The organism is Burkholderia sp. lig30 (assembly GCF_000687455.2).
Classification (GTDB): domain Bacteria; phylum Pseudomonadota; class Gammaproteobacteria; order Burkholderiales; family Burkholderiaceae; genus Burkholderia.
On record NZ_JGVW01000047.1, the window covers coordinates 1 to 57,671 of the forward strand.

The following is a 57,671-nucleotide window of genomic DNA, read 5'->3' on the forward strand; positions in this document are numbered from 1 at the left end:
GCCGGCCGGCCGGCTGTCGATTCCGGCCAACACGCTGCTGTTCCGCGCGGAAGGCCCGACCGTGGCGACCGTCGACGCGCACGGCCAGATCCGGCTGCGCCCGGTCACGATCGCGCGCACCGTCGGCCAGACGCTGGAGATCGACGGCGGCGTGACGACCGACGACCGCCTCGTCATGAACCCGAGCGACGCGCTCGCGAACGGCGACCCGGTCGTGGTCGCGGCGCCCAAGGCCGCCTCCGGCGCCGCCGGAGCAAAAACGTGACGCGCGCCCCGCTCGCGCTGACGCTGACGCTCGCCGCCGCGCTCGCCGGCTGCACGGTCGGCCCCGACTACCACCGCCCGGCGGTCGACGCGCCTGCCGCATGGCGGCTCGATCCCGCCGACGCGTACTGGCATCCGGCCGCGCCCGCGCATGCGCCGCTCGATCCGGCGTGGTGGAAGGCGTTCGGCGATCCGCAGCTCGATGCGCTCGAAACCCGCGCGTTGAATGACAACCAGAGCCTTCAGGTCGTCGCGGCGCACTACGAGCAGGCGAAGGCAACGCTCGCGTCGGCCGGGTCCGCGCGCCTGCCCTCCGTCAACCTGAACGCAAGCGGCCAGCGCTTCAGGATTTCGGGCGACCGCCCGCAGACGAATTACGCGGTCAGCAACGTGTCGACCGTGCAGAACGACGTGCAGATCGGCGCGAGCGTCAGTTACGAAGTCGATCTGTTCGGCCGCGTGCGGCGCAGCGTCGAGGCGGCGCAGGCCGGCACCGAGCAGGCGCGCGACGACTTCGCGGACGCGCGCCTCGTGCTCACCGCCGACCTCGCGTCCAGCTATCTCGCGCTGCGCGAGCTGGATGCCGAGATCGACGTGGTCAACCGCTCGATCGGCCTGCAGCAGAAGGCGCTCGACTTCGTGTCGGCGCGCCATGAACTGGGCGCCGTGTCGGGCCTCGACCTGCTGCAGCAACAGGCGCAGCTCGACGCGACCCGCACGCAGGCGCAGTTGCTGGTCCAGCAGCGCGCGCAATACGAGCATGCGATCGCGACGCTCGTCGGCACGCCCGCGCCGGCGTTCTCGCTGCCGCCGCGCATCGTGCCGCTCACCGCGCCCGTGCTGCCGACCGGCGTGCCGAGCGACGTGCTGCAGCGGCGCCCGGACGTCGCGTCCGCCGAGCGTGCGATGGCCGCCGCGAACGCGCAGATCGGCGTCGCGCGCGCCGCCTATTTCCCGCGTGTGGTGCTGTCGCCCGACATCGGCTGGGATGCGACCCGATTCGCGGGGCTGTTCACCGTGCCGGGGCTGCTGTGGTCGATCGGCGCGTCGGCCAGCCAGCCGCTGTTCGAGGGCGGCCGCCTGCGCGCGGGCGTCGATTTCGCGCAGGCGGGCTACGTCGCCGCGCAGGCCAATTACCGCCAGACCGTGCTCACCGCGTTCCAGGAGGTGCAAAATGCGGTCACCGGCCTGTCGGTGCTCGACGAGGCGGCGCGGCAGGCGGCCGCGGCCGTCGACGATGCGCGCAAGCTGACCTCGCTCGCGCAGGATCGCTATGCGGGCGGCCTGACCGCGTTCATCGACGTGATCGGCGCCGAGCAGCAGCTGCTCGCGAGCGAGCGGCAGGCGGTGCAGATCCAGGGCCAGCGCGCGGCGCTCGTCGTCTATCTGGCGAAGGCGCTCGGCGGCGGCTGGGACGGCGACGCGCCCGCCGCGCCTGCTGCCGCCCCGCTCGCCGCAGCCGGCCCGTAACGCACAACCCGCACAACCCGCGAACACGCAGATGAAAGTACTGATCGTCGAAGACGAACCGAAAGTCGTCGATTACCTGAAAAGCGGCCTCACCGAGGAAGGCTGGGTGGTCGACACCGCGCTGGATGGCGAGGACGGCGCGTGGAAGGCGGTCGAGTTCGACTACGACGTGGTCGTGCTCGACGTGATGCTGCCGAAGCTCGACGGCTTCGGCGTGCTGCGGGCGCTGCGCGCGCAGAAGCAGACGCCCGTCATCATGCTGACCGCGCGCGACCGCGTCGACGACCGCGTGCGCGGGCTGCGCGGCGGCGCCGACGACTACCTGACCAAGCCGTTCTCGTTCCTCGAGCTGATCGAGCGCCTGCGCGCGCTGACGCGCCGCGCGCGCGTGCAGGAATCGACGCTGATCTCGATCGGCGACCTGCGCATCGACCTGATCGGCCGCCGCGCGACGCGCGACGGCACGCGCCTGGAACTGACCGCGCAGGAATTCCAGCTCCTCAGCGTGCTGGCGCGCCGCAGCGGCGAAGTGCTGTCGAAGACGACGATCACCGAGCTGGTGTGGGACGTCAATTTCGACAGCAACGCCAACGTGGTCGAGACCGCGATCAAGCGGCTGCGCGCGAAGCTCGACGGCCCGTTCCCCGACAAGCTGCTGCACACGATCCGCGGCATGGGCTACGTGCTCGAGGTGCGCGACGACGCGGACGACGAGAGACGGTCATGAAACGCTCGATCGGGCTGCGGCTGTCGGCGATGTTCGGCATCACGTCGTTCATCCTCTTCTCGCTGATCGGCGTCGGCCTGTTCGTCGTGCTGGAGCGGCAGCTGTTCGCCGATCTGCGCATGACGCTCGACACGCGCGCGAAGGTCGCGCAGATGATCGTCGCGCACGCGACGACGGCGGAGCACTGGCACATCACGCAGGACAAGCTCGCGACCCTCGAGCCGCCCGACGGCTCGACGCGCTTCCAGGTCGTCGGCGACAATCCGGCGTTCCGCTTCGGGCACCCGGTCGACGGCACGCCGGACGGGCCGCCGGACGGCTCGTACCAGCTTTACCGGCTGAACGGCCGCGACTACGGCGCGATGACGAAAACCTTCACGCTCGACGGCGAAGGCGAGCGCCCGCCGCTGACGCTGATCGTCGCGACGTCGTGCGAGCGCACGCAGAAGATGCTGCTGCGCTTCGGCTGGACGCTCGCCGCGCTGATCGCCACCGCGACCTGCGTCGCGCTGCTGTTGAGCCGCGCCGTCACGCGCTTCGGCCTCGCGCCGCTCGAATGCCTGTCGCACGATGCCGCGACGCTCAGCCCGGCGAACCGGCAGCAGCGCCTGAAGACCGATGCGCTGCCGACCGAGCTGCACGATCTCGCCGCGTCGTTCAATGGCGCGCTCGAACGCATCCAGCATGCGTACGAGCGGCTCGAAGCGTTCAATGCGGACGTCGCGCACGAGCTGCGCACGCCGGTCAGCATCCTGATCGGCCAGACGCAGGTTGCGCTGACGAGCCGCGACCGCTCGGTCGAGCGGATGCGCCAGACGCTGCAGTCGAATCTCGAGGAATTCGAGCGGCTGCGCGTGATCGTCAACGACATGCTGTTCCTGTCGCGCAGCGACCGCGGCGAGCGCGCGTCCGACCTGAAGGACGTGTCGCTCGCGGACGAAGTGCGGCGCATGCTGGATTTTCTGGAGATCCCGCTCGACGAGGCGCAGTTGCGCGCCGAGCTGCTCGGCGACGCGCGCGCGAGCGTCGATCCGTCGCTGTTCCGCCGCGCGATGACGAACCTGCTGATCAACGCGATCCAGCATTCGGCGGCCGGCGGCACGCTGCACGTGACGATCACGCGGCGCGACGCGCTGATCGAAGTGGGGGTCGCGAATCCCGGCGAACCGATCGACGCCGCGCAGCGCGCGCACATCTTCGAACGCTTCTATCGGCTCGAGGAGGCGCGCGCGAACAGCATGGAGAATCACGGCCTCGGGCTGTCGATCGTCAAGGCGGTCGCCGAGATGCACGGCGGCGGCGTGTTCGTCGCATCGGCGGGCGGCTTCAATACGTTCGGGTTTTCCGTGGCGACGCCGCCGGGCGCCGGCGGGCCGATGCGAAACGCGGACGTGGAGCGCGCACCCGAGACCGGCCCGACGCGCGCGGTGCACTAACTCCGCTCGTGCCGATGGCCGGCGCCCGCACACCCGCGCGCCCGAGGGCAGTTTTCTTCGATACACGGCTGTCGTTCGACATTGACGTGCTTCCGACCCCGTCACAATCCCTGCATGGTGCTGGTCGAATGCGCGATGAGGTGCACCACGCCGAAGAGGATTCCACCGATGCATAGCGCGAGGAAAACGGCAACGAACGGCAACGCCACGAGATTGACGTTCGCGAAGTCGGCCTCGTGGGAGGCGCGCTTGCGCACCCCGAAGAAGGCGGAAAGGACAATGCGGATAAGGCGGAGGAATTTCACGATCTGCTCCTGATGGTCGTTTCGCCCATCATGGAATTTCCCCGCATGGAAAAACAGAAGCAGTTTGGTCGAATCTGAAGGAAGCAACAACGCGATCGACGCTGCCCGAGGGCAGTTTTCTTCAATACGCGGCCGGCCCTTCCCTTTAGCCTCGATGCGGTTTTCACCCTGCATGGAGGCATTCGATGAGCATTCTCGTTTCGATGGCGGCGTTCGCGCTCGCGTCGTCGATCACACCCGGACCGGTCAACATCGTCGCGCTGAGCGCGGGCGCGCGCTACGGCATCGGCGCGAGCCTGCGCCACGCGGCGGGCGCGACGCTCGGCTTCGTCGCGCTGTTCCTGCTGATCGGCCTCGGCCTGCACGAAGCGCTGGCGCGCTGGCCGGCATTGACGACGGCGATCCAGTGGGGCGGCATCGCCTTCCTGCTCTACATGGCGGCGAAGCTGTCGCTCGACGACGGGCGGCTCAACGCGGACGCGACGGTCGAAGGCCCGTCGGCGGCCACCGGCGCGGCGATGCAGTGGCTCAACCCGAAGGCGTGGCTCGCGAGCGTGGCGGCGATGGGCGCCTATGCGGCCGACGGCGACCGCGCGCGGGTCTGGCAATTCGCCGCGCTGTATCTGGTGATCTGCTTCGCGTCGATCGCATGCTGGGCGTATGCCGGCGCGGCGCTGCGGCACCATCTCGCGAATGCGCGCCGCATGCGCGCCTTCAACCGGCTGATGGCGGTACTGCTGGCGGGCAGCGCGCTGTATCTGCTCGATGCTTGAGGGCGGCTGAGGTCGGTTGGGGGCGGTCCGCTCGGGGTCGGTTGGCGCGGAGCCGCTCTGCTCAGAGTCGGTTTCTTGAAGCCGCTCTGCTCTTGGCGTCTGCTTGTCCGCTTGTCTGCCTGGGGCTGCTTGCGCCTGCGACCGTGACGGTCTGCGCTTGCCGCGCCGGCTAGCGCGGCACGGCGCCGCGATACTGGCCGGGCGTCGCGGCGGCGATCCTGCGGAACGCGCGCTGAAAGTGCGCCTGATCGGCAAATCCCGCATCGAGCGCGACCTCGGCGATCGGCCGCCCGCGCCGCAACTCCGCGCGTCCGTACTGCACGCGCCGGTCGATCAGGTACGCGTGCGGCGTCATCCCGTAACGCGCGTTGAACGCGCGGATCAGGTACGACGGCGACAGATCGGCCGCCGCGCAGATCTCGTCGAGCGTCAGCGCGCGGCGGCAATGCGCGGCGATGTAGTCGGCCGCGCGCGCGAGCTTCGCGTTGTCCGCCCGCTGCGGCTCGCGCGCGTCCGCCACGCCGAGCGCGCCGTGCAGCCGCGTGAAGAACGCGACCGCCGCGCTCTCCTTGCGAAGCGCGTCCGCGCCGGGCGACACGAGCGTGCGATAGAAGCGGCTGAACGGCACGAACAGGTCGCGCCGGTAGGTCAGCTTGAGCGGAAACCCTTGAAAATCCCGGTTCGGGTTGCCGCCGAGCGCGTGCTGCAGGCGCGCAAGCCACGACACGTCCACGTACACCATCCGGTAGGCCCACGGCTCCGGCCCGTACGGATTGCACGCATGCACCTGCGCGGGATCGATGATCACGAGCCCGCCCGGGCCGATGCGCTCCTTCATCGCGCCGTTCAGGTAGGTGCTGGTGCCGCCGACGATCGCGCCGAGCGAGAAGGTATCGTGCGAATGCTTCGCGTAACAGATCTCCCGGCCGTCGCTGACGGTGCGCGCCTCGATGAAAGGCAGCGCGTCGTCGCGCCAGAACGTCGACGGCACGGCAGGTTGGACGGAACGGCTCACGCGGCGGGCTCCCGGATCGAAAGGCGAACGCATACCGTACCCGGCGCGCGCGGCGGATGCAACCCGCAGGTGCCGCGAGCGTCCGCACGCATCGCGCATCGCGCATCGCGCATCGCGCATCGCGCATCGCGCGTCGCGCATCGCGCATCGCGCGTCGCGTGTCGCCACCACCGCCACCACCGCCACAATCGCCATCGCCATCGCGTATCGTGTGCGCAGAAGCGGGCGACAAGCGCCACACTGCCGATTCCCGCCGTTTCGCCTAAGCTTGGTATGCCCCGCGCCACCGCGCGCGCGGCGGCATTCCTTCTTCCACCACACATCACGGATATGCACATCGATCTGAATGGCAAGACGGCGGTCGTCACCGCCTCCACCGCCGGCATCGGGCTGGCGATCGCCGAAGGACTCGCGCGCGCAGGCGCGCGGCTCGTCGTCAACGGGCGCAGCGACACGTCGGTGAAGGCCGCCCTCGCGCATCTGCGGGTCGCGGCGCCGGGCGCGGTGGTCGACGGCGTCGCCGCCGACCTGTCGAACGCCGATGGCGCGGCGCGGCTCATCGCGGCGGCGCCTTCGGCGGACATCCTCGTCAACAACGCCGGGATCTACGGCCTCAAGCCGTTCTTCGACATCGACGACGGCGAATGGGAGCATTACTTCCAGATGAACGTGATGTCCGGCGTGCGGCTCGCACGGCACTACATGAAGGGGATGCTCGAGCGCGACTGGGGCCGCGTCGTGTTCATCTCGTCGGAATCGGCGCTGAACATCCCGGTCGACATGATCCATTACGGCTTCACGAAAACCGCGCAGCTGTCGATCGCGCGCGGCCTCGCGAAACTGGCGGCGGGCAGCCGGGTCACGGTCAACGCCGTGCTGCCGGGTCCGACGCTTTCCGAAGGGGTGAAGACGATGCTCAGGGCGACCGCCGACGAAACCGGCCGGAGCGTCGATGAAGTGGCCGTCGAATTCGTGCGCACGCACCGCGCGAGCTCGATCATCCAGCGTCCGGCGACGCCGGAGGAAGTGGCGAACATGGTGGTCTACACGTGTTCGCCGCAGGCGTCGGCGACGACCGGCGCGGCGTTGCGCGTCGACGGCGGCGTGATCGACACGCTGGCCTGACGGCGGCCGCGGGTGCGTGGCCGAGCGGCGGCTAGCGCGCGGTCACGCTCTGCACCTGCAACTGCCCCTTGCGATCCGCATCCATGCAGGAATCGAAGCCGCGGTGCGTGACGCCGCCCGCTTTGTCGAATGCCACGTAATACGGCCGGCGATGGTCGCCGCGCTCGAGCAGGTAGTTGTAGCAGACGCCCGTGCCGTTACGCACCATCCACACGCTGTGCGGATTGCCGCCCGCCAGCACCACCTGTGTGCGCGTCGCGCCCGGCTCGGACGCGGCTCGCGGCACCGGCAGGCGCGAATAGGAAAACGGCCTGAACGCATCGAACCACGAGCAACCGCTCAACAGGCAGCTGGCCGCCAGAGACAGCGTCAAGGCAGGCCGGGACATCTGGATCAGTCGCATGGTCGGTAGCTCGGCGGCGCCATGCCAGCGCGTTGGAAAACCACATGCTAATCGACCTGCCTGTCCGGATCGAAATAAATCGTAAAATTTGCCGAAAAATCAGCCGGCACTGCCGATTTCCGAAGCCGGGCATCACAATCCGGAGCCAGGTATCAAAAAATGGTTTGCTCCACGGGCGGCGCGCACGTCATCGCGTTGCCTGCCCGCGCCGTCACGCGACCCATTCGTTCCAGAGCATCGTGAGCACCGTCATCAGCGCGGGGCCGATGAACAGCCCGAGCAACCCGAACGTCTCGGCGCCGCCAAGGATGCCGAACAACACCAGCAGGAACGGCAGCCGCGCGGAATTGCCGATCAGCACCGGCCGCACGAAATGCTCGGCGACGAACACGACGACGAACCCCACACCGGCCACGGCCAGCGCCCAGGCGGTCGCACCCTGGACGAACAGCCACAGTGCCGCGCCGCAGAACACGATCGGCGCGCAGAACGGCAGCATCGCGGCGATCGCCGTGACGAGCCCGAGCAGCGCCGCATGCGGCACGCCCGCCAGCGCATAGACAACGCCGAGCAGCGCACCCTCGCCGAGCCCGACCACGACGAGTCCCGTCACCGTGCCGTAGACCGCCGCGGCCATCCGCTCGATCAGTTGCGCGCCGTTCGCGCCGAACGCGCGCTGCGCGCCTTGCAGCAGTGCGCCGGACAGGCGATGCCCGGTGCGCAGGATCACGAACAGCGTGACGAGCATGAATGCGAACTCGAAGCTCGCGCGCACGAGCTTCGTGCCGAACTGCCGGCCGATCTCGATGACCGCCTCGCTGTTGACGCCCTTCACCGCGCTCGCGGCATGCAGCGGGTGCGCGAGATAGGTCTGCCACCAGTCCGCCACCTGCGGCCCGCCGTACGGCAGCCGGTTGACGACGTCCGGCATCGGCAGGCCGGTTTGCTGGACCGTGCGCGCCCACTCGCGCAACTCGTGCGCCTGCCCGATCGCCTGCACGAGCCCGATCGCAACCGGCAGCACGACGAGCAGCGATACCGCCGCCGTGATCGTCGTCGCGATGAAGATCGGCCGGTTGCGGAACGGCGGTTGCGCTTCGAGACGCGCGACGACAGGCCACAGTGCGATCGCGATCACGCCCGCCCAGGCGATGGCCGGAATGAACGCGCGAATCACCCAGAGCGCGAGCGCCAGCAGGCCGGTATAGAGCAGCGCGCGCGCCACCTGCTGCGCGCGCGGCGGCGCGGCGGATTCGGAACGCGGCGGTACGATCGTGCCCATGGCACCTCTTGTCGAAAATGAAAAATGGCGGTCCGCGCGAGGCCGAAGGCCCGCGCGAACCGCCATTCTATCGGCGGCGGTGCGCCCCCTGTCGGGCGCGGCCGCTCAAGCCGCCTTCGCCGCGACCTTGTAGCGTTCCAGCCAGTGCGCGTACGGCGCGGGCAGCGTCCACGACGGCCGCTCGATGCCGAGCTGCTTCGCCGCGTAGTACGGCCAGTGCGGATCGGCGAGATGCGCGCGGCCGACCATCACCAGATCCATCTGCTGCTCGGCCACGACGCGCTCGGCGAGCTGCGGCGTGTCGATGCCCCACGCGGACGCAACCGGCAGGCCGGCCTCGCGGCGCACCCGCTCCGCGATCGGCGCGAGGAACGCCGGCCCCCACGGAATCTGCGCATCCGGCGTCGAGAAGCCGACGGACACGCTCAACAGGTCGAGCCCTTCGCGCTTGAACTGCTGCGCGAGCACGATCGATTCCGCGAGCGTTTCCTCATCGCGACCGTCGTACTCGATCACGCCGAATCGCGCGGTCAGCGGCAGATGCTCGGGCCAGACCTTGCGGACGGCCGCCAGCGTCTCGACGAGAAAGCGGCTGCGGTTCTCGAGCGAGCCGCCATATTCGTCGTCGCGCCGGTTCGCGTGCGGCGAGAAGAAGCTCTGCGCCAGGTAGCCATGCGCGAAATGCAGTTCGAGCCATTCGAAACCGGCGTCCAGCGCGCGCTTCGCCGCCGCGACGAAATCCGCCTGCACGCGGGCGATGTCGTCACGCGTCATCGCGCGCGGCACCTTCGGCAGATGCGCGCCGAACGGCACCGCCGACGGCGCGATCGTCTGCCAGCCACGCGGATCGCCGTCGGCGATGTGGTCGTCGCCTTCCCACGGCCGGTTCGCGCTCGCCTTGCGGCCCGCGTGCGCGAGCTGGATGCCCGGCACCGCGCCCGCGGCCTTGATCGCGGCGACCGACGGCGCGAACGCCTCGGCCTGCGCGTCACTCCACATCCCTGCGCAGCCCGGCGTGATCCGGCCTTCCGGCGACACGGCCGTCGCCTCGGCGATCACGAGCCCGGCGCCGCCGCGCGCGATGCCCGCCAGATGCACGTGATGCCAGTCGTTGACGACGCCATCCTCGGCCACGTACTGGCACATCGGCGGCACCGCGATCCGGTTGCGCAACGTCACGTCCTTCAGTTTGAACGGTTCGAACAATGCAGACATCAACCACTCCTTTGATTGGTAATGCAAAACAACAGCAGAGCCCCGCACGCCGATGGCGGCGGAAGGTCCGGATGCACACGCCGCTTCGTACCGCCCGATGGCGGCAGCCTGCCCACCTGCGGCGCGTCGTCAGGTAAACGCGGAACCGCCCGGTGCGCCGGCGCCGCGGGTATCGTCGGCCATCAGGCTTCGCGAACGGCGCGGCGGCGGCCGGCGCCGTGCGTATCGCCGGTCATCAGCCTTGCCGGAGCGTCGCGAGCAACGCGGCAGCGGCCGGCTCCGACGACGCCGGATTCTGGCCGGTGATCAACAGCCCGTCGGTTTCGACGTGCGGCGTCCAGTCCGCCGCGCGCGCATAGTGCCCGCCGTTGGTCTTCAGCATGTCCTCGACGAGGAACGGCACCACCTCGGTCAGTTCGACCGCGGCCTCCTCGCTGTTCGAGAAGCCCGTCACGCGCTTGCCCCGGACGACCGATTCGCCGGTCGACGGCTCCTTCACGTGGCGCAGCACGCCGGGCGCGTGGCAAACCGCGGCCACCGGCTTGCCGGCAGCGAGCGCGCGCTCGATCAACGCGATCGAGTGCAAATCCTCGGCAAGATCCCACAACGGGCCGTGTCCGCCCGGATAGAACACCGCGTCGAAATCGTCGACCGACACGTCGGCCAGCCTGCGCGTCGACGCGAGCGCAGCCTTCGCGTCGGGGTCCGCGTCGAAGCGGCGCGTCGCGTCCGTCTGCGCCGCCGGGTCGCTGCTCTTCGGATCGAGCGGGGGCTGGCCGCCCAGCGGCGACGCGAGCGTCAGCGCCGCGCCGGCGTCCTTGAACGCGTAATACGGCGCGGCGAACTCCTCGAGCCAGAAGCCGGTTTTCTTGCCGGTGTCGCCAAGCGTGTCGTGCGAAGTCAGTACCACCAGAATCTTCATGATCGGACGCTCCTTCGAAAGAACGGAAACGGTGCCGCGCGGTGCGCGCGGCGGCAGGCCGGACCGGGCCGGGGTTCAGCGGCTCGGCTCGGGTACGCGATGCCCGGCACGCGCGCCGCGTCATGCGGCAGCCCGTCGGCGCAGCTGTGCCGCGCGAGAACGCAGGCCGGATGAGTCAGATAGTGCGCCACGCCCTGCGTGAATGCATCGGCGACGTCGTCCGCGATCTGATGTGGCGTCAGGGACGTCTCGACCGGATCGAGCGCCCGGACGCGCGGGAACGCGCGCAGGCTGCGGAACGACGGCTTCGCGCGCGTCGCCTCGCTGGCGGTCGCGCCGCCACCGAATGCGATTCGCGTCGGATTTCGGTCATCGACATGCTCCATCTGATTCCGCCACCATTAGACCGGTCGTCTAGACCGTCGTACAAAAAAAGCGCGGCGTTGCCGCGCACTGTGACACGCCGCCGCACCGCGGCGGTGTCGTCGTTACGGGTTCCCGGACATGCCGAGCACCTCGCGCGTGGTCGTCATCGCGACCGCGAGCGACCGGCCGTCGTGCCGGATCTTTTCGACCAGCGTCGCGCCGAGCCAGAGTTCGTACAGCATCGCGGCCGTCTGTTGCGGGTCGAGGCCGGCACCGAGCGAACCGTCTTGCTGCCCTGCCTCGATGCAGGCGGCGAGCCGCGCGACGATCTGTTCGGTGCCGCGCTGGAGCACCGCGCGCATCGGCTCGGACAGGTCGCAGACCTCCGCGCCGAGCTTGACGACGAGGCATTTGCCTTGCGGATCGTCGGCGGCCTGCTGCGTCTGCCAGTCGCACCAGTAACGCATCAGGCGTGCGGCGGCCGGGCCGGGCTCGCTCGCGAAGAGCTGGTCGAGGTGGCTCAGGTAGTCGCTGAAATACGACTCCAGGATCGACTGCCCAAACGCCTCCTTCGAGCCGAAATAGTGATAGAACGACCCCTTCGGGATCCCGGCGGTAGCCAGGATCTCGTTCAGGCCGACGCCCGTGAAACCCTTGTGGAGCATGATCGGCTTGGCGGTGTCGAGGATGTGCTGCCGCACGTCGGCGGTCGAGGTCGCGTTCATGGAGCGAGATGATACACGGCAATTAGACCAGTCGTCTAGCCTCCGTTCATCCACGCAGCGACGATATCGCCCCGAGCACACGCGCCGCCTGCTCGCCTGCTCGCCTATTCGCTCAGTGCGAGCCGCTCGAGCACCGGATGACCTTGCCGCTCAGGCTTACGGCGCGCTCGCTCTCCCGATCGCCACAGATGCCCTTCACCACCACTCCCGCAACGAACGGTCGATCCGGCCGCATACTGGCGGCATGCCAAAATCGGCCATTTTGAAAAAAATGAGGTAGCCACCCGGATGGATATCGCGATCCGCATCGAAGGCCGTCACGACCTGACGGGACAAATCTACCGGCAGCTTCGCGCCGCAATCGTCGACGGACGCGCCGCCGGCGGCACGCGTCTGCCGTCGACGCGCGATCTGGCCGCGCGGCTCGGCGTATCGCGCAAGACGACGCTCGATGCGTTCGAGCGGCTCGGCTCGGAGGGCTATCTGACGACCCGGCCGGGCGACGGCACGTTCGTCGCCGATGGCCTTGCGCGCGTGCCGCACGAGCCGGACGCTGCGCCATTCGGCCGTGCTGCGGAGACGCCGGTGGGCGACTCCGCAGTCGCCCACCCCGTATGGGCAGAACTGCCCGACGCGCTGGCGATGCCCGCGCCGCAAACCCCGGCGCGCTTCGATTTCCGTGGCGGCGTGACCGACAAGGCGCTGTTCCCGTTCGACGCATGGCGGCGCTGCCTGCATCATGCGTTGCGCCAGCAGGCGCGCGGCGTCGGCCAGTACCACGACCCGGCAGGCGACCAGCAGTTGCGGCTCGCGATCGCCCGTTATGTTGCGTTCAGCCGGGCGGTCGCCTGCAACTGGCCGGACGTGATCGTGACCCAGGGCGCACAGCAGGCGCTCGACCTGACCGCGCGCGTCGTCGTGCGGCCCGGCGATGTCGTCGCGGTCGAAGACCCGGGCTATCCGCCCGCGCGCGCTGCATTCACCGCGCTCGGCGCGACCGTGATCGGCGTGCCGGTCGACGCGCACGGGATCACGACCGCACGCCTGCCGGCCGAAGCTCGGCTCGTCTACGTCACGCCGTCCCACCAGTTCCCGCTCGGGATGCCGATGAGCCTCGAACGCCGCGTCGCGCTGCTCGAGTGGGCGCAGCGGCGGCGTGCCGTCATCATCGAGGACGACTACGACGGCGAATACCGCTTCGAAGGCCGCCCGATGGAATCGCTGAAGAGCCTCGACCGCGCGGGCCTCGTTGCGTATGTCGGGACCTTCTCGAAGACGATCTTTCCGGAGTTGCGGATCGGCTACGCGATTCCGCCGCGCTCGCTCCATCCGGCGCTCTGCAAGGCGAAACAGATCGCCGACTGGCACACCTGCACGTTGACCCAGACGGCGCTCGCGCGCTTCATGCTCGACGGCGACTTCGCGCGGCATCTGCGCCGCATGCAGAAGCACTACGACGCGCGGCGCACGATGCTGATCGCGCATCTGCGGCGCGGACTCGCGCCGTGGCTCGACGCGATCGTGCCGGCCGCGGGAATCCACCTCGCCGCGCGCCTCAAGCCCGGGCTCGACGAGGCCGCGCTGATCGACGCCGCACGCAGCCGCGACATCGGGCTGTACGGGATTTCGGCCTTTCACGTCGGCGTGCCGCGCGGCGCGGGGCTGCTGTTCGGCTACGGGGGCATCGACGCACCCCGCATCGACGTGGCGCTCGCGCAGCTCGCCGCGATGCTGAACGGCGACTGATACCCGGGAATGAAGGCGGCCAGCGGCCGACGCCGAGATGCGGGGACGAATCGCGGATCACGCATGCGCCCCCATCGTCGATCCACCGCGTCTACTGCGTCTATCGGGCCTATCGGCTCCACATGACCGCGTGCCGCTGGCCACTCGCCGTCGTCGCCTCGCCAACCACCTGGCCGCGCTCATTGATCCCGGCAGCCGAGCTGCCGTTCCCGCCGGGAAGCGTTCCGAGATCCGTCATCACCCCGCCCTCATACAGGAACGCGTGGCTTTGCCCGGTCGCGGTGTCCGCCGTGCCGACCACCTGACCACGGTTGTTGATCCCTGAAGCCGAACTGGAATGGCCGCCAGGCAACGTGCCCAGGTCGGTCATGGTTCCGCCCTGATACAGGAACGCGTGGAAATATCCGCTGGCGGCGGTCGCATCGCCGACGATCTGCCCGCGATCGTTGATCGCATTGGCCTCGCTGAACTGGCCGCCCGGGAGCGTGCCCAGATCCGTCATCGCGCCGTTGTCGAACAGAAACGCGTGCGGCGGCTCGATGTGATGGATCATCAGGCCGGACACGCCGACCACCTGCCCGCGGTTGTTGATCGCCGAAGCCGAGCTGTCGAGATACCCCGGGAGCACGCCAAGATCGTTGAAGCGCCCGTTTTCGAACATGAACGCGTGCCCTTCCCCTCGCCGCCCATTCACCAGGAGCCCGACCACCTGCCCGTGGCCGTGCTGATTGACGCCGTTCGCGGCGCTCGCGGCATAGTTCGGGGGGATACCGAGATCCGCCATCACCCCGCCTTCATACAGGAACGCGTGATCAGGCTGGGGGCCCACGGTGCTCAGCCCGGCGTCCCCGCTTCCGACGATCTGACCGCGCTCGTTGATTCCCGACGCCGAGCTGATGTCTCCCCCCTGAATGGTGCCGAGGTCGGCCATGACGCCGTGCTGATAGAGAAACGCGTGGACGATGAACGCTTGACCCGCGACATCCGCCTCGCCGACCACCTGGCCGCGGTCGTTGATCGCGGTCGCGGAGCTGTAGGTTCCTCCGGGAAGCGTGCCCAGATCCTGGATCGCGAGTGATTGGGCCCACGAGGGCTGGAAGGCGCCGAAGCACATCGCGGCAAAGATCGTCGTTGCCCGGAAAGCGCGCGTTGCGCTGCCGAATCGCCCGCATGCGGATTGCATCGTTTACTCCTTCGGATAGTCACCCGGCACTGGCGTCGTCGCTCGGGGAACCGCATTTGCAGACGCGGCAGGATGCAATGGCCGGCGTATCGACGACAGTTCCAGGGAGGGCCCTGGCTGACGGGTCAAGAGATCGCAATTCACGCATGAATCGCGCCACGACCGTCCGCTCAAGGCGTCCGAAGCGACCTCCCGGGACCAACGGCGAATACGCGCCGGAAATGATTCAACGAAGAAACGCGTTGGCGGGGATTGCCCGTCTTCACCGCATGCCGTGCCCCCGCCAAACACGTTCTTTCCGTGCTTCGCGACAGCTGCTTGCAGGACACTGGTTACCTTGTTTTGCTGAAAACTGGTCATTTGAACAGGCCGGCATCCGCTCTAAGCTGGATTCCGTCGCGCCCCAGTGCGCATTTACGAAGCGAGATCCACGATGCAGCCGCGTCTGAACTTCTACACCGCCAATCCCGATGCCATCAAGGCAATGCGCACGCTCGAAGCGCACCTCGCGAAAAGCGCCCTCGAAAAACCGCTGACCGAACTCGTGCGCCTGCGCGCGTCGCAGATCAACGGCTGCGCGTTCTGCGTGGACATGCACACGGCCGATGCCCGCCAGGGCGGCGAGACGGAGCGCCGGCTCGCCACGGTCGTCACGTGGCGCGAAACGCCGTTCTTCACCGATCGCGAGCGCGCGGCGCTCGAATGGACCGAGGCGCTCACGCTGATCGCCGACGACCGGGTGCCGGACGCTGTCTGGGAATCCGTGAAGCCGCATTTCAGCGAAGAAGAGCTGGTCGACCTGACCCTGCTCGTATCGGCCATCAACGGATGGAACCGTCTGGCGATCGCGTTTCGCAAGCTGCCCGCGTGACGCACCGGCGTTGACTCGGGCAGCCACCCCTCGCGCCGGTCGTCCGCGCCGGTCGTCCGCGCCGGTCGTCCGCGCCGGTCGTCCGCGCCGGTCGTCCGCGCCGTGCGGCGGCTTTACCGCCGCCGCACGAACGCATGACGCCCCCTCTTTCGCCCCGTCACACGACCCACGTCAAACCCGCCACCGCTCTTTCCTTGAATTTAACTAACCCATCAATTAGTGTTTCTGCATGAACGCGAAGCCCATCGCCACGAAACCGCGCGGCCGCCGTCCGTCGACCGAGGATGTCGACGTGCGCGGCCAGATGCTGGACATCGCCACGCGCCTGTTCGCCGAGCGCGGCATCGCCGCCACCACGGTCGCGCAGATCGCGGACGAAGCCGGCGTCACATCGGCGATGGTTCACTACTACTTCACGAATCGCGCGCATCTGCTCGACGCGATCGTCGAGGAGCGTCTGGTGCCGGTCATCGAATACGTGTGGGGGCCGACCGATGCCCGCATCGAGCACGATCCGTTCGCGCTCGTCGACGAACTCGTGTCCCGCTTCTTCGACGTGACCGGCCGGATGCCGTGGCTGCCGCCGCTGTGGCTGCGCGAGATCGTCAACGAAGGCGGGCTGCTGCGCGAGCGGATGATCGACCGCATCCCGGTCGAGCACCTCAAGCGTTTCGCGGAACGCATCCGGCTCGCCCAGCAGGCGGGCACGGTCAACCCGGCGCTCGATCCGCTGTTGCTGTTCAATTCGGTGATCGCGCTCGTGATGCTGCCGCTCGCGACCTCGAAAGTGTGGCAGAGCGCACGCGGGCTCCCGCCGCTCGACCGCGCCTCGCTCCAGCGGCATGTCGCCGCGCTGCTCGAATGCGGGATGCGCCCCGCCGCCACGCCCCGCGATTCGGGCGCGACGCGGAGCACGCCATGACGCGCGCGCGTTCGGTCACGGTCGCGCTCGCCGTGTGCATCGCCGGCATCGCGGGATGCGGACGCCAGCCGGCCGACAGCGGCGCGGCCTATCAAGGCTATGTCGAAGGGGAATTCGTCTACCTGTCGTCGTCGCAATCCGGCACGCTGACGCAACTCGCCGTGCAGCGCGGGCAGACGGTCGCCGCCGACACGCCGGCGTTCGCGCTCGAAGCCGTCAACGAAACCGCCGCGCTGCAGCAGGCGCAGCATCAGCTCGCCGCCGCGCGCGCGCAGTTCGCGGATCTGCAAACCGGCAAGCGGCCGCCCGAAGTGAACGTGACGAAGGCACAGCTCGCGCAGGCCGCCGCGCAGGCGCGCAAGGCCGAGCAGCAGCGCGTGCGCGACGAAGCGCAGTTCCGCGCCGGCGGAATCTCGGCGCAGCAGCGCGACGATTCGCGCACGGCGGCGCAAACGACGGCCGCCCAGGTTCGCGAGCTGCAAAGCCAGGTTGACGTCGCGAACCTGCCCGGCCGCGCGCAGCAGATCGGCGCGCAGGCGGCGCAGGTCGAGGCAGCGCAGGCGGCCGTCGCCGCCGCGCAATGGAAGCTCGACCAGAAGCGCGTCGCGGCGCCGGCCGCCGGGCTCGTCTACGACACGCTGTACCGGCTCGGCGAATGGGTGCAGGCAGGCAACCCCGTCGTGCAGATGCTGCCGCCGCAGAACGTCAAGGTGCGGTTCTTCGTGCCCGAAACCGTGGTCGGCTCGCTCGCGCCCGGCCGCGCCGTCAGCATCCATTGCGACGGCTGCGCCGCCGACGTGCCCGCGCGCGTCACCTATGTGTCCGGCGAGGCCGAATACACGCCGCCCGTGATCTACAGCAACGAAAGCCGCACCAAGCTCGTGTTCATGGTCGAGGCGCGGCCGGCGCCGGCCGATGCGCCGAAACTGCATCCGGGGCAACCTGTCGCCGTGAGGGTGAGATGAACGCGCCGCCCGTCCCGTACGCGATCGACGTCAGCAAGCTGAACAAGCGCTTCGGCACGAAGCACGTCGTGAAGAACGTGTCGCTGCGCGTCGCGCGCGGCGAGATCTTCGGGTTCCTCGGCCCGAACGGCAGCGGCAAGACCACGTCGATCCGGATGATGTGCGGGCTGCTCACGCCCGATTCGGGCAGCGGCACCTGCCTCGGCTACGACATCGTGCGCGAGAGCGCGCAGATCAAGCGCCGCGTCGGCTACATGACGCAGCGCTTTTCCTACTGGGACGACCTGTCGATCCGCGAGAACCTCGACTTCGTCGCGCGCGTCTACCAGATGCCGGACCGCAAGGAGGCGGTGGCCCGCGCGCTCGACACGCTCGGGCTCGCGAGCCGCGCAAACCAGCTGACCGGCGCGCTGTCGGGCGGCTGGAAGCAGCGGCTCGCGCTGGCCGCCTGCATGCTGCACAGCCCCGAGCTGCTGCTGCTCGACGAACCGACCGCGGGCGTCGACCCCGCCGCGCGCCGCGACTTCTGGGAGGAGCTGCACCGGCTCGCCGCGCAAGGCATCTCGGTGCTCGTCAGCACGCACTACATGGACGAGGCCGAGCGCTGCCACAAGCTCGCGTACATCGCGTACGGGGAATTGCTCGCGCAAGGCACCGCGGCCGAGGTCGTCGCATCGCAGGATCTCGCGACGTGGGCGATCACCGGCGAGCGCCTGACCGAGCTGTCGGCACGCCTGCGCACGATGCCGGGCGTCGACCAGACGGTCGTGTTCGGCGCCGCGCTGCACGTGAGCGGGCGCGATCACCGCGCGCTCGAGGCCACTGTGCGGCGCGTCGCCACCGGCACGCCGCTGCAGGCCGCGCCGGTCGAGACCGGCCTCGAGGACGTGTTCATCTACATGATGAGCCACGCGGCGGACAACGACAGGGGCACCTCATCGTGATCGCACGGTTCCGCTTTCCGCTGTCGTTCTCGTTCGCGCGCTGGTGGAGCATCGTGCTCAAGGAGTTCCTGCAACTGCGCCGCGACCGGGTGACGTTCGCGATGATCGTCGGCGTGCCGATCATCCAGCTCACGCTGTTCGGGTTCGCGATCAACACCGACCCGAAGCATCTGCCGACCGCCGTGATCGTCGCCGACCCGAGCCCGTTCGTGCGCAGCTTCATCGCCGGGATGCGGAATTCCGCGTACTTCGACGTCATCGAGACGCTGCCCGACGAAGCCGCCGGGCGGCACGCGCTCGCGCGCGGCGACGTGCTGTTCGTGCTGACGGTGCCCGCCGATTTTTCGCGGCGGCTGCTGCGCGGCGAGCGGCCGTCGCTGATCGTCGAGGCGGACGCGACCGATCCGGTCGCCACCGCGTCCGCGATCGGCGCGTTGCCGGGGCTGGTCAAGCCGGTCGCGGACAAGGACCTGACCGGGCCACTCGCGCACCTGAACGGCCGCCCTGCGGCGTTCGACGTGCAGCTGCACCGCCTGTACAACCCGGAAGGCATCACGCAGTACAACGTCGTGCCGGGCCTGATGGGCGTGATCCTGACGATGACGATGGTGATGATGACCGGGCTCGCGATCACCCGCGAGCGCGAGCGCGGCACGATGGAGAACCTGCTCGCGACGCCGGCGCTGCCGCTCGAAGTGATGACGGGCAAGATCGTGCCCTACGTGTTCATCGGGCTGATCCAGGTGTCGATCATTCTCGCCGCGTCGCGCTTCGTGTTTCACGTGCCGTTCGTCGGCGGCGTGATCGCGATCTATCTGTCCGCCCTGCTGTTCATCGCCGCGAACCTGACGGTCGGCATCACGCTGTCGTCGCTCGCGCAGAATCAATTGCAGGCGATGCAGCTCGCCGTGTTTTACTTCCTGCCGAACATCCTGCTGTCGGGCTTCATGTTCCCGTTCGCCGGCATGCCGCGATGGGCGCAGTTCATCGGCAACCTGCTGCCGCTCACCTATTTCAACCGTCTCGTGCGCGGCGTGCTGCTCAAGGGCAACGGCTGGGTCGATCTGTGGCCGTCGGTATGGCCGGTCGCCGTCTTCACGATCGTCGTGATGGGCATCGCGCTGCGCTTCTACCGGCGCACGCTCGACTAGGACACGCTCGACCAGGAAAGCGCCGATGACACCGACTTCATGCCCCCGCCGCCGCACGCTCGCCGGCATCGCCGCCGCGATGCTGGTCGCGGCGTGCACGGTGGGGCCGGATTTCCGGACGCCGGCCGCGCCGCCCACGGCCGGCTATACGCGCGGCGAGCCGCCCGCCACGACGGCGTCGGCAAGCGGCGCGGCCGGCGCCGCGCAAGCATTCGTCGCGGCCGATCATGCGCCGCCGCAGTGGTGGACGCAGTTTCGCTCGGACGCGCTGAACCGGCTCGTCGACACGGGGCTGCGGCACAGCCCGACGCTCGACGAAGCGCGCGCGACGCTCGTCGAGGCGCAGCAGAACTACACGGCCGAGGCAGGCGCAACCGAATTCCCGCGCGTCGATGCGAGCCTGTCCGGCACGCGCCAGAGAACCAACATCGCGGCAGTCGGCCTGTCCAGTGTCCCGAACCCGCCGCCGTTTACGCTGTACAACGCGTCCGTCAGCGTGTCGTACGTGCTCGACGTGTTCGGCGCCAACCGGCGCGCGCTCGAAGCGCTGATGGCCCAGGTCGACTACCAGTCGTACGAGCTCGACGCGGCACGCCTGACGCTGGCGGGCAACGTCGTGTCCGGCGCGATCCGGCGCGCGTCGCTGCAGCGGCAGATCGCGCTGACGACGCAGCTCGTCGGCGCGCAGACGCGCCAGTTGCGGATCGCCGAAGCCCGCCACGCGGCGGGCGGCGCATCGCTGGCCGACGTGCACAGCCAGCGCACGCTGCTCGCGCAGACGCAGGCGTCGCTGCCGCCGCTCGCGGCCCAGCTCGCGCAGGCCGAGCATCGGCTGGCGATCCTGCTCGGCGTGCCGCCATCGCAAGCGGACCTACCGGACGTGCCGCTCGACGCGCTGCGCCTGCCCGATACGCTGCCGGTCACGCTGCCGTCGACGCTGGCGCGCGAACGGCCCGACATCCGGGCCGCGGAAGCGCTGCTGCATCAGGCCAGCGCGAACGTCGGCGTCGCGACCGCGAACCTGTATCCGCGCTTCGCGATCTCGGCCGGCGCGGGTTCGGAGCGCACGCGGATCGCCGACGTCGTGAGCGGGCTGAACATCTGGAACGTCGGCCTCAACCTGACGCAGCCGGTTTTTCACGGCGGCGAACTACGCGCGAAGAAGCGCGCATCGGAAGCGGCCTATGACGCGGCATTCGCCGGCTACCGGCAGACCGTGCTGCAGGCGCTGCAACAGGTCGCTGACGCCATGCGAGCGGTCGAAGCCGACGCGTCGGCGTTGCAGTCGCGCGACCGCGCGGCGCAAGAGGCGGCCGCGGCCGACGCGATCGCCGGCGCACGATATGCGGCGGGCGGGATCAGCCAGTTCGCGCTGCTCGATACACAGCGGCAGGCGCTGCAGACGGCGCTCGACCGCACCCGCGCCCAGGCGGACCGGCTCGCCGACACGGCGGCGCTGTTTCAGGCATTGGGGGGAAGCGCGAGTGGCGTCGCGAACACCGCTGAGTGAGCGTCACCCGTCCCCGACGCACGGCGCAACGATCTCCGATGCTTGAATCGCACCGCATCCCGTTATCCCGGAAATGCAAAAACCCCGCGCTCCGAAAAGCGCGGGGTTCGGCCAGCAGCCCGCGCCAGCCCCGAGGCCGGCCGGCTGCCGCGTTCCGGTGCGGCGCACGCGCGCCGCGCGGAATCAGAAGCGGTGGATCAGGCCGACGCCCACGCCCACCTGGCTGCGCGACGTCGATGGCGACGAGTTGAAGCCGTCGCCGATCGACGCGACCGCGTCGACGATCTTGCCGTTGATCAGCGTCTGGCCCTGCGCGCGCTGGTATGCCTCGACCGCGTACAGGCCGGTGCGCTTCGACAGGCTGTAGTACTGCGACGCCGTGACCTGGTGATACTTCGCCGAATCCGAGACGCCGTTCGCCTGCGACGCGCTCGTGTACGCATAGCCCAGGCCGAAATCCCACGTCGCCGTCGGCTTCCAGTGCAGCACGGCGCCGGCCGTGTTGAAGATCGCCGTGTTGCGGAATGCCGAACCCGAGCCCGGGACGTACTGCACGTTCGAGTACGACACCGAGATGTCCCACGCCGGCGTGAACTGGTAGCCGGCCGTGACCGCGACGCGCTGCTGCGCCTGCGCCGTCTGGTAGCCGCTGTTGATTGCCGAGACTGCCGTCTGGTTGCCGTCGCCGCTCGTGGTCAGCCCGTTCTGCACGGTCGAGTTCGCCCCCCACACGCCGCCGCCCAGTGTCGCGTTGTTGACGCGCTGGAAACCGGCCGCGATGCCTGCCGGGCCGTTGATGTACTGGATCGCCGCGCTCCACGTCGAGCCGCGGTTCACGCTGCCCGCCACGCCGCCGAACGAGTACGAGCCGCCGACCGTGAGGCCGTAGAAGCTCGGCGACATGTAGACGAGCGAGTTGTTCGAGCGGTAGAGCGTGTCCAGCGAGTCGATATCACCCGGGTGCGCGCCGAAATAGCCGGTCAGCCAGTTGGTCGGGCTATACGGCGACAGCAGCGTGTAGTAGGCGGTGTACTGGCGGCCGGCCGTCAGCGTACCGTACGTCGGATCGGTCAGGCCGACCCACGCCTGGCGGGTGAAGATGCCGCCCGAGAAGGTCGACGCGCCGTTCGCGGTGTTCACGCCCGCTTCGAGCTGGAAAATCGCCTTCGAGCCGCCGCCCAGATCTTCCGCGCCCTTCAGGCCGAAGCGGCTGCCCGCCCACACGCCTGTCGTCATCTTCCATGCCGCGTGGCCGCCGCTGGTGGCGCCGACGCTCGGCGCCGCGCTGCTCTGATAGGAAAGACCGTTGTCGACGATACCGTACAAGGTCACGCTGCTTTGTGCGTGAGCCGTGGCCGCCGCGAGACCGGCGGCCGTCATGGCGACAGCGACGCGCTTTTTCATTGAATCTCCGTCCTGAAAGAATTGATTCTTTTGTGGTGTGGTTTGCTGCACATGTGCGAGTACATGTGAAACCGATTCTGACGGATTACCGACTATTCCCCAATACGGCCGGTCGGTCATCGTATGATCGACGCAACGCAATGACTCACTAAATAGTTAGTTCGCGTGCCTGACGGTACGCCTGACGCGGCTTTCCGCCAATTCCCGGTGAAAACCCTAGCTTTACATTTCGACGGGCGCCGCACGGGCGTCCGATGTCGTCATACGCCCGAACACATATCCGCAGACGCATCGCTCCGAACCCAACAAAAACAGACGAGCAAGCATGCCGAACGAACGGCATGCCGTTGCTTCGGCAACCGAAACGATGTCGGAGTCCAGCGGGGGATTTCCGGGAAAACCCGAAGAAGGGAAACGAGATACACCCCGGCGGAACGCCGGGGTGTCGGCGGGACGGCGGCCGCGAACGGCCGGTTCAGTGTGCGGGACGGGCGATCAGCGTATCGACGGCATCGACGAGACGTGTCACGCGCGAGCGGATCGCGGCATTCGAGCCGACGATCGCGAGCGAGCCGGCCATGATCCGGTACACGCGCTTGCGCGGCACCTTGGCCGGGGATGCGGGATCGAGCCAGGCGTCGTGGCGGGCGAGCAGCTCCAGCGTCTCGAGGCCGATCAGGATCGGCCACAGGCACGCGAGCCGCAGCCGCACGAAGCGGCGTGGAATCGCGAGCGTATACGCGCACGCATCGCGGTACTGCGCCAGCGCGGTGCGCAGCAGGTCGAACAGCACGCCCCGCGCGCGCGCCGACGCAGCCGGCGACAGCAGTTCGTCCACCGTCAGCCCGTGCGCCGCGAGCACGTCCTGCGGCAGGTAGCAGCGGCCGATCCGAAGATCCTTCGGGCAGTCGCGCAGGATGTTGGTCATCTGCAGCGCCTTGCCGAAGCGAATCCCCTTCTCCCGCATGTCCGGCAGGTTCCAGCGGCGCGCCGCGCGTGTGTGCGCGGCGGTCATGTCGGTCCAGAATTCGCCGACGCAGCCGGCGACGAGGTAGGTGTAACGATCGAGGTCGTCGCGCCCGGCGAGCGCGGCGACCTGCCCGGACTGTTCGTCGGGGAACGTGTCCAGATCGAATTCCATCCCTGAGGTCAGCGTGGCGACGACCTTCTGGATCGCCGCGCGATCGCCGGCCGCCTGCGCGCGCAGCAGCGCGAGCATCGGCCGCATCGAGCCGAGCAGGATGTGCTCGTGCGAATCCGCCTGCAGGCGCGTCACGTCGTCGAGCGCGCGCGACAGCGCTTCGCCGTCGTCGAGCCGTTCGATGTTGGTGCGCAGCGCCGTCAGCAGCTCGGCGCGGCGGCCGGGCGCGACGAGCGCGGTGTCGGCGATCGTGTCGGCCGCGCGCGCCAGCAGGTACGCGAGGCCGACCGGATCGCGCATGCCGTCGGGCAGCACGCGCAGCGTCAGATAGAAGGATCGGGAAACGTTCTTTAAGAGTTCGCCGAGAAGATAAGCAGGGTCGGTATTGGGTGCCATGTGTCCGGAAAAATCGGCATGCGGCGCCCGCGCCGGACGCGCGAACCGTCCCGGCGCGGGCGCCGCATGCCCGCTGATCGCCGCATCGCCGCGTCCTGCCGGCGTTCCGCCCGGCGCGGCGATGCAAAATTCCCGCCAGTGTAGTGCATCCGGCGCCGGCCCCGCGCGCCGGGCGGCGTCAGATCACGCGAAAGCCGTGCGTGCCGTCGCGCCCGAGCTGCCCGACCAGCCCGAACTCCCAGTCCAGATAGGCCTGCATCGCGGCGGCGGCATTGTCGGTGCCTTCGTACGGACGCCGGTAGCGATCGATCCGCGGCGACGCCAGCCGGGTCTCGCCGCTTTCGAGCGGCAGCCCAGCGTCGATCCAGGCCGCGGTGCCTCCCGCCAGCACGTGGATCTCCGCGCCGCCAGGCAGCGCGGCCCGCGCATCGGCCGCCGCGAAGCGGGCCAGCAGGCTCGAACCGCAGGTCAGCACATAGCGCTTCGCGGCGGGGATCGTCGCGAGCGCGTCGCGCAGCTGCGCGCGCAACGCGAACCATGCGCCCGGGATATGGCGCTTCACGTAGTTCGCGCTCGCGGTCAGGTCGATCACCGCGACCTCGTCCGGCGCCGCGTCGCGCAGCCACGCCGCCAGCGTCGCCGGCGCGATCTCCGCCACGCCGGGCGTGGCCGGCACGTCGCGCGGCGGCTCGCCCGTCGCGCCGAACGCGCGCGCATCGGCCGGATCGACCACCCGCACGTCCCAGCCCATCTGCGCGAGCCACGACGCCGTCATGTCGGCACGCACGCCATCGTCGTCGGCGAGCACGATCCGCGCGCCGCGCACCGGCGCGTGATGATCGGTTTCCTGCACGAGCTGGCCGCCCGGCGCGCTCAGGAAGCCCGGCAGGTGGCCCGCCACATACTCGTCGGGCGTGCGCACGTCGAAGCGGTACAGCGTGCGGCCGGGCGCGGCAAGCGCGTCGACGTCGCGCAGCGCGATGCGCGCAACGCCCGCCCGCTCGGCCACCGCGCGCGCGGCGCGGCGCGCGTCGGCACGCACCGTCTCGCCGACCGGATCGGGAAAGCGCCGCGCCGCGCCATGTTCGAGCGCCTGGCCCGCCAGCGTCCAGCCGATCGTGCCGTTGCGCAGCGCCGCGACCGGGTTCGGCAGGCCCGCGTTGATCAGCGACTGCGTGCCGATGATGCTGCGCGTGCGGCCCGCGCAGTTGACGATCACCTGCGTCGCCGGGTCCGGCGCGAGCGCGCGCACGCGCAGCACCAGCTCCGCGCCGGGCACGCTCGTCGCGGTCGGGATGCTCATCGTCTGGTATTCGTCGAAACGGCGCGCATCGACGATCACCACGTCCGCGCGCGCGTCGATCATGCGCTGGACCTCCTGCGCCGGCAGCGACGGCGTATGGCGCGCCGCCTCGACCCATTCGCCGAACGACTTGCTCGGCACGTTCACGTCGATGAACAGCTCGCCGCCGGCGTCGCGCCAGCCCGCGAGACCGCCTTCGAGCAGCCCGACCTTTGTGTAGCCGAGCCGCGCGAGCACGTCGGCCGCGCGCGGCGCGAGATCCTCGCCGAGCGCGTCGCCGTAGACGACGATCGGCGTGTCGCGGCGAGGAATCCGCGTCCACGCGTCGAGTTCCAGCTTCGACAGCGGAAAGTTCGCGGCCCACAGCGGATGGCCTTGTGCGTACGGGTCTTCCTCGCGCACGTCGATCAGCGCGATTTCGTCACTGGCCAGCAGACGAGCGCGCATGTCCGCAGCGGACCACGCGGGGTATGAATGGGAGGTATTCGAATAGCCGGACACGAACGGCTTGACGGTGCCGTCGTCGAGGAACACCGCGCGTTCGACCTTGCCGATGTCGGCGCCATACACGTGGATGCTGATCGACACCCGATCGGCAAGCGCGTTGCTGACGCGATGGATGTCGCCGACGCGCGGCGACACCGCCTCCACCTGCCCGGGCCGAAGCTGCACGGCGTCGCCCGCGGCGGCCGGCCGGCCGCCTGCGTCGAGGCTGTACGGCTGCGAGAACTCGGCACCGCGCAGCATGCCGATCAGCCCCCAGACGGTGTGATTGTGGATCGGCGTGGTCTGGCCCGGCCCCCAGACGAAGCTCACGACGGAGAACCGCTCGTCCGGGTCGCGGTACAGCAGATATTGGCGATAGCGCGCCGGATCCGGCTGCGCGTACGCGTCGGGCAGCCAGTCGTCGCGTGCGACCAGCGCGGCCAGCAGCGCGCCGCCCTCGTCGAGAATCCGCGGCTCGTCCGCGCCGGACGCGAGCAGCGCGTCCAGCCCGTCGACGAACCGGCGCAACGGCGCGGACGAAGGTTCCTGCAACGAAAGCGTACTCATCGGCGGCCTCTTCGAATATGATGATTTGACATGATGCACCTGAAATACCATGCAGAACAAACATGAAAATTAGCGATATCGACGCTTTTGCAGCGGTCGTGCGCTGCCAGTCGCTCAGCCAGGCGGCGGCGGAGCTCGGCATCACGCAGCCTGCGATCACGCGGCGCGTGCAGAACCTCGAGGAAGCGCTCGGCGTGATGCTGCTCGACCGCAACACGAAGCCGCCGCGCCCGACCGACATCGGCTGGCGGGTTCACGAACAGTGCCGCGCGATCCTGCGCGAGGTCGACGCGCTGCGCGAGCTGACGGCCGCGCACCTGCCGCCGGCCGGCGCGTTCCGTCTCGGGCTCACGCAGGGCATCGGCGAGCTGATGCTGCTCGACCTGCTCGCGACGCTCGGCGAGCGATGGCCGGCGCTGACGCCGCAGATCGTCACCGCGTGGGGCGGCACGCTCGTCGAGCGCGTCGCGCGCCGCGAGCTCGACGCGGCGCTCGTGTTCCTCGCGCGGGAGATGGTGCTGCCGCCGCACGTCGAAGGCGAGCGGCTGCTGACGACGCCGCTCGTCGTGGTCGGCCGCCGCGGCGAGTGGCCGCGACGCAGCTACCGGCTCGCGGACTGCCACGCGCGCGGCTGGGTGCTGAATCCGGACGGCTGCGGGTTTCGCGCGGGGCTGCGGCGCGCGCTCGACGCGCAGGGCCTGCCGCTGCAGGTCAGGCTCGACACCTACGGCCGCGAACTGCAGCTGCAGAGCGTCGCGAACGGCGCCGGCCTCGGCCTCGTGCCGCTGCCGCTCGTCGAGCGCAGCCCGCTTCGCGATGCACTCGACATCCTTCAGGTCGCGGACTTCAAGCCCCAGATCGATCTGTGGCTGCTCAGGCGCGAAGACGCGAGCCGGTTCGCCGCCCCGCTCACCGCGCTCGGCGACCAGGCACGCCAGTGCTTCGCGCGTCTGAGCGACGCGGCGAACGACGCAGCCTGAACGCCGCTGCGCACCGCCCGGCTCTGGCTGCTCTGGCTGCTCTGGCTGCTCTGGAGGCTCTGGAGGCTCGGGCGGTATTGGCGATACTGGTGGCCCAGGCGGCACAGATTGCACGGGTGACCCAAGCAGCACTGGAAGCACTGGCTGCACGGATGTCGCAAGCGGCCCAAGCGGCGCGGCCGCAGCCCGTCGTTCAAGCGTCATCGCCGCCCGCCTGCCGTTGCGCGTCGCGCGCCGCTGCATCCAGCGCGGCCCGCCCGGCCGCCGTCAGGATCGAATCGTCCTGCGGCGTATGCACGCGGCCGCACAGCACGTCGCGGTAGTACCGTTCGAGCGGATTGCTGCGGCTCAGGCCGTGATTGCCCGTCAGCCGCAACGCCTGCTCGACCACGCGAATCGCGTGATCCGTCACCGTGCGCTTGACGAGGCCGCTCGCCGTGACCGTCGGCGGCACGCCCGCGTCGGCGCGCGCGATCGCGTCGTCGAGCAGCACCCGATTCGTCAGCAGCCAGCCGTCGATCTCGCCGATCGCCTCCTGCACGCGCGGCAGCGGCGCGAGCGGCGCGCCGAGCCCGCCCGGCGTGCGCGCGCGGACGAAGCCGATCAGCCAGTCGCGCGCCGCGCGGGCCACCGCGTCGTACAGGCTTCCCAGCAGCACGATCATCCACGCCTGCTGGTCGGTGTGCGCATCGAGGTCCGCCTGGCTCGCGTCCGCCGACGCCCAGGCGTCGGGCGCGCGCACGTCCACCGCGTGGTCGGCCGGCAGCCGCACGTCGTCGAACACGACCTCGTGACTGCCCGATGCCCGCAAGCCGAGGTGATCCCAGCTCTCGATCACGCGAATGCCCGCGTCGTCGCCACCCGGCGCACGCGGCACCAGGAACACGCCGACGCGCGGCTGCGGGTCGTCCGTGCGCGCCCACACCGCCAGCCAGCGCAGCGCCGGAATCCCGGTGCTGTAAAGCTTGTGGCCGGACAGCCGCCAGCCGTCGCCGTCGCGGCGCGCGATCGTCGCGGGCAGCCCGCCGCGCGCAGGCGAGCCGAGCGCCGGCTCGACGCGCAGCGCGTTGATCAACGCGCCGTCCGCCACCGCGCTCTCGAACACCGCGCGCCGCAACCGCTCGGGCCAGCGGCTGTCCGCCCGGCCGAGCGCGCGATGCTGCAGATACGTCATTGTCAGCACGAGCGCGGTCGCGGCATCGGCGCGCGCCACCGCGGCGACGATGCGGCTCGCCTGCGCGAGCGTCGCGCCCGCGCCGCCGTATTCGCGCGGCGCCACCTGCGCGATCAGCCCGGCACGGCGCAGCCGCGCGAGATTTTCATGGGGAAAGCGGCCCGGCGCGTCGTTGCGCGCGGCATCGGCGGCCAACTCGGGCGCAAGTTGCGCGAGCAACGCGTCAAGGCGCGCGTCGTCGGCAGGCAAGTGGTGCAGCGGCTGCGGCTGCGAAACAGCAAGGCGCACGGACATCGACTCGGATTCCCTCGTTCAGGCGGGCTACGGTAAGCCAGTCGCGGCGCCCGCCCGGGGCGCGCCGATCGACCGGCAGCGCCTAGCGTAGGCGTATCCGGCAATCGCTCAAACCATGCAAATCAGATATGGAATCCGATATTTATTATTTACAAATTGCATGATCCCGACGGTAATCTGCGCTCCAGTCGTGTCCGGTCCCGCCGATGACGGCGGCCCGGCACAGCCATCCGTTCCCCCGGCCCGCGCGCCGGAACGTCCTTGCACCGGAGACCCAGATGAGCGTCGAATTCATCGGCATGATCCAGAGCCAGAAACAGTCGGAGATCCACCCGCCCCACGGCAATGCCGTCGACCCCGATTACGTGCGCGACTTCGCCCGCGCGCATGAAACGGCCGGCTTCGACCGGATTCTGGTGCCGCACCGCTCGACCAGCCCGTCGGCGACGCTGACGATCGCGTACGCCGCCGCCGTGACCGAGCGGGTCCGCTTCATGCTCGCACATCGCCCCGGCTTCATCGCGCCGACGCTCGCCGCGCGCGAGCTCGCGACGCTCGACCAGTTCAGCCGTGGCCGGCTCGCGGTGCACATCATCTCGGGCGGCTCCGACGACGAGCAGCAGCGCGACGGCGACTTCCTCGACCACGACGCGCGTTACGCGCGCACCGACGAGTATCTCGGCATCCTGCGCCGGATCTGGACCGAGGATCGGCCGTTCGACCATGAGGGCGTCCATTACCGCTTCCGGCAGGGCTATTCCGAAGTGAAGCCGGCCCAGTCGCCGCACGTGCCGATCTACTTCGGAGGCGCGTCGCCGGCGGCGCTCGCGGTCGCGGGCAAGCACGCCGACGTCTACGCGCTGTGGGGCGAATCGCTCGACCAGGTGCGCGAGCTGACCGCGCGGGTGCGGGCCGAAGCGGCGAAGCATGGCCGGCAGGTGCGCTTTTCCGTATCGTTCCGGCCGATTCTCGCGGCCACCGAGGATGAAGCGTGGGCGCGCGCGCACCGGATTCTCGACGAGACGCGCCGGCTGCGCGACGCGGCCGGCCTCGCGGCGGGCAGCCCGCTGCAGAGCGAAGGCGCACGCCGCCTGCTCGCCGCCGCCGATCGCGGCACGCGCGTCGACAAGCGCCTGTGGACCGAGATCGCGAAACTGACCGGCGCGCGCTCCAATTCGACGGCGCTCGTCGGCACGCCCGAACAGGTCGCCGATGCGCTGCTCGACTATTACGACCTCGGCGTCACGACGTTCCTGATCCGCGGCTTCGATCCGCTCGACGACGCGATCGACTACGGGCGCGAGCTGATCCCGCGCGTACGCGCCGGCGTCGCCGTGCGCGATGCCGCGCGCCGCGCGGCGTGACCGGACAGGAGCGCCTGCGCATGTCCGCCGTCCTGCCGCCCCGCACTGCGTCCGGCCTCGTGCTCGCCGGGACGCCCCGCCAACACTTCTGGTTCGACCCGCCCGCGCCGCGCGCCGACATCGCCGCCGAACGGCGCCACCGGCAAGCGCGCCTCGCGGGCGCGTTCCGCCTGTTCGCGCGTTTCGGCTTCGATGCCGGCCTCGCCGGGCACATCACCGCGCGCGACCCCGAGCTGCCGGACCATTTCTGGGTCAATCCGCTCGGCGTGCATTTCTCGCGCATCCGGGTGTCCGACCTGCTGCTCGTGAACGCGCGCGGCGAGACCGTGATCGGCGACCGGCCATTGAACCAGGCCGCGTTCGCGATCCACGCCGCGATCCACGACGCGCATCCGCATGTCGTGTCGGCCGCGCACACGCACTCGACGTACGGCAAGGCCTGGTCGACGCTCGGTCGGCTGCTCGATCCGCTGACGCAGGACGCATGCGTATTCCATGAGGATCACGCGCTATTCGACGATTTCACCGGCATGGTGGTCGACACGCGCGAAGGCGCGCGGATCGCGCAAGCGCTCGCGAAGCCCGGCGGCGGCACGCACAAGGGCGCGATCCTGAAGAACCACGGCATCCTGACCGCCGGCCCGAGCGTCGAGGCGGCGGCCTGGTGGTACATCGCGCTCGACAACGCCGCGCACACCCAGTTGCTCGCCGAGGCCGCGGGCACCCCGCAGCCGATCGACGCCGCGACCGCGCGCCACACGCACGGCCAGATCGGCGGCCCGGACGGCGCATTGCATGCGTTCGACAGCCTGTATGCGCGCGTCGCCGCCGACGAGCCCGACCTGCTCGATTGATTCGCCTCATTTGATTCGCTCTACTGGAGATCTACCGATGACTCGCCCAACCGGTATCCCGCCCGGCCCCGACGACGCCCGCGGCATCAATCGCCGCCGCCTGCTGCGCGCGGCGGGCGCGGCCGCGCTGGCCGCGCCCGCGCTCACGCTCGGCCGCAACGTATGGTCCGCGCCGCCGCTCAGAAAACTGACCTTCGCGTGGAACCAGAGCGCGTTCTGCCTGACGCCGATCGTCGTCGCGCAGGAGCGCGGCTTCTTCGAGAAGAACGGCCTGCAGGTCGAGCTGATCAACTACAGCGGCTCGACCGACCAGCTGCTCGAATCGATCGCGACCGGCAAGGCCGATGCGGCGGTCGGGATGATCCATCGCTGGCTCAAGCCGCTCGAAGCGGGTTTCGACGTGAAGATCATCGGCAGCTCGCACGGCGGCTGCGTGCGCCTGATCGGCGCGAAGGCGGCCGGCGTCACGACCCTGCAGGCGCTCAAGGGCAAGACCGTCGGCGTGAGCGACCTGGCCGCGCCGGGCAAGCACTTCTTCTCGATCCTGCTCGCGAAGAACGGCATCGATCCGGAGCGCGACATCACGTGGCGGCAGTATCCGGCCGACCTGCTCGGCGTCGCGGTCGACAAGGGCGAGATCCAGGCGATCGCCGACGGCGACCCGAACCTGTATCTGCTCGAGAAGCGCAGCAACGGCGCGTACACCGAGCTGGCGACCAACCTGTCCGGCGAATACGCGCGCAAGGTGTGCTGCGTGATCGGCGCGCGCGGCGAGCTGGTGCGCAACGACCGTCCCACGGCGGCGGCGCTCGCCCGCGCGATCGTGCAGGCGACCGAATACACGCACGACAATCCGAACGAAGCGGCGAAGGTGTTCGCGAAGTATTCGCCGAAGATCAATCCCGACGACCTGCGCAAGCTGTATGCGACGCTGACCTACACGCATCACCCGACCGACGTCGACCTGCAGAACGAAATCGCGTTCTATGCGGACGATTTCCGGCGGATCGGCGTGATCAAGAAGAGCACCGACCCGCAGCGGTTCGCCCGCCAGGTCTACGCGAACGTGCTGGGGTGACGCGATGTCGACGATCGATCGAATTTCTCCCGCTGCCGGCGTCGCGCCTGCCACGCCCGCCACGGCACAAGCGCGCCCGGCATGCGCCGCCTGCGACGCCGCGCCCGCGGCGCGCGCGCCGGTGTGGCGCGGCGGTCTGGTCGCGGCGCTCGCCTGGGCCGCGCTCGGCGCGGTCGCAGGCCTTTGGCCGAACCGGGTCGTCGGGTTCAGCGACTGGGCGTATACCGACGCATTCGGCACGGCCGCATGGGCCGCCGCCGTGCTGCTCGCCGTCGTCGCCGCGATCGGCGCGCGCGTGCCGGGCCTGCGCGCGACGCTCGGCCGCGCGCGGCCGGCCGGCCCGTGGCTCGTCGCGTTCCCGCTCGGCCTGGCCGCGTGGGAAATCCTCACCGCAAAAACCGCCCTCCTGCCCACGCCGTTTTTCGCGCCGCCTCAGGCGCTGATCGAGGTCTACGTCGACGACTGGCCGCGCCTGCTCGGCAGCGCCGGCAATACGCTGAAACTGCTCGGGCTCGGCTTCGCATACGGCGTCGCCGCGGGCTTCGCGGTCGGCGTGTCGATCGGCTGGTCGCGGCGCATCGGCTACTGGGTGCATCCGGTGCTGCGCGTGCTCGGGCCGGTGCCCGCCACCGCGCTCCTGCCGCTCACGTTCTACTTCTTCCCGTCGAGCTACTCGGCGGCCGCCTTCCTGATCGCGCTCGCCACCGGCTTTCCGGTCGCGGTGCTGACCTGGTCGGGCGTCGCGAGCGTCAACAAGCAGTATTACGACGTCGCCCGCACGCTCGGTGCGAACGCGCGCTTCCTCGTGCTGCACGTCGCGATTCCCGCCGCGCTGCCGCAGGTGTTCGTCGGCCTGTTCATGGGCCTGAGCGCATCGTTCACCGTGCTCGTCACCGCCGAGATGATGGGCGTGAAGTCCGGCCTCGGCTGGTATCTGAGCTGGGCGCAGGGCTGGGCGTCGTACGTGAACATGTATGCGGCGCTGATCGTGATGGCGCTGCTGTTCTCCGGCTTGATCACGCTGCTGTTCGTCGTGCGCGACCGCGCGCTCGCGTGGCAGAAAGGAACCGTCAAATGGTAAGCGCCACCGTGCTCGACCAACCCGCCGCCGCCGCGTCCACCTCATCCGGCGTGGCGCCGCACGGCGCGCGCATCGACGTGCGCCACGTCAGCCATGCGTTCGACGGCGCGGACGGGCCGCTGCCGGTGCTCGACGACGTCACGCTGTCGGTCGCGGCCGGCGAATTCGTCGCGCTGCTCGGGCCGAGCGGCTGCGGCAAGTCCACGCTGCTGCGCCTCGTCGCGGGCCTCGAAACGCCACGGCGCGGCGCCATCGCGCAGGATGGCGAAGCAATCGTGCAGCCCGATCCGTCGCGCATCGTCGTGTTCCAGGACCCCACGCTCTATCCGTGGCGGCGGGTCCGCGCGAACGTCGCGCTCGGGCTCGAGGCGCGCGGCGTGCTGCGCACGTCGCAGCACCGCGTCGACGAGGCGCTGCAACGCGTCGGCCTGCAGGACTTCGCGGGCGTGTTCCCGCACCAGCTGTCGGGCGGGATGGCGCAGCGCGTCGCGCTCGCCCGCGCGCTCGTCAACGATCCGCGCCTGCTGATCCTCGACGAGCCGCTCGGCAAGCTCGATTCGCTCACGCGACTGACGATGCAGGCCGAACTGACCGCGCTGTGGCAGCGCGAGGGTTTCTCCGCGCTGCTCGTCACGCACGACGTCGAGGAAGCGCTGTTTCTCGCGCAGCGCGTGATCGTGTTCAGCCCGCGGCCGGCCCGTATCGCGGCCGAGTTGCGCGTCGACCTGCCGTATCCGCGGCATCGGGGCGATCCGCGTTTCGCTGCGCTGAGGCACGAGGCGCTGCGGCACCTCGGCCTGGACGCGAGCTGGTAAATGCGCGGCATCGTCGCGGCGCAGCCGCACAGGCCATGAGCGCGCCGGCCGTCGCCGATTGGCCGCTCGCGTTCCTGCAAGGACTCTATGCCGCGCAGGCCGCGCTCGCGCAACTGCTGCATCTGCTCGGGCTGACGGCCGACGCCGACGGCCAGGCCGCGTGGCCGTGGGCGCAGCGCATCGCGATCGAGACGCTGCGCATCGACGCCGGACTGACCCGCCAGCTCGCCGGCGCCTGCGCGGCCACCGCGCTCGCCGTCGTGCTCGCGGGCGTCGCGATCGCGGCGCGCAGGCGGCGCGTCGTCTGGGTCACGGCGGCCGTGCTCGCCGCGGGCTGCGCGCCGTGGCCGCCCGCCGCGCTGTGGCTCGCGCCCGCCGTGCCGACCAGCTTCCAGCGCAACCCCGCGCCGTTTTCGGTGGAGAGCGTCGTGCTCGGCGCGCGGCTGTATCAGAACCATTGCGCGTCATGCCACGGCAGCGACGGGCGCGGCGAAGGCCCGCTTGCCGCGACGCTCGCACACTGGCCGCCGACCTTCGCCGGCACGCTGCTGGCGCGGCGCCTCGACGGCGAGCTGTACTGGCGGGTGCGGCACGGGATGCGCGACGCGCGCGACGGCGCGGCGTCGATGCCGGGCACCGGCACGCGGCTCTACCCGCGCGAGGTGTGGGCCGTGCTCGACTATGTCCGGGCGCTGGCGGCCGGCAGCGGCGCGCAGGCCGGCGCGTGGCCCGTGCCGGTCGCGTTGCCCGCGCTCGACGTGCGCTGTGCCGACGGCGCGCCGCAACCGCTTGCCCGCTGGCGCGACGGCCAGCGCGTGCGCGTCGTCGCGCTCGCGCCCGGCGCGTTGCCGCCGCCCGAGGATGCGCGCTGGCAAACGCTCGTCGTCGCGACTGACCCCGCGGCGGTGCGCCCGATCGACAAACGCGCCGCCTGCATCGCCGTCACGCCCGGCGCATGGCAGGCGTTCGCGACGATTGCCGGCGTGCCGCCCGACGCGCTCGGCGGCACGCAGTTCCTCGCGGACCGCCGCGGCTGGCTGCGCGCGCAGGCGAAACCGGGCAACGCCGGCTGGTCCGACGCCGACCTGCTTTGCCGCGCGGCCGGCCCGGCCCGCGCGGCGGCCCGGACGGCAGGCGGCGATCCGCTGACCGCCCTGCTGCTGCGCGTCGACGCCGACCCGGTGCGCGACGTGCAGGCCGGGCTGCCGCACTGACACCTTCGATGATCCCTTGCCCCGGAACCTTCGACGATCCATTGACCATGAGCCTCACGATGAAACCGACTCGACGTCATTTCCTTACCCGCGCGGCCGCCATCGCCGCGCTGACGGCCGCGCCGTTCCCGCTTCGTGCGCAACCGGGGCCACGCCCGCTGCTGCGCGCGGGCGACCAGAAAGGCGGCCTGCGCGCGCTGCTCGAAGCGGCGGGCGCGCTGGACGGCATCGGCTACGACATCGAATGGAGCGAATTTCCGGCGGCCGCGCCGCTCGCGGAAGCGCTGAATGCCGGCGCAGTCGATTGCGGGCCGATCGGCGATGCGCCGGTGATCTTCGCGCTCGCGTCGGACGCGCGGATCAAGGTGATCGGCGCGAACCGCTCCGATCCGTACGGCACGGCCGTCGTCGTGCGCCCCGACGCGCCGCTGCGCACGGCGGCCGACCTGAAAGGCCGGCGGATCGGCACGACCCGCGGCTCGATCGGCCACTTCGTCACGCTGAAGGCGCTCGACGCCGCGGGACTCGGGCCGAACGACGTGTCGTTCCGCTTCCTGCCGCCCGCCGACACGATGCTCGCGCTCGCCAGCGGTTCGATCGACGCGTGGGCGACCTGGGAGCCGTACACCGCGCTCGCGGAAACGAGCGGCCGCGCGCGCGTGCTCGTCAACGGGCGCGGCCTGTGGTCCGGGCTCAGCTACCTCGCGGCGACCGATGCGGCGATCGCGTCGAAGCGCGACGTGCTGCGCGACTTCCTGCGGCGCGTCGTGCGCGCGCAAGCGTGGTCGTACCAGCACGTCGACGCGTTCTCGGCGACGCTCGCGCGCATCGTCGGCATTCCGCAGCCGGCGGCCCGGCTGCAGTTCGAGCGGCGCCGCACGCGCTGGCAGCCGATCGACGCGGCGGTCGTCGCCGAGCAGCAGCGCACCGCCGATTTCTACCTGAAGGCAGGCCTGCTGCGGCAGCCGTTAAACGTGCGGGAGACGTTCGATTCCGGCTTTCCGCTGGCGGCCTGACGGCGAAACGCGGCCACGCGTGATCGGCAGGCCGATGCGATCGTCATCGCTGGTTCGTTTCGGTCGACGTCGGATGCGGCCGGCGGGAGCCGGATTTCACGGTGCGGGGCGTCGAATGCGGGGATCGGGCTGCGCCATGCGTTTTCTTCGAGGCTGGCTCGCAAGCGAGCGTCCGCCGGCACGGTGTCATCGGGCGGCATCCCGCCGCACGTCCCCCGCTGCGATCAGGAACTGGTCGACCAGCTCGAGCCTCAGCGGCTTGTCCGCGTCGAGCTTCTTTTTCTCGATCACGTATTTCCAGCCGTCGCCACTGCCGGGATTGCGGTAAAACGCGACGATCGCGACGTACTTCGTGTCGGCCCGCATCGGCTGCGACAGGCTCGCGGACGCCCCCGGATTCAGCACCGACGACATGCCCTCCTGCAGGTCCTGCGCGAGCACGGTCCGGTCGTTCTTCAGCAGATCCTCGTACGATGCGCCGTCGAGCATCTTGCGGTCCTTGAGCTGATAGACGCGCACCGCAACCGACGTCGCGCGGCCCGCATCGTCCGGATTCAATGCGTCGCGAGCGGAAAGATCGACCTTCAGCACCTTGACCTGCTTGAAGAACACGGTGCGATAGGCGTTCGACGACGCGTCCGAGACGGTCTGCCACGCGCCACAGGCCGACAGCAGAAAGACGGATGCAGTAGTTGAAATGGCGAAGCGGATGGACATCGGTATTCCTCGGTCAGGCTGGTGTTGGACTCAGATGCGGATTCGGCCCGGGCGCGGGAAAGACCTCGTAGACCCCGAGCGCGATGTTGATCAGGCGTTCGTCGGCGGCGGGCAGCACGGTCGTCCAGCCGAGACGCGGCGCCGGGCCGGCGGATGCCTGGCCGATCGCCGGCCGGGGCGCGAGCCGCGACGAAACTTCCATGCGCAGGTGGACGTCGGCCTTCACGCCCACGTAGAGCTGCACGAACGCCATCAGCTCGCGATGCAGCCACGCGCCCGGCAGCAGATCGTGGGCCTGCCCGGCGTCGTCCGGACGCAGCGTGACCCGCACCGCGCGGCTGCGATACGCGAGCCGCCGGCCGAGCACGTACGCGCTACCGAGCCCCCGGCGCGTGCCGCCCGTCGCGGCGGCCGCGGGTGCGCCCGACGACGTGAGCGGCTGCGGCCTGCCGGCGCGCGTGATCGCCGGGAAGAACTCCTCGACGCGCACCCCGGCGCCGGGCACCGCCAGCGCGATGACGCCGGCGAGGCCTTCAGGCGTGCGCGTGCGCTGGATCAGCAGGCCGAGCAGCGCGAGCATCCGCGAATCGGTCAGGCCGGCACGCTGCGGCTTGTCGCCCCATCCGAAGCCGGCCAGGCACAGCAGGTTGCGCGAATGGGCATCGGCGCCGCCCGGGCGGAAACTCTCCGGATAGCGGTACTTTTTCCACGCACGGTACAGCAGCGTGACGAACCGGTGATTGAACTGGTCGAGAAACGCCTCGACGACCTCGTGCCCTTCCTCGCGCAGCACGATCTCGTCGATCGTGTGCGACGGCATCGCCGCATCGACGCCGTACAGCCCCATGAAGGTCGTTCGCACGGTCGGCGGCGCATCGGGCCAGCCATCCGACCGGACACGCCGTTGCTCGTCGTCGAATTCGACCGCCGCGATCTCGCCGGCCGGAAAGCCCATGCGCGGCCGTGGCCGGAAACGCACCGGCTCGGGCGCGGGCGTGTCGCGCGTGCCGAACCCCGGAGGGTCGCCTGCCACCGAGGCGTCGCCTTCGGTGCTCGACGGGACATCCATCCCGCCGGGACTGCCGCTGCTCGACGGCGCGTGCGGCGCGTGCGGCACGTTCATCTCGAGCAGCCTGCAGAGCTGCATGAAACTCATCTGCGGCGCACGGGCGAGCAGCGACACCGCGATCAACGGAACCGGCGGAACGCCCGCTTCGCGGTCTGGCCGCTCGCGCCCTGCCCCAGTGGTGCTTCCCGCGGGTCGCACGGAGGCCTCCTGCCTGATGCGCGAACTCATAGCGCTGCCCGCTCCGCCTTGCTGCGCGGCCATTCGATGCGGCTGCGGGACGGCAAACTGACGACCTCGAGTTTCGTGAACAGGTTGATGTCGGCATAGAGCGCGAAGAACCGGTGCAGCAGTTCGCCGAACAGCATCACGTCGCCGTCGCCCGCGAACGCGTGGGAATCGAGCGTGACCTCGATCCGCGCGCCGCGCTCGACCGAGCCACCCGACACTTCCTCGATCAGTTCCTGCGACACCCACAGAATGCCGGCGAGCCGCCGCCGGTTCAGCTCGTCGTTCGACCAGTCGTAAAGCGCCAGCGCGCCACGCAGCACCTCCGCGTTCATCATCGACAGGAAGTTCGGCGCCAGGTGCGACAGCACGCGCCACTGGAAACGGTCTTCCGTCGGCGGATACAGCGGCAGCGTCGGCGACACCAGACTCCGCACCCCGGCGACATTCGGCGTGCTCGCCGCGAGTTCATCGATGCTCGCCTCGCGCAGCCCCTTGCGCGGCAACAGGCCATTCGTGCCGGTCACCCGCAGCGACAGGCTTTCTTCCGGCAAGGTCTGCATCGTTTCCCAAGCGTGACCGCCGAGTATCACCCACGTCTCGTGCAGCCCCGACACGCCCGGCCGCACGCGCGTATGGAAATAGCGCTCCGGCGCCTCGTGCCGCAACATGCCGCCGCGGTGCCGGAACGTCGCGAACGGCACGTATTCGTAGCGCTCCGCCGTGTCGTGGTCGAACGTCTCGATCGCATCGACCGAATAGGTCTCGACATGCTCGCCCTGATGGCCGGCCGGCACCACGCGATACTCGGTCTCGTGGTGATCGATTTCGATCGGTTCCGCGTCGAGTTCGAACAGGTTGATCACGGGACTGCAGAACAGCCGCACGTTCTCCGCGCTGAACCGCTGATCCGACGGATACGCATCCTTGAGCACGCATTCCAGCTCGAAGCGGGTCGATCCTTTGGGCAGCCTGTCGACGCCGAGTCCGCACAGGTCGACGAACAGGAATTTCTCGCGGAACGTGAAATATTCGAGCAGCAACTGATAGCCCGAGAACGCGGCATCGGCCTTCGGCCACAGCCGTTCCTCCGCCGAAAACCCCGCCGGCTCGATCGTGACGCCGGCAAGCGGCATCGCTTCGCCGTCGCGGACTTCGGGAATGCGCCAGTGAATCGCATCGACCTGACGCGTCAGCGCCAGGTGCATCGCGAACGCGGTCGGCAGATCGGCGCTCAGATGCAGGCGCAACCGGGACAGGTCGGTGTCCTGCCGCCGCGCCGAGTGTTCGAGCTCGAAGCCGAGCCGGATCACGGAACGGCCATCGTGCCGGACCGCCGGCCCCGCATGCGTGATCGACAGCGGTTGCAGCATCACGGCCTGCGTGGTGCGGTACCTGCACTGCACGGTTTTCGGCGTCGTGCCCTCGGCGCCAGGCGCCGGCGGCACGGCGATCGGCGCGGAGCGCACCGGAACGCCGGCGGGCACCACGACCGTGTTCTGCAGCTTCTCGTCGGGCCGGATCAGCTCGACCACCGACAGCGACGGGATCATCCGCAGATAGTGCGGCCACAGCAGGCTCACGAGGCCCTCGGTCAATTCCGGCAGCTCGTCGTCCAGCTTTTGCCGAAGCCGGCCGGTCAGGAACGCGAAGCCTTCGAAGAGCCGCTCGACGTACGGATCGCGATCGCCGACGCGATCGAGGTTGAGCAGGCGCGCGCGGTCGGGATGCGCCTTCGCGAATTCCTTGCCGGACTCGCGCAGGTAGCGCATTTCCGCTTCGTAGTAGCGCAGGATCGGATCGTCTTTTTCCATCGGGAGGCTCTTCAAGAGAGGGTTAGCGCGCGCGCCGGGTCGAGCACGGTCAACTCGGCGTGAAGCTCGCCGATGCGGCGGGCGAGCGCCGGCTTGTCGGCATCCTTGCGGTTGCTGATCGCCGTCAATGCGCGAACGAGTTGCTGCTTGACCTCGAAGACCAGTGCCGGCTCCCAGCGGGTCAGCGGCAGCGACCGGGAACCAACGTCGAGCTCGGCCAGAAGCGCCAGCGCGGCGTCGGGGCGGCCGGCATGATCGGCGACACGCGCCATCACCAGCCGTTGCAGGTAACGATGACGCTCGGTCTTCAGGCCGGGCAACGCGTCGAGCCACGCGAACGCGGCCTCGACGCCGTCGCGCCCGGCCAGATCCCGCGCCTGCGCCTCGATTTCCGGCCAGTCGCCCGTTGCATCGCCTTCGCTGTCGGCGGACACCGGCAGCGGCGCGACGGCCTCGCCCGCTTCGAGGTCGCGCACCACCGCGTGGCGCGCGATCCATTCGAGCGTCGCGTCGTCGGCGAATGGCGTGCCGTCGTCGAAGGCCAGCCGCTCGATGCCCGGCAGGCGTTCGAGGAACAGCGCGAAATCGGCGCGCAGGAGTTCGCGCCACGCGTTGTACGGTGCGCCGACGTGATCGAGCGCGACGTGCTGGAAGTACTGCAGGTCGAACCACAGGTGATTGGCGCCTTCCATGAACGTGCCTTCGACGCGTTCGAGCAGCGCGTGCCACTGCTTTTGCAGCACCAGCCGCGTCATCTGCTGCCGCAATTCGCCGCGCGGCGGCACCAGCCGCGTGCGGAACGCCGCGTCCGACGGCGGCACGTCGTGCAGCGTGTCCCACCGGACGCTGCGCACCACGCGCACCGACGGCAGATAGCCGTTTTCCTGATCGCGAAGCCAGACGGCCATCGTGCGCGCCTGATCGAGCAGATCGCGCGCCGAGGCGGTCGAAGCGGTCGAAACGCTTGCCACGGCGCGCGATGGCGGCATCGCGACGTCAGGCTCGACGCCGCGTGCAGCGGCCCCCGTGCGCTCGAAACGGGACACCAGCGACTGCAGATTCGGACGCGTGGCTTCGGGCCAGGCCCCGGTGCCCGCGACGAGCACGTCGAGTGCCGCCAGCGCGCGTTCGAGATCCGCCGGCATGAAGTCGCCGCGGCTCTCCAGCAGATCGATCATGCGCGCGGTCGCCAGCATTTCGAGCGCCCCCTTCCTCGCCTCGGCACGCGCGGGCAGCACGGCTTCGCCGAACCGGTCGACGAGTGCGGCGGCCAACTCGAGCCCGTCTGCAAAACCGGCCGGTCCGTCCTGCCGCAGTCGCGCGAACGCGTAGTAACCGGCGAGACGCAGATCCTTGCCGGTTTCCTTGAGCAAGTGCTCGCAGGAACGGACGATCAGCCCGTCGTCGATGCCGGAGAGCTTTTGCGTTTCCTCCCGCACCTCGAAGAACGCGTCCTCGTAGCCGGGATCGCGACCGACACCACCATCGCCCGCGAGCGGCTGCAGCCATGCATTCCATGCATCGAGCCGCGCCCGGGCGAGCTGCTCGGCATCGTCACGGGCCGGAAAAAGGCTTTTGAACAGTCCTCCGAGCATTTATTCCACCTCCGGCAATGCGCCGCTCGGCAGCGGCACCGCAGCATGCTTCGCCGCCGCGATCGCCGACGCCGGCAACGGTGGCGGATTCGCAGCGACGCGCGCCGGTCCCGCTGGCGCCGTGCCGGTCACGAAGATCCGCGCCGGCAGCGAGAAGCGGCGCAGTTGCAGCGCGTCGAGCGGGCCGGCGCCCGCCTCGCTGCGCAACTGCACCTTGAGCGGAATGCCCTGGCTGGCATCCGGCGTCCACGTCAGCAGGTAACGCGCGCTGTCCTGCTGCGCGACCGTCGCACGCTCCAGCAGCCGGATCAGGCCGAACCGGCCCTGCGCATCGAGCGCCGTGCGCAACCCGCCCTGCCCGGTCTGCCATTCGACGCGCGACAGATTGTCGAGCGCCTGCCCCGGCCACTCGAACGGCATCCATTCCTGCTTCTGGTTGAAGTAATGCAACGCGCGGCCGGACAGCACGAACTTCATGTCGGTCACCCCCGGCGTCGGCACCGCGCTCAACTCGTACCGCACGTGCGCGTCGCCGGACGGGAACAGCACGGTCGACACGCGCGTCAGGGTGTTCAGGCCGTCCAGGAAGCCCGGCGCGAGCGTCAGCGCGCCCTGGTTCGCGCCTTGCGCGGCCACCCAGCGGTCGCCCTGGCGCTCGACCACGCCGGCCAGCTGCGTCGTCACGAACTGCGCGATCACACCATTGTCGAGCCGCATGAAGCGCGCCATCTCGGGCAGCGACGCATCGTTGTCCGAATCGGCGAACGGATAGCGGCCGCCGAACGACGTGTTCCAGTCCGCCACGATCGCCGTGCGCCAGATCTCGTTCAGGCTGGCCGCCGCGGGCCGGACGACGACCTGCCACGTCTGGTCGAGCGGCGCCTGGAACAGCTGGCCGAAGCCCGCCCACTGCTCGCCGAGGCTGGCCGCCAGCCGGCTCGCGTAGTCGCGGCTGTCCGCGAGGTCCGAGGTCCTGCCCTGCAGCACCGCTTGCGCGGCCAGCCGCGACATCGCATCCGCGTCGGGACTCGACACCATCTGCTGCACCTTCAGACGCATCGCCGTAACCCGCTCGAGGTAGCGCGCGAGACTCAGGTCGCCGGTCGCGGCCAGCTGTGCCCCGGCCTTGCCGGTGGCCGGCGCGGCAGTTGCCAGGTCGCTGCCCGTGACGCGCAGGATCGGCCCGAACGTGGCCGCCAGCGGCGCGAGCGGCGTCGGCGGTTGTTTCGACGGGTCTTTCTCGTCGGTGCCGACGAGCTGCTGCGCCTTGCTGATCAGCGTGTCGGACAGCGATTGAGCCGTCGCGCCCGCGCCCGCCTGGTAGGCGATCGCATTCATCAGCGCGACGAGCGGCGAGCGTTGCGGGTCGCCCAGCAGCGTGAGCTGGTCGGCAGTCGCCGACAGCGTCGGCGCGGGCTGCCAGCGCACGCTGTTGAGGAACAGCCCCCATGCGCGCGCGTAATCGTCGAAGTAGTGCTGGCGCAACTGCGCCTTCAGCGTCGAGGGCGCACGGTCGGGGGTGGTCACGTCGGACAGCACCCAGTCGCCGGCCACGTGGCCGCGCGCGCTCGCTTCGTCGATCGCCTTCGCGATCCGCCCGTCCCACGCCGCGCGCGTGAACACGCCCGGGATCGTGGCCGTCGTGCTGAACAGCCCGCGGCTCGTGGCGGCCCCCGACGGGGCTTGCGATGCGGCGTCGCCGAGCAGCGTCGCGAGCGATATCGGCGGGTATTTCGGCGTCGCTTCGTCGAGGATCTGCTGGTAGACCGCGTCGGTCGAGTGCTGGATGCCGCGAACCCCGATGATCGTCTGGCGGGTCGAGCCGATCAATCCGGCATCCGGAACGATGGCGAGCGAGGCAGCGCTCGCCGAGGCGGCGTCCTTCGGGGCGTTGGCCGGAACGCGGTGGCCCAGATGGGTCGCGTGGAACGTCAGCAGACGCTGGCGCACATCCTCCCACGCCCCTGCGGAAATCGCCGAATCGGCCGGGCGAGCCGGCGCACCGGTCGCAATCAGCTGCGGCGTCAGGAATGCGGCGACCGCGCGGTCGGGCCTCGCGAGCATCAGGTAAGCCTTCAGCGTGTCGTAGGCGGCCTGTACCTGCGCGTCGCCGCCGCTGGCGATCTCGGCGTCCGACAGCGACGCGAGCCGATGCAGGCGCGCTTCGAGCTGCTGGCGGACCGGCTCGGCCAGGATGCGGCCGGCGGCATGTGCGTAACCCGGCCAAAGCGCGTCGAGCAGCGCGGCATCGCGGTTCAGGCCGAAGCGCGTGAGCCACGGCGCACCGTCGCGCTGGTGGATCTCGAGCGTGTCGATCTGCTTGTCGAGACGGTCCAGCGTCAACATGGCCCGGGTGGGGTTCTGCTCGGTCGAGAGTGTCGCGAGCGTCTCGCCGGCAGCGTCGATGGTCCCGCGGTTCGCGAAACCCGACACCATCGTGCCCGCGATCCCCACCCCGACCGCCGCCGTCGTCATCCACGCGGACGTGCTCGACAACGAGAAACCGACCCGGCGGCCGTGGATCCTGCGGCTGTGTTCGGCGACGGTTTGCCAGACGGTGCGGTGTTCCGGGCGAACCGCTTCCTCTTCTTCGCGGTCCGCCTGCCGAGGAGGAACGACCAGTTCGCGCTCCTTGAACAGCGGCGTGAACAGCAGGCCGTGGACCGCGTGCCGCCAGAAGCGGGACTGGGCGGTATGCTCCACCAACGCGGACAGCGCGCCGCACAGCCGGTCGATGTGCTGCGACAGCTCGGCGGGATAGCGGTCCCGAGCGTCCTGCGTCAGACGCACGACACCGGCGTCCGCGAGGGTGCGGGCGATGTCGCGCAACGACGTGTCGATTTCGGCTGCGCTGACGCGCGCGTTCGACCACGTGAAGCCGATCGCCTCGTCGCGACTCGACGTTTCGCTGCCGAAATCGGTGACGTTGAGCAGATACGCGGGCGCGGCCCAGCGCAGCGCGCGGGCATGGCGCGCGAGTTGCCGGGCAAGTTCGTCGGCGTCGAAGGGCGCATTGGCCGAGCTGCGGTCGCGCGTCACCGCCACGATCGCATCGACCGGGCGACGGCGGCGCAGGCGGCGGATCTGGTCGAGCCATGCGATATCGAGTTTGTCGCCCATCTGGCTGGCGTACAGCAGGACCGCGTCGCCTGCGATCACGTAGCCGGCGTCGATGAGCTCCGGAGCGAGCCGTCTGACGAGCGGCTCGTCACCCGCGACGAGCACCCAGCGATCCCGATAACGCCAGCGCCAGGCGTGGCGATCCTGGAGCGACGCCTTCAGGGAATCGCGGCGACGCGCGGTGAGATCCACGACGGGCGTTTTTTCGGCGCCCAGGCGCGCCAGCGGATCTCGATCGTATTTGCGCATGGCGCGCTGCGGCGCGTGACGTGCCACGACGCGCCAGGCGGCAGCCAGCGGCCCGCGGCATGCCAGCGCAACCAGTCCGGCCATGACGACGAAGGCGACCCGGCGGTCGGGCGACGGCTCGATACCCGCGCCATTGAACCAGGCGACGATAGCGGCGAGCGCCGTTACCGTCACGACGAGAATCCAGTATCCGGAGAGCTTGAGCAACTTCATGCGTTCGAATCGGCCTTGTCAGTTGGAGCGACTGGCTGCACGACCGCAAAGCGAAGTGCCCCTTCGCGCCACGCCACCAGTTGCGGGTTATTGTTTTGCTTCGCATGCTCGATACCCAACGCGAGGGCCAGCCACCCTGCCGCAACCCCAGGGCGGCCCATCGATGTGTCGATGTCGTGGATAGCGGACAGGTTCTCGGACTGCGAAACGTTTATCGAAAGGTCGGACATGCTCTTCGCCACCGCGCTTTTTTCCGATCCGTCGAGCCCGGCCTGCCACAGGTCGTCGACCTTGTCACCGGCCGTACGGCCCCACAGCAACGCAGTTGCGATCGGGGCGTCGGTAGCACCTCCGGGTTCTGCCTCGACCGGCCGGTGAAGATGCGCGACGAGCGGGATGCGGCGCCGCCCGGCGAGGGGCGCCCAGCCGAGAAGCATGGCAACCGCCGCCTCTGCGCTGTTCTGCGGCGGCGTGTCATGCAACTGGACGGCAACGAACAGCAGAAACTTTTCCAGCGCGGGACCACCCCGGTTGTCGAGCCATTCGTCAAGCGCCATGACACCTTGGTCCGCTGGCACCGGAACGGCCTCGGCTCGCCGCATGTCCTTTGCGTCCCAACAGGTCTGCCATGTCTCCAGCAGCGCGTCGCGATCCGCATCATCGGGCAACTGCAGCCGCACGCCGAACGGAACATCCCGCGGTATCGTGGCGACGAGCGGCTCAATCGCAGCAATCAGATCCTCGAAGCAGGTTCGGTAACGATTCGATCCGTCGCTGTCGCCCAGAGCAGCAAGTGCCGAGTGCCGGACACCTTCGCTGCCGTCCTGTGAGGTTTGTGCTTCAAGTGCCGTTACGCCGCTGGCATGCATGCTGGCGACTTCGTCGTCGCCCAGGCTGGTCAGATACGTATAGCCGGCTACCGCAAGCGGTTCACTTGCAAACCGCAGTGCATTTTCGCGGTCTTCGCGCAGCGTTTCGTTGTCCGCGTCGATGCGCTCGCTTTCCTGCTCGTAGTAGTACAGCCTGAGACCGAACACGACACCCCACGCAAGCGGGGGAATGACGAGCGGCCGTACCCAGAACCACGCCGTTCCGGTCGGTTCGTTCTTTGGCCATGTCAGCAAGGTGCTTACCACGCCGACGACCATGGCCACGATCAGCAGACCCAGCCACACAACGGCCCGTGGCGGCGCGGGACGCGGTTCGGGCGACTGTTCCGGAGGCAGCGTTACAGGCATGGCGATCGTGTCAGTCAGACCAGGCTGGAAATCAGCCGGCAACCGCACATGGCCCGGTACCCGTGCCGTGCCACTGGCACGCCGTCATCGGTCATCGATTCGTCACCGTCGACGATGAGATTCGGCTTGATGTCGTGCAACGGGCACGTCACCTCGTCGCCCTTGCGGGCAACGTAGCGGCCGTCGAGTCGCATGGTCTTCGATGCGGTAACTACTTTTCCACCGTGATCGGTGGCGTCGCCAAACCGGATAAGGTCAATCATTTTTTATCTCGATAAAATTTATAACATGAAACTTGATTTAAAAATCACAAACCCAAAACCAACACTTCCACTTCACTTATAACGAAAATAATATCGGCCGTAATTCGGCAACCGATTCTCACGACGGTTTTCACGAGACGTCTTGCGCAAGTTGATGTTCTCTACATCCGGCCAGCCATATGCCCGGAAGATCGCCTCGGCCACGTAGACAAAGCCCATCATTTTTCTTCCCGCACGATAAAAAAGCACCCCAAAAACAATAAATCCGCTTACATATATCAATGATGCACTTATCAAAAATCCTTCAAAATCGTCATTGCCAATTTTTGCATATACTCCGGCTACAATAATTGAGTAAATAGCAAAAAATGACCAAAGCATAAATTTAGCCATATGCCAATAGTGGACCTTACGCCCCGCCGTCGCATGCGGATACACCGCGACAATGTCGTCACCGTCCCTCTTGACCGCATAAGCGACATAGCGCTGATCCGTTACCCGCTCCGCCACGACCTCGACCGTATCGCCGTTGCGCATCGGCATCAGCCACATCCAGCCCTGCACTTGCTTTCCATCGATCTCGAACTCGACCCACTCGGCTTCTTCGTCCGCATTCATCGCCATGTTGGTCAGGCCGATGGCGGCGCCTCCCATCCCCATCGCGGCTGCACCAACGGCCGTCGCCCCCACCGCACTCTGCTGAACCTGCGTCAAGACAAAATCGTGACTGCGCTTCGAGCGCTTCAGATTCGCGATCGTCCCGCGCAAAAGCACGGTTCCTTGAAAGGGTTCGATGTCTTTCATAGACCTAATTCACTTTTACCATCGCGCCGATGAAATCCTTGCTCCGCGCCTTGTCGCCCCGATTCTGGAAAATACGTCAACCGACCGCCCCATCACAAAATCTTATTTGTAACGAAAATAGTATCGACCATAATTCGGCAACCGATTCTCACGACGATTTTCACGAGACGTCTCGCGCAAATTAATATTCCCAACATCCGGCCAGCCATACGTCCGAAAAATCGCCTCGGCCATGTAGACAAAGCCCATCATTTTTCTCGCCGAACGATAAAACAACACGCCAAATGTGCTAATCCCCATTGCAAACGTAGAAAAAAACACGATCAAAAATCCACCGATATCAACCCTTCCAATTTTCATATACAGCCCGACAGATATAATTGAATAGAGAATGAAAAAAGACCAAAGCATGAGCTTGGTCATAAAACGATAGTGAGCCTTACGCCCCGCCGTCGCGTGCGGATACACCGCGACAATGTCGTCACCGTCCCGCTTGACCGCATAAGCGACATAGCGCTGATCCGTTACCCGCTCCGCCACGACCTCGACCGCATCGCCGTTGCGCATCGGCATCAGCCACATCCAGCCCTGCACTTGCTTTCCATCGATATCGAACTCGACCCACTCGGCTTCTTCGTCCGCATTCATCGCCATGTTCGTCAGGCCGATGGCCGCCCCCCCCATCCCCATTACAGCTGCACCAACGGCCGTCGCCCCCACAGCACTCTGCTGAACCTGCGTCAAGACAAAGTCGTGACTGCGCTTCGAGCGCTTCAGATTCGCGATCGTCCCGCGCAACAGCACGGTTCCTTGAAATGGTTCGATGTCTTTCATAGACCTAATTCACTTTTACCATCGCGCCGATGAACACCTTGCCCCGCGCCTCGTCACTATGTTTTTAAAAATATGTCATCGGGTCCGACTCACCCCCGAATTTCTACTTGTAACGAAAATAGTATCGACCATAATTCGGCAACCGATTCTCACGACGGTTTTCACGAGATGTTTTTCGCAAATCGATATTCTCAACATCCGGCCACCCATAAGCCCTGAATATCGCTTCAGCCATATAGACAAACCCCATCACCTTTCTTGCCGCACGATAAAATATCACCCCAAATACAACGAACCCAAATACCAGAATCGACACAACAACCCCCCATTCATCCTTAACAGACGGCACCTCCCCCCAATACATCCTAATTAAGACGACAGAATAAATTATAAAAAATGCCCAGAGCATTAATTTTGCCATGACGCGGTAGTGAACCTTGCGCCCCTTTGTTGCATGGGGATACACTGCGACTATGTCGTCACCTTCCCGCTTGACGGCGTAAGCGATGAAGCGCTCGCCGTTTAAGCACTCCGCAGCAACATCAACCGTATCGCCATTCCGCATCGGCATCAGCCACATCCAGCCCTGTATCTGCTTTCCGTCGATTTCAAACTCGACCCACTCGGCTTCTTCGTCCGTATTCATCGCCATGTTGGTCAGGCCGATGGCAGCGCCTCCCATACCCATCACAGCTGCGCCGACGGCCGTCGCTCCCACTGCACTTTGTTGAATTTGCGTCAAGACAAAGTCGTGACTGCGCTTCGAGCGTTTTAAATTCTTAATTGTTCCGTGCAAAAGCACGACTTCCCCAAATCGTTCGATTTTTTCCATATAACTAACCCATCTTCACCATGGCTTCGACGAATTCTCTTCTCTGCATTACAACTTCTGTTAAATTATATTTCTCGACGTCATGATCTTTAATACTTAAAATTCTTTCCCGGCCAGTACCGAAGGCACATCGTGAACACCATGCCTCCAAGGCATCCGGAGTAAGCCAGTCCGCCAGCATCTGAAACAAGAGCAGACCAATCGTGGCCTCCCAACCGATCAACATACCGAAGGCACGCAAGCCGGCAACCACTGCGATTCGTTCAGTAAACACTTCGACTGCGGCCATAACTGCATCTGTGCCGTAACGAGCCGCAAGCTTCTTTAGCAAGGGGGCAGCAGCGCTGGTCGCATCGATAAGCATGGCAGTTCCGGATAAGACACCCACTCCAAATTTGATTTGTAAAACAACGACAACGTCATACTGCTGTCGTCTCCGCGCCTCTGGTTTCTTCCCATCCATCCACGCCGAAATCAAAGGCCCCACACTCCCCAGCGCACCGCCCGTCAGTTTCCAGACCTGCGACCGCACGGAATTCTTCAGCACGGCCTGATATGGATACATCGCAACCGTAATCACCGAAGCCCCCAGCGATGCCCCCGATTTCGCCAGATTGAGTCGCGTATCCTTGTCAGGCGCACCGGCCATCAGATGCCAGAAATTGGCGGTTTCCAGCAGCAACGTCACCACGGCGATACGCCCCAGGCGAAGCTGCTTCGCCCCCTCTTCTTCGGTCACCTTGATCCTGTCCCATGCCGCATACAGTTCTCTCGTCGGCACCGGCGCCTTTTCCGGCGGCGCGCCGCGCAGGATCTTCCGCGCAACCCGCACGCGATTGATGATCTCGACCCGCCCCAGCGTCTCGAACTCCGCCTGCTTTCGCACGAGCGCGATCGCATCCTCATAGGGGACGCCCGCACGCTGCAGAAACAGCGTCTGGATAACCTTCTCGCCCACGAAGTCGCCAATCTTCGCGACCCGAAATTTCTCGAAAATCGCGTCGCCCACGGTCAGGCCAAACTTGTCTATCTGGAGGCGCTTGAACAACTCGCCGAGCGGCGAGATCTTCCTCGAATCGGTTTCCAGCGCCAGCCGCGACAGGTCCTTGTAATACTTGATGACCGATTTCGCCGGTGTCACAACGCCGACGACCGCCGCACCGAGCGTATCCAGCGGCGTGTCCTTTTTCGCCTGCGCGCTCTTGAGCAACTGGCCCAACTCCTTGCGCGCATCCATCTGGTTCATCGCCATCACGCGCCAGATCAGACTGCCCTGCTGCGTCGGGTCCCACTCGGCAATCAGGTTGTCGACGATGACCTTGCCCTTCGGGGTGGACGTCAAGCCGAACAACGCCTCCGAAACAATGATCTCGAAGGTGAGACTGGCGCAGAAGTCAGCGGAGTGGCAGTCTTCCAGCGTATCGAGCAGCAGTTGAGCCTTCACCCACTGCCCGACATCGTCGCTGCGACTCTCCTGCAGTTCGTGCACCGCCGACTGAAGGTCTTCATAGTGTTTGCGAAACGTCCTGATGTCGGCGGAACGAAGGCGCGCCTCGTACGTCGACCATTTGTAGTCGACCATCTGCTTGTGGTTCCGGTCACGCGCACCGGGCCGCGCGTTTGCGTAGTCGCGGGCCGCCTTCATCACACTGTCGCGATGGCTCCCGGTATAGGGCACCCTGGAGCGACTGTCCCCGGCGCTGCTCAACTGGCCCATCTGGATCACGCGGCGTTGATGGCTGGCCGGAATGTCATTGGCCGCCATCCAGTCCATATCGTCGTACCAGGCATTGATTTGCGTGACCCTCGACGGATCGGCGCCTGCCAATGCCTTCTGACGTTGTGCCGCCAGCGCGGCTCGCGCGCCCGAAGCGCCCAGCGCGCTCGTCCCCTGCGCCTGTCTGGCACGATCTTCGGCGGCGTCGAGCCTGGCCCCCTCTATCGACTGCACGACCTTGCGCGCGGTGTCGATGTCGTGCAGGGCGCTCACCCGGAGGGCATGCTCCGACTCGACATACTGATTGAACCAGGAGAGCGGATCGCTCCGGAACCCGTTCAACTCGTGCACGTTCCCGACCGCATCCCAAAGCGCCAGCAGCATCGGCGGGTAGCTGCGCCCTCCCTTCCTCTTGCCGACATCATTCATGACCCCGACGAGCGCCTTGCTCGCCGAATCCGGCGTCGCCTGGCGGATATGCAGCGGATAGCGGGTCGCTTCAAGCTTCAATACTTCCGGCTTGTGCTTGCCCGCGCCGTCGCCAAGCTTGCGCCTGCCCGGCTGCAGGCGAGCGGAATCGAAGCCGGGCATATATTCGACGACCTCGTCGATGCTGGCTTCCGTCGCAGCGGCCGCATGCTCATATTTGCCGCCGGCAATCCATTTCGCCGGCTCGATGCACTGCATGCGCTTGTTGCGCAGCTCGGCATTCTGCGCATAGCGCTTGAATATGTCGTCCGTCCAGGTCTCTCCGGAAAACGCGATGTAGACTTCGCCGCACAACTCGGGTTGCGAGATCGCGATGATGTCCATCGGAACCGCATGGCCGCTCTTCGCACATGACGGATGCGTCACCGGCACCGCCGGCGCAGGCAGGGACTGCCACCATACACGGCCGTCCCCGGTTACCTTGTAGGCCTCCCAGTAATTCGCGCCGCGCGGGCCTTTCACGTAGAAGAGATAGAGCCAGCCTTCACGCAGAATGCGCAGTCCATAGTGATGCTGCGTCAGCGCAACGTCCGTCACGCGGCGCCCCGTGATGCCATTGGCCAGTTTTGCCGCGACGCTCTTGGGCAGCACCGTGTAACGGACCGGAAGAATCGGCAGTCCGCCTTTGGCGCAGTTGACGCAGCGTTCGGGTTGGCTCGTGTTCATGATGGCTTGCGTGTCTGGATCTGGATCGGGGCGGCAAAGCGGCCCTTAAAACAATGGTTCATCGGGAACGACCGTGCGTGACGTCTTGCCAGGCACCGCGTCGAATATCTTCAACGACCCGGGACTCCAGCTCGCTGGCCGCGGCCGAATACAACATGCCCGTCTCGACGCGGCCCCATACCGGAGCCATGCCGGGGTGCGAATCGAACTCGGGATGCCAGTTCAATGCGTGCCCGACAAAGCGGACCTTGTCCTGATAGTCGGCCAGCCCGCGCCGGTCCGCACGCTCGGCGCTGGCCACTGCCGTCTCGACCTCATGTGCGTCCGGCTGCCGCCCCATCTCCTTCATGTGAAGCGCCAAAGCCCGGTTGATCGCGCCGTGACGATGCAACGCGCGCCATTGTTCGCCGCTCAACGCCAATTCCGGTTGCGGAACCGCCGCGGCCCGATAGACCGCGATCTCGCCGCATGCTCCAAGGGCATACCACGCCCGCACCGGGCCCAGAAGACACCGCCGCTGAGGTTCCGAAAGCACTGGCCAGATCAGACTCAACGCACGTGCGTCGTAGAAGCGCAGGACCCGACGCTGCCCCGCGTCATCCCATTGAAGGATGTGATTGCTCCAGTCGTTCGCGACATCGTCGGCCGGCGCGTTGCCGAACAGCCAGCCCCCGATCCGCTGACCGTGCCCCCTCGCAACTGAGTCGGGCTCGCGGTCCTCGTATGCCTGCCGCACGCTTTCCGCCAACAGCGCAATCCCGACGTCGGTAGACAAATCGAGATCAATCAGCAACGGCCGATGTTCGGGAGGAAAGGCCTTGTGCTCGACCGGGATCGCAACTTGAGCGGCATGGCTGAAAAGCGCCCCGGACTCGGGATGATCGTCGAGCGGTCGCAGCGAAGGATCAACGAGCAACAGGCAATGCGCGTGTTCAACACAGACTGATCTGAGCAGATCGGTCAAGTGATCGGCGGAATCACGCGACGCATCGGATTCGCGTGGAGCACGCGTATCCGCCTGTCCTCGGTGGGTAATCGGGAGAGAACCTGTCATCATTGCCTCAGCCCAGTGCGACGCTCGACGCGCTATCGGCCGACGCAGAAGCCGAGCGCCACGAACAGCCCTTGAGGTCGCCCGCGTGCAATGACGGGGATGGAATACGCATGGACGACGCACCAGGCTTGTCCCACGACGCGCACTTTTCCAGAATGTCGCCGGGCGTGCCGTTCTCGATGCGATTGGCGTTGATCTTGATATACGATCCACCTGCGCCGATCCAGATCTCCTTGGCCGCGGACAATACGAGCCTGCCCTCGGAACTGGCGATCGTGATGTCCTTCATCGCCGCCAATGCCATCTCGTCGGTCTGGGCATGGATTTCCACCTTGCCCTTTGCGGCAAACAGCTTCATGCCCAGCTTCTGGGCAAACAGCGAAATCGCCTCGCCGGCCGCAACGGTAAAGCGCTTGATCACACCGATGTCGGCGTTGCCGCCCGCCGTCGCGATGAGGTTCTGATCGGCGCTCAACTGCATGTGTTCGCCGGAAACGAGGCCCACGCCAGCAGGGGCGCTAATGAGAACGCCTGCCTTCTTCAGCTCGCTCAACGTACCGTCGAAAAGCGCCCTCTGCTTCTCGTAGTCGGCCGCGATCGCCTGCGCCGCCTTTGCTGTGCCGGCCAACGATTGCATCTGCTGCAACGCTTGCTCGAGGAGGCCCTGTGCCGGCTGCATGTCGAGCTGCCGGCCTCCGGCGGCATACTGCGCATCGGCCGAGATAAACACACCCTTCGCGCCGCGGACAGCGACATGCCCATCCGTCCGCAACTCAGCCCCCTGCCCCCGTTCCTTACGCTCGCCGTCGACCATATGCCCGAGATTGAGCTCGCTGGTCTGAAATGGCGTGGTCAGGTGGATATGCTCGACACCCTCCTTGTCCTCCATCCGCATCTCGTTCCACGCGGCGGTGCGGATCAGGTTGCGGGTGTGATTGCGGTTGTTGACCAGGTCCGGATGCCGGCTGTCGTGCATCGCCCCGATGATCACGGGCCGGTCCGGATTCCCGCCCGTATGGATGATCGCAACCTCCGCGCCATCGATCAGCGGGAAGTGATGACCGTAGTCGTCCCCGCTGTACGGTTTCGCGAACCTTACCGGCCGGCTCGTGCCCCCCGGGCTCCATTCATCGAGATCGAACGGCAGCACGATCACATACCAGCCCTGCTCGGTCAGGTACGCGTACTTGTAGTCGCCGGGCGACGTGATGCGCGCGGGCAGGATGCCGTCGATCGACGGGCGCGGGATCGACGCCATCGGCGTGCGCCACACACGATCCGACGGCATGCCCTCGAACGTCACCCAGTACGATTCGCCGCGGCCCCCGCTCGATTCGACCGACGTGACGAAAATGCCGTGTTTCGCATCAACCGGCTTCGGATCGACCCGCATGACCTCGCCGGCTTCGAGCCAGAACGGATTGCCGGTGCCCTTGAAGGTGATCTGCGCGGCCAGACAGGCCTCGTGCCGCAGGCGGGCAACGCGCCGCCCCTCCTCCGGCGTCTCGTAATGCTCGCCCCACCGGTAATCGACGGCGTTCGTCGTCTTGTCGTCGCGCGCGGCGTTTTCGTCGACCAGCAGCGACACGTCCGCCTGACGATGGTTGTAGTCGTGCAGACGCACCGCTTCGGGCACGCGCCGGGTGCGCTTCTCGAGCGTCTTGATCGCGTCCGTGCCGGAGCTCTCGAGCCCCGAGTCGCGGCGATACGGCACGGTGCGCTGCTTGCGCGCATACGCATCCAGATCGTCGCCGAACACGACCACCGCGCGATCCTTCTTCTGCTCCCAGCGGAACCAGATCCCCTCCTGCGCGCAGATGCGCTGGATGAACGCAAATGTCGTCTCGTGATATTGCGTGATGTACTCGTGCCGCTTGTACGGGTGGCGCAACTGGAACACGAAGTCGACGCCGGCCCGGTAGCTATAGTGCCGCAGCGTCGCGGTGATGATCTCCTCGACCGACTGCTTCTGGAACAGCCGGCTCGTGACACCCCGGTTCAGGTCGGCGAGCTTCGGCTCGAGCCGGACCCGGTAGTGCGTCTCATCGGCCGACGTGCCGAACTCGTCGAACTCGGTGACGATGCCGTGGATCGTGTACGCCGGCGGCATCGTGCTGAACTTCTCCGCGTTCTCCCCGAACATCTTGCGCAGGTAGCCCAGGTTCGGATCGATCGGTGCGATGGTGAATTTCGCGGGGCGGCCGACCACCTGGTCCATCGGGATGCCGGACACCGGGCTCGTCAGCTCGATGTCGTACCGGTACAGCTCGCTCACGGCATCCCTGCCCGTGAACTTGAGAACGGAGGTCGGCTCGGGATGCGGCGCCAGCTTCAACTCATATGCCTGTAAAGGCAGGATCGACGACATTCGGGGACTCCTTTGAGCGGGCGGGAGATGTGAACGGCAACGCCGGAACCATCATGGTTCCGGCGGCCTGTACACGAAGGCTTACCGGATCAGTTCTTCGCCTTCGGCATCTGCGACACCAGCGACAGGCCGATATCCATGCCCTCGACCTGGAAGTGCGGGATGATGAAGAGCTTGATGCGGAAGAAGCCCGGGTTATCCTCGATGTCCTCGACCGTGACCTTCGCCTCGCGCAGCGGGTGCGACGCCTGCAGCTCGTCGCCCGGGTCCTTCATCTCGGTCACCAGCCCCTTGATCCAGTTGTTCAGCTCGAGCTCCAGCAGACGACGATCCTTGGTCGTGCCGATGTTCTCGCGCTGGATCAGCTTCAGGTAGTGCGCGATGCGAGACAGCAGGAAGATGTACGGCAGGCGTGCGTTGATGCGGCTGTTCGCCGTTGCTTCCTTGGTCTCGTACAGCGCGGGCTTCTGCGTCGAGTTGGCCGAGAAGAAGCATGCGAAATCATGGTTCTTGTAGAACGACAGCGGGATGAAGCCCAGATTCGCGAACTCGAATTCGCGCGTTTCCGGAATCAGCACTTCGGTCGGGATCTTCGGCTGCACGCCGGTACCGAGGTCGTACAGGTGAACCGGCAGGTCCTCGACCTTGCCGCCCGCCTGCGGGCCTCGGATCTGCACGCACCAGCCGTTGCTGACGAAGCTGCGGACCATGTTCGCCGCGAACGCGAACGACGCGTTGATCCACAGATACTTGTCATGATCCGGGCCCTTGACCGCCTCCTCGTAATTGAACGCGCGCACCGGCGTCGTGTCCTTGCCGTACGGCAGGCGGCCGAGCACCCGCGGCATCGTCAGGCCGACGTAGCGCGCGTCATCGGTATCGCGGAAGCTCTTCCACTTGATGTACTCGGCGCGATCGAAGTAGTTGCCGATGTCCTGGATCGCCGCCACCTCTTCCATCGACTTCTTGCCGAAGAACGCCGGGCCGACCGATCCGATGAACGGCATGTGCGCCGCCGCCGCGACCTTCGAGATGTTGCGCAGCAGCGCCACGTCCATCGGCGAATTCGCGAATTCGAAGTCGCTGATCATCGCGCTGATCGGCTGGCCGCCCGGGGTATCGTATTCCTCGATGTACGCGAGGCGATACAAGCCGCTCTGGATCAGCTCCGGCGTGTCCTCGAAGTCGCGCTGCAGCGCGTCCTTCGACACGTCCAGCACCTCGATCCTCGCGTTCTTGCGGAAATCCGTGCGCGAAACGAGCATCTTCAGGCCGCGCCAGCGCCCTTCGAGCGCCTGAAACTCCGGCGTATGCATCACGGCGTCGAGCTGGCGGCCGATCTGCCGGTCGAGCTGGCCGATATGGAAGTCGAGCAGCGACTTGTCGAGACGGTCCACCGGCTGGCTCGACTTCGCGACCAGATCGAGGAACGCGCCCATGCCGCGCGCGATACGCTCGTCGGCCGACGCTTCGGACAGCATGTCGCTGTCGCGGAACGCCTCGAGCGGCCGCGCCTCGGCGACGGGTTTCAGGTTGATCTTGCTGCACAGCGAGGCATACACGCTGTCGTGATCCCCTTGCGGGGCATCGAGCACGACGGTTTCCGCCGCGCCCTGACGGGGTTCGTTCTGTTTCATTTCCATTTCTGTCTGCGTTCGTATGGCTACCGGGTTGCGGAATGCGGTGAAGGCCGTCTCGGGCCTCCCGCGCTCAGGCATGTCCTTCCGGCTGCATGGCGGCCGTCGCGATCTGCGCGAGCTCGCCGCGCAGCGTGTCGGACAGGCGCCGATCCTTCAGAACCTTCTCGAACTCGCGACGGAACGTCACGTTGTCGAGCAGGTTCGACTTGAGGTCCCGCAGCAGATTGCGCATGGCCAGCAGCGCCTGCAACTCCGGAATCTGGCGCGCGACATGCTC

Annotated in this window: 48 protein-coding genes and 1 pseudogene (1 of these 49 running past the window's edge); 21 read left to right on the forward strand and 28 right to left on the reverse strand. The window is 67.8% G+C overall.

Annotation, left to right across the window (positions count from 1 at the left end; genetic code table 11):
* From LIG30_RS02575 to LIG30_RS02590, 4 genes and pseudogenes are all read left to right on the forward strand, one after another.
* A pseudogene (locus tag LIG30_RS02575) lies at window positions 1–265 on the forward strand (efflux RND transporter periplasmic adaptor subunit); the annotation flags it as partial.
* Window positions 262–1,734 (forward strand): efflux transporter outer membrane subunit, encoded by a 1,473-nt coding sequence (locus LIG30_RS02580; RefSeq protein WP_038709408.1) that lies wholly within the window; start codon window positions 262–264, stop codon window positions 1,732–1,734. The pseudogene LIG30_RS02575 and the gene LIG30_RS02580, both read left to right, overlap by 4 nt.
* A gap of 31 nt (window positions 1,735–1,765) precedes the next feature.
* Window positions 1,766–2,461 (forward strand): heavy metal response regulator transcription factor, encoded by a 696-nt coding sequence (locus LIG30_RS02585; RefSeq protein ID WP_038709409.1) that lies wholly within the window; start codon window positions 1,766–1,768, stop codon window positions 2,459–2,461.
* Window positions 2,458–3,897, forward strand: a complete 1,440-nt coding sequence (locus LIG30_RS02590) for a heavy metal sensor histidine kinase (RefSeq protein ID WP_038709411.1) — start codon at window positions 2,458–2,460, stop codon at window positions 3,895–3,897. Before LIG30_RS02585 ends, LIG30_RS02590 begins: the two co-directional genes overlap by 4 nt.
* A gap of 101 nt (window positions 3,898–3,998) precedes the next feature.
* On the opposite strand, the gene LIG30_RS27590 is transcribed toward LIG30_RS02590, so the two are convergent.
* Window positions 3,999–4,376: a DUF2970 domain-containing protein gene (locus LIG30_RS27590; protein WP_442856837.1), complete on the reverse strand. Its 378-nt coding sequence runs from the start codon at window positions 4,374–4,376 to the stop codon at window positions 3,999–4,001.
* Between the two features lie 11 nt (window positions 4,377–4,387).
* Between LIG30_RS27590 and LIG30_RS02600 the strand changes: the two genes are divergently transcribed.
* A complete protein-coding gene (locus tag LIG30_RS02600; protein ID WP_038709412.1) occupies window positions 4,388–4,975 on the forward strand; it encodes a LysE family translocator in 588 nt (195 codons plus the stop codon).
* A gap of 169 nt (window positions 4,976–5,144) precedes the next feature.
* Here the strand turns inward: LIG30_RS02600 and LIG30_RS02605 are convergent, their stop codons facing one another.
* Window positions 5,145–5,990: an AraC family transcriptional regulator gene (locus LIG30_RS02605; protein WP_038709491.1), complete on the reverse strand. Its 846-nt coding sequence runs from the start codon at window positions 5,988–5,990 to the stop codon at window positions 5,145–5,147.
* 330 nt (window positions 5,991–6,320) lie between these two features.
* Here LIG30_RS02605 and LIG30_RS02610 point away from each other — a divergent pair, with 330 nt between their 5' ends.
* Window positions 6,321–7,115 (forward strand): SDR family NAD(P)-dependent oxidoreductase, encoded by a 795-nt coding sequence (locus tag LIG30_RS02610; RefSeq protein WP_038709415.1) that lies wholly within the window; start codon window positions 6,321–6,323, stop codon window positions 7,113–7,115.
* 31 nt (window positions 7,116–7,146) lie between these two features.
* Here LIG30_RS02610 and bamE read toward each other — a convergent pair whose 3' ends face one another.
* The 6 genes from bamE to LIG30_RS02640 form a co-directional block, all read right to left on the reverse strand.
* Window positions 7,147–7,518, reverse strand: a complete 372-nt coding sequence (bamE, locus tag LIG30_RS02615; protein ID WP_235510149.1) for an outer membrane protein assembly factor BamE domain-containing protein — start codon at window positions 7,516–7,518, stop codon at window positions 7,147–7,149.
* Window positions 7,519–7,729: 211 nt separating this feature from the next.
* Window positions 7,730–8,800, reverse strand: coding sequence for an AI-2E family transporter (locus tag LIG30_RS02620; protein ID WP_038709416.1), 1,071 nt, complete (start codon window positions 8,798–8,800; stop codon window positions 7,730–7,732).
* Window positions 8,801–8,905: 105 nt separating this feature from the next.
* Window positions 8,906–10,015 (reverse strand): NADH:flavin oxidoreductase/NADH oxidase, encoded by a 1,110-nt coding sequence (locus tag LIG30_RS02625; RefSeq protein ID WP_038709418.1) that lies wholly within the window; start codon window positions 10,013–10,015, stop codon window positions 8,906–8,908.
* Window positions 10,016–10,250: 235 nt separating this feature from the next.
* Window positions 10,251–10,937: a type 1 glutamine amidotransferase domain-containing protein gene (locus LIG30_RS02630; protein ID WP_038709419.1), complete on the reverse strand. Its 687-nt coding sequence runs from the start codon at window positions 10,935–10,937 to the stop codon at window positions 10,251–10,253.
* On the reverse strand, window positions 10,934–11,323 hold the full coding sequence (locus tag LIG30_RS02635) for a hypothetical protein (protein WP_038709421.1): 390 nt from the start codon (window positions 11,321–11,323) through the stop codon (window positions 10,934–10,936). Before LIG30_RS02635 ends, LIG30_RS02630 begins: the two co-directional genes overlap by 4 nt.
* 102 nt (window positions 11,324–11,425) lie before the next feature.
* Complete coding sequence (locus tag LIG30_RS02640) at window positions 11,426–12,028, reverse strand: TetR/AcrR family transcriptional regulator (RefSeq protein ID WP_038709423.1); 603 nt, start codon at window positions 12,026–12,028, stop codon at window positions 11,426–11,428.
* Window positions 12,029–12,316: 288 nt separating this feature from the next.
* Between LIG30_RS02640 and pdxR the strand changes: the two genes are divergently transcribed.
* A complete protein-coding gene (pdxR, locus tag LIG30_RS02645; RefSeq protein ID WP_038709424.1) occupies window positions 12,317–13,774 on the forward strand; it encodes a MocR-like pyridoxine biosynthesis transcription factor PdxR in 1,458 nt (485 codons plus the stop codon).
* A 109-nt stretch (window positions 13,775–13,883) separates the two neighbouring features.
* Here pdxR and LIG30_RS02650 read toward each other — a convergent pair whose 3' ends face one another.
* Window positions 13,884–14,957 (reverse strand): HAF repeat-containing protein, encoded by a 1,074-nt coding sequence (locus LIG30_RS02650; RefSeq protein WP_038709425.1) that lies wholly within the window; start codon window positions 14,955–14,957, stop codon window positions 13,884–13,886.
* A gap of 433 nt (window positions 14,958–15,390) precedes the next feature.
* Between LIG30_RS02650 and LIG30_RS02655 the strand changes: the two genes are divergently transcribed.
* From LIG30_RS02655 to LIG30_RS02680, 6 genes are all read left to right on the forward strand, one after another.
* Window positions 15,391–15,828: a carboxymuconolactone decarboxylase family protein gene (locus LIG30_RS02655; protein WP_038709427.1), complete on the forward strand. Its 438-nt coding sequence runs from the start codon at window positions 15,391–15,393 to the stop codon at window positions 15,826–15,828.
* 229 nt (window positions 15,829–16,057) lie between these two features.
* Window positions 16,058–16,750 carry a TetR/AcrR family transcriptional regulator gene (locus LIG30_RS02660; RefSeq protein ID WP_038709429.1) on the forward strand — a complete coding sequence of 231 codons (693 nt, stop codon included), beginning with the start codon at window positions 16,058–16,060 and terminating at the stop codon, window positions 16,748–16,750.
* The gene (locus tag LIG30_RS02665) at window positions 16,747–17,715 is read left to right on the forward strand and encodes an HlyD family secretion protein (RefSeq protein ID WP_038709430.1); all 969 of its coding nucleotides are present in this window, start codon (window positions 16,747–16,749) and stop codon (window positions 17,713–17,715) included. Before LIG30_RS02660 ends, LIG30_RS02665 begins: the two co-directional genes overlap by 4 nt.
* Entirely contained in the window at window positions 17,712–18,659 is a 948-nt protein-coding gene (locus LIG30_RS02670; protein ID WP_038709431.1) for an ABC transporter ATP-binding protein, read from the forward strand. Before LIG30_RS02665 ends, LIG30_RS02670 begins: the two co-directional genes overlap by 4 nt.
* Complete coding sequence (locus LIG30_RS02675; protein WP_152985986.1) at window positions 18,656–19,810, forward strand: ABC transporter permease; 1,155 nt, start codon at window positions 18,656–18,658, stop codon at window positions 19,808–19,810. The genes LIG30_RS02670 and LIG30_RS02675 overlap by 4 nt, the downstream gene beginning before the upstream one ends.
* Window positions 19,811–19,835: 25 nt before the next feature.
* Window positions 19,836–21,320: an efflux transporter outer membrane subunit gene (locus tag LIG30_RS02680; protein WP_051994836.1), complete on the forward strand. Its 1,485-nt coding sequence runs from the start codon at window positions 19,836–19,838 to the stop codon at window positions 21,318–21,320.
* Window positions 21,321–21,503: 183 nt separating this feature from the next.
* On the opposite strand, the gene LIG30_RS02685 is transcribed toward LIG30_RS02680, so the two are convergent.
* From LIG30_RS02685 to LIG30_RS02695, 3 genes are all read right to left on the reverse strand, one after another.
* Window positions 21,504–22,724: a porin gene (locus tag LIG30_RS02685; protein WP_038709433.1), complete on the reverse strand. Its 1,221-nt coding sequence runs from the start codon at window positions 22,722–22,724 to the stop codon at window positions 21,504–21,506.
* A 475-nt stretch (window positions 22,725–23,199) separates the two neighbouring features.
* Window positions 23,200–24,261 (reverse strand): phytoene/squalene synthase family protein, encoded by a 1,062-nt coding sequence (locus LIG30_RS02690; protein ID WP_038709434.1) that lies wholly within the window; start codon window positions 24,259–24,261, stop codon window positions 23,200–23,202.
* 178 nt (window positions 24,262–24,439) lie between these two features.
* Window positions 24,440–26,011 carry a rhodanese-related sulfurtransferase gene (locus tag LIG30_RS02695; protein ID WP_235510159.1) on the reverse strand — a complete coding sequence of 524 codons (1,572 nt, stop codon included), beginning with the start codon at window positions 26,009–26,011 and terminating at the stop codon, window positions 24,440–24,442.
* Window positions 26,012–26,679: 668 nt separating this feature from the next.
* On the opposite strand from LIG30_RS02695, the gene LIG30_RS02700 reads away from it, so the two are divergent.
* The gene (locus LIG30_RS02700) at window positions 26,680–27,597 is read left to right on the forward strand and encodes a LysR family transcriptional regulator (protein ID WP_038709435.1); all 918 of its coding nucleotides are present in this window, start codon (window positions 26,680–26,682) and stop codon (window positions 27,595–27,597) included.
* Window positions 27,598–27,790: 193 nt separating this feature from the next.
* Here LIG30_RS02700 and LIG30_RS02705 read toward each other — a convergent pair whose 3' ends face one another.
* A complete protein-coding gene (locus LIG30_RS02705; protein WP_038709437.1) occupies window positions 27,791–29,065 on the reverse strand; it encodes an acyl-CoA dehydrogenase family protein in 1,275 nt (424 codons plus the stop codon).
* A 278-nt stretch (window positions 29,066–29,343) separates the two neighbouring features.
* Between LIG30_RS02705 and LIG30_RS02710 the strand changes: the two genes are divergently transcribed.
* Genes LIG30_RS02710 through LIG30_RS02740 form a run of 7 tightly spaced genes read left to right on the forward strand, consistent with a single transcriptional unit; the run spans window position 29,344 to window position 36,487 of the window.
* On the forward strand, window positions 29,344–30,429 hold the full coding sequence (locus LIG30_RS02710) for an LLM class flavin-dependent oxidoreductase (protein WP_038709438.1): 1,086 nt from the start codon (window positions 29,344–29,346) through the stop codon (window positions 30,427–30,429).
* 20 nt (window positions 30,430–30,449) lie between these two features.
* Window positions 30,450–31,283 (forward strand): class II aldolase/adducin family protein, encoded by an 834-nt coding sequence (locus tag LIG30_RS02715; protein ID WP_038709499.1) that lies wholly within the window; start codon window positions 30,450–30,452, stop codon window positions 31,281–31,283.
* 37 nt (window positions 31,284–31,320) lie between these two features.
* Window positions 31,321–32,361, forward strand: coding sequence for an ABC transporter substrate-binding protein (locus tag LIG30_RS02720; protein ID WP_038709439.1), 1,041 nt, complete (start codon window positions 31,321–31,323; stop codon window positions 32,359–32,361).
* 4 nt (window positions 32,362–32,365) lie between these two features.
* Window positions 32,366–33,442, forward strand: a complete 1,077-nt coding sequence (locus LIG30_RS02725) for an ABC transporter permease (RefSeq protein ID WP_038709440.1) — start codon at window positions 32,366–32,368, stop codon at window positions 33,440–33,442.
* Window positions 33,436–34,257, forward strand: coding sequence for an ABC transporter ATP-binding protein (locus tag LIG30_RS02730; protein WP_038709441.1), 822 nt, complete (start codon window positions 33,436–33,438; stop codon window positions 34,255–34,257). The genes LIG30_RS02725 and LIG30_RS02730 overlap by 7 nt, the downstream gene beginning before the upstream one ends.
* Before the next feature lie 35 nt (window positions 34,258–34,292).
* On the forward strand, window positions 34,293–35,471 hold the full coding sequence (locus LIG30_RS02735) for a c-type cytochrome (RefSeq protein WP_038709443.1): 1,179 nt from the start codon (window positions 34,293–34,295) through the stop codon (window positions 35,469–35,471).
* A 59-nt stretch (window positions 35,472–35,530) separates the two neighbouring features.
* On the forward strand, window positions 35,531–36,487 hold the full coding sequence (locus LIG30_RS02740; protein WP_038709500.1) for an ABC transporter substrate-binding protein: 957 nt from the start codon (window positions 35,531–35,533) through the stop codon (window positions 36,485–36,487).
* A gap of 186 nt (window positions 36,488–36,673) precedes the next feature.
* Here the strand turns inward: LIG30_RS02740 and tssJ are convergent, their stop codons facing one another.
* The 15 genes from tssJ to tssB form a co-directional block, all read right to left on the reverse strand.
* A complete protein-coding gene (tssJ, locus tag LIG30_RS02745; protein WP_038709444.1) occupies window positions 36,674–37,204 on the reverse strand; it encodes a type VI secretion system lipoprotein TssJ in 531 nt (176 codons plus the stop codon).
* A 13-nt stretch (window positions 37,205–37,217) separates the two neighbouring features.
* On the reverse strand, window positions 37,218–38,501 hold the full coding sequence (gene tssG, locus LIG30_RS02750; RefSeq protein WP_038709445.1) for a type VI secretion system baseplate subunit TssG: 1,284 nt from the start codon (window positions 38,499–38,501) through the stop codon (window positions 37,218–37,220).
* On the reverse strand, window positions 38,498–40,312 hold the full coding sequence (gene tssF, locus LIG30_RS02755; RefSeq protein WP_038709447.1) for a type VI secretion system baseplate subunit TssF: 1,815 nt from the start codon (window positions 40,310–40,312) through the stop codon (window positions 38,498–38,500). Before tssF ends, tssG begins: the two co-directional genes overlap by 4 nt.
* 11 nt (window positions 40,313–40,323) lie before the next feature.
* Entirely contained in the window at window positions 40,324–41,907 is a 1,584-nt protein-coding gene (gene tssA, locus LIG30_RS02760; protein WP_038709448.1) for a type VI secretion system protein TssA, read from the reverse strand.
* Window positions 41,908–45,489 (reverse strand): ImcF-related family protein, encoded by a 3,582-nt coding sequence (locus tag LIG30_RS02765; protein WP_038709449.1) that lies wholly within the window; start codon window positions 45,487–45,489, stop codon window positions 41,908–41,910.
* Complete coding sequence (locus tag LIG30_RS02770) at window positions 45,486–46,664, reverse strand: hypothetical protein (protein WP_235510153.1); 1,179 nt, start codon at window positions 46,662–46,664, stop codon at window positions 45,486–45,488. Before LIG30_RS02770 ends, LIG30_RS02765 begins: the two co-directional genes overlap by 4 nt.
* Window positions 46,665–46,741: 77 nt before the next feature.
* Window positions 46,742–46,990, reverse strand: a complete 249-nt coding sequence (locus LIG30_RS02775; protein ID WP_038709453.1) for a PAAR domain-containing protein — start codon at window positions 46,988–46,990, stop codon at window positions 46,742–46,744.
* A gap of 72 nt (window positions 46,991–47,062) precedes the next feature.
* Complete coding sequence (locus LIG30_RS02780) at window positions 47,063–47,794, reverse strand: putative type VI secretion system effector (RefSeq protein WP_038709454.1); 732 nt, start codon at window positions 47,792–47,794, stop codon at window positions 47,063–47,065.
* A 102-nt stretch (window positions 47,795–47,896) separates the two neighbouring features.
* The gene (locus tag LIG30_RS02785; RefSeq protein ID WP_038709456.1) at window positions 47,897–48,628 is read right to left on the reverse strand and encodes a putative type VI secretion system effector; all 732 of its coding nucleotides are present in this window, start codon (window positions 48,626–48,628) and stop codon (window positions 47,897–47,899) included.
* A 103-nt stretch (window positions 48,629–48,731) separates the two neighbouring features.
* Complete coding sequence (locus tag LIG30_RS02790) at window positions 48,732–49,460, reverse strand: putative type VI secretion system effector (RefSeq protein ID WP_038709457.1); 729 nt, start codon at window positions 49,458–49,460, stop codon at window positions 48,732–48,734.
* A gap of 4 nt (window positions 49,461–49,464) precedes the next feature.
* Entirely contained in the window at window positions 49,465–52,332 is a 2,868-nt protein-coding gene (locus LIG30_RS02795; RefSeq protein WP_038709458.1) for a T6SS effector BTH_I2691 family protein, read from the reverse strand.
* A gap of 58 nt (window positions 52,333–52,390) precedes the next feature.
* Window positions 52,391–53,296 (reverse strand): DUF4123 domain-containing protein, encoded by a 906-nt coding sequence (locus LIG30_RS02800; RefSeq protein ID WP_160326672.1) that lies wholly within the window; start codon window positions 53,294–53,296, stop codon window positions 52,391–52,393.
* Between the two features lie 97 nt (window positions 53,297–53,393).
* On the reverse strand, window positions 53,394–55,754 hold the full coding sequence (locus LIG30_RS02805; protein WP_038709460.1) for a type VI secretion system Vgr family protein: 2,361 nt from the start codon (window positions 55,752–55,754) through the stop codon (window positions 53,394–53,396).
* Window positions 55,755–55,843: 89 nt separating this feature from the next.
* On the reverse strand, window positions 55,844–57,391 hold the full coding sequence (tssC, locus tag LIG30_RS02810) for a type VI secretion system contractile sheath large subunit (protein ID WP_038709502.1): 1,548 nt from the start codon (window positions 57,389–57,391) through the stop codon (window positions 55,844–55,846).
* 73 nt (window positions 57,392–57,464) lie between these two features.
* Window positions 57,465–57,671, reverse strand: partial view of a type VI secretion system contractile sheath small subunit gene (gene tssB / locus LIG30_RS02815; RefSeq protein WP_038709461.1) — the 3' end only. The gene runs 306 nt beyond the window's last position; 207 of the gene's 513 nt are visible here — the last part of the coding sequence; the start codon falls outside the window, past its right edge; its stop codon occupies window positions 57,465–57,467.

Excerpts from the sequence above, each read along its gene's own strand:
- LIG30_RS02590 (WP_038709411.1), top strand. The coding sequence starts at position 2,458 with ATGAAACGCTCGATCGGGCTGCGGCTGTCGGCGATGTTCGGCATCACG.
- tssJ (WP_038709444.1), bottom strand. The coding sequence starts at position 37,204 with ATGTCCATCCGCTTCGCCATTTCAACTACTGCATCCGTCTTTCTGCTG.
- LIG30_RS02610 (WP_038709415.1), top strand. The coding sequence starts at position 6,321 with ATGCACATCGATCTGAATGGCAAGACGGCGGTCGTCACCGCCTCCACC.
- LIG30_RS02720 (WP_038709439.1), top strand. The coding sequence starts at position 31,321 with ATGACTCGCCCAACCGGTATCCCGCCCGGCCCCGACGACGCCCGCGGC.
- LIG30_RS02805 (WP_038709460.1), bottom strand. The coding sequence starts at position 55,754 with ATGTCGTCGATCCTGCCTTTACAGGCATATGAGTTGAAGCTGGCGCCG.
- LIG30_RS02690 (WP_038709434.1), bottom strand. The coding sequence starts at position 24,261 with ATGGCACCCAATACCGACCCTGCTTATCTTCTCGGCGAACTCTTAAAG.
- LIG30_RS02640 (WP_038709423.1), bottom strand. The coding sequence starts at position 12,028 with ATGAACGCGACCTCGACCGCCGACGTGCGGCAGCACATCCTCGACACC.
- tssA (WP_038709448.1), bottom strand. The coding sequence starts at position 41,907 with ATGCTCGGAGGACTGTTCAAAAGCCTTTTTCCGGCCCGTGACGATGCC.
- LIG30_RS02695 (WP_235510159.1), bottom strand. The coding sequence starts at position 26,011 with ATGCGCGCTCGTCTGCTGGCCAGTGACGAAATCGCGCTGATCGACGTG.
- LIG30_RS02785 (WP_038709456.1), bottom strand. The coding sequence starts at position 48,628 with ATGAAAGACATCGAACCATTTCAAGGAACCGTGCTGTTGCGCGGGACG.
- LIG30_RS02635 (WP_038709421.1), bottom strand. The coding sequence starts at position 11,323 with ATGGAGCATGTCGATGACCGAAATCCGACGCGAATCGCATTCGGTGGC.
- LIG30_RS02630 (WP_038709419.1), bottom strand. The coding sequence starts at position 10,937 with ATGAAGATTCTGGTGGTACTGACTTCGCACGACACGCTTGGCGACACC.
- LIG30_RS02740 (WP_038709500.1), top strand. The coding sequence starts at position 35,531 with ATGAAACCGACTCGACGTCATTTCCTTACCCGCGCGGCCGCCATCGCC.
- LIG30_RS02655 (WP_038709427.1), top strand. The coding sequence starts at position 15,391 with ATGCAGCCGCGTCTGAACTTCTACACCGCCAATCCCGATGCCATCAAG.
- LIG30_RS02705 (WP_038709437.1), bottom strand. The coding sequence starts at position 29,065 with ATGTCCGTGCGCCTTGCTGTTTCGCAGCCGCAGCCGCTGCACCACTTG.
- LIG30_RS02660 (WP_038709429.1), top strand. The coding sequence starts at position 16,058 with ATGAACGCGAAGCCCATCGCCACGAAACCGCGCGGCCGCCGTCCGTCG.
- LIG30_RS02710 (WP_038709438.1), top strand. The coding sequence starts at position 29,344 with ATGAGCGTCGAATTCATCGGCATGATCCAGAGCCAGAAACAGTCGGAG.
- LIG30_RS02730 (WP_038709441.1), top strand. The coding sequence starts at position 33,436 with ATGGTAAGCGCCACCGTGCTCGACCAACCCGCCGCCGCCGCGTCCACC.
- LIG30_RS02585 (WP_038709409.1), top strand. The coding sequence starts at position 1,766 with ATGAAAGTACTGATCGTCGAAGACGAACCGAAAGTCGTCGATTACCTG.
- LIG30_RS02725 (WP_038709440.1), top strand. The coding sequence starts at position 32,366 with ATGTCGACGATCGATCGAATTTCTCCCGCTGCCGGCGTCGCGCCTGCC.
- LIG30_RS02650 (WP_038709425.1), bottom strand. The coding sequence starts at position 14,957 with ATGCAATCCGCATGCGGGCGATTCGGCAGCGCAACGCGCGCTTTCCGG.
- LIG30_RS02680 (WP_051994836.1), top strand. The coding sequence starts at position 19,836 with ATGACACCGACTTCATGCCCCCGCCGCCGCACGCTCGCCGGCATCGCC.
- tssC (WP_038709502.1), bottom strand. The coding sequence starts at position 57,391 with ATGAAACAGAACGAACCCCGTCAGGGCGCGGCGGAAACCGTCGTGCTC.
- tssF (WP_038709447.1), bottom strand. The coding sequence starts at position 40,312 with ATGGAAAAAGACGATCCGATCCTGCGCTACTACGAAGCGGAAATGCGC.
- pdxR (WP_038709424.1), top strand. The coding sequence starts at position 12,317 with ATGGATATCGCGATCCGCATCGAAGGCCGTCACGACCTGACGGGACAA.
- LIG30_RS02765 (WP_038709449.1), bottom strand. The coding sequence starts at position 45,489 with ATGAAGTTGCTCAAGCTCTCCGGATACTGGATTCTCGTCGTGACGGTA.
- LIG30_RS02790 (WP_038709457.1), bottom strand. The coding sequence starts at position 49,460 with ATGGAAAAAATCGAACGATTTGGGGAAGTCGTGCTTTTGCACGGAACA.
- LIG30_RS02620 (WP_038709416.1), bottom strand. The coding sequence starts at position 8,800 with ATGGGCACGATCGTACCGCCGCGTTCCGAATCCGCCGCGCCGCCGCGC.
- LIG30_RS02700 (WP_038709435.1), top strand. The coding sequence starts at position 26,680 with ATGAAAATTAGCGATATCGACGCTTTTGCAGCGGTCGTGCGCTGCCAG.
- LIG30_RS02795 (WP_038709458.1), bottom strand. The coding sequence starts at position 52,332 with ATGAACACGAGCCAACCCGAACGCTGCGTCAACTGCGCCAAAGGCGGA.
- LIG30_RS02670 (WP_038709431.1), top strand. The coding sequence starts at position 17,712 with ATGAACGCGCCGCCCGTCCCGTACGCGATCGACGTCAGCAAGCTGAAC.
- LIG30_RS02715 (WP_038709499.1), top strand. The coding sequence starts at position 30,450 with ATGTCCGCCGTCCTGCCGCCCCGCACTGCGTCCGGCCTCGTGCTCGCC.
- LIG30_RS02600 (WP_038709412.1), top strand. The coding sequence starts at position 4,388 with ATGAGCATTCTCGTTTCGATGGCGGCGTTCGCGCTCGCGTCGTCGATC.
- LIG30_RS02625 (WP_038709418.1), bottom strand. The coding sequence starts at position 10,015 with ATGTCTGCATTGTTCGAACCGTTCAAACTGAAGGACGTGACGTTGCGC.
- tssG (WP_038709445.1), bottom strand. The coding sequence starts at position 38,501 with ATGAGTTCGCGCATCAGGCAGGAGGCCTCCGTGCGACCCGCGGGAAGC.
- LIG30_RS02665 (WP_038709430.1), top strand. The coding sequence starts at position 16,747 with ATGACGCGCGCGCGTTCGGTCACGGTCGCGCTCGCCGTGTGCATCGCC.
- LIG30_RS02780 (WP_038709454.1), bottom strand. The coding sequence starts at position 47,794 with ATGAAAGACATCGAACCCTTTCAAGGAACCGTGCTTTTGCGCGGGACG.
- bamE (WP_235510149.1), bottom strand. The coding sequence starts at position 7,518 with ATGCGACTGATCCAGATGTCCCGGCCTGCCTTGACGCTGTCTCTGGCG.
- LIG30_RS02735 (WP_038709443.1), top strand. The coding sequence starts at position 34,293 with ATGAGCGCGCCGGCCGTCGCCGATTGGCCGCTCGCGTTCCTGCAAGGA.
- LIG30_RS27590 (WP_442856837.1), bottom strand. The coding sequence starts at position 4,376 with ATGCAGGGTGAAAACCGCATCGAGGCTAAAGGGAAGGGCCGGCCGCGT.
- LIG30_RS02775 (WP_038709453.1), bottom strand. The coding sequence starts at position 46,990 with ATGATTGACCTTATCCGGTTTGGCGACGCCACCGATCACGGTGGAAAA.
- LIG30_RS02685 (WP_038709433.1), bottom strand. The coding sequence starts at position 22,724 with ATGAAAAAGCGCGTCGCTGTCGCCATGACGGCCGCCGGTCTCGCGGCG.